The sequence below is a fragment of the uncultured Brachyspira sp. genome, assembly GCF_944393015.1.
GTDB lineage: Bacteria > Spirochaetota > Brachyspiria > Brachyspirales > Brachyspiraceae > Brachyspira.
This window is the reverse complement of record NZ_CALXYQ010000005.1, coordinates 57,672-114,225: the sequence shown is the minus strand read 5'-3', so window position 1 is coordinate 114,225 and position 56,554 is coordinate 57,672. Positions and strand designations below refer to the sequence as shown.

The 56,554-nt window shown below is 26.6% G+C and carries 45 protein-coding genes and 1 pseudogene (1 of these 46 running past the window's edge); 21 read left to right on the top strand and 25 right to left on the bottom strand.

Annotated features, from left to right (window positions below; translation table 11 throughout):
• The 6 genes from Q0K19_RS03530 to Q0K19_RS03505 form a co-directional block, all read left to right on the top strand.
• Positions 1–462: zinc finger domain-containing protein (locus tag Q0K19_RS03530; RefSeq protein WP_297245359.1), on the top strand; the 462-nt coding region annotated here is incomplete at its 5' end.
• A gap of 116 nt (positions 463–578) precedes the next feature.
• A complete protein-coding gene (locus tag Q0K19_RS03525) occupies positions 579–4,238 on the top strand; it encodes a DNA methyltransferase (RefSeq protein WP_297245357.1) in 3,660 nt (1,219 codons plus the stop codon).
• Positions 4,239–4,300: 62 nt separating this feature from the next.
• Positions 4,301–5,842, top strand: coding sequence for an RNA-directed DNA polymerase (locus Q0K19_RS03520; protein WP_157148896.1), 1,542 nt, complete (start codon positions 4,301–4,303; stop codon positions 5,840–5,842).
• 397 nt (positions 5,843–6,239) lie between these two features.
• Complete coding sequence (locus Q0K19_RS03515; protein ID WP_297245363.1) at positions 6,240–9,023, top strand: TaqI-like C-terminal specificity domain-containing protein; 2,784 nt, start codon at positions 6,240–6,242, stop codon at positions 9,021–9,023.
• A 331-nt stretch (positions 9,024–9,354) separates the two neighbouring features.
• Positions 9,355–9,936 (top strand): hypothetical protein, encoded by a 582-nt coding sequence (locus Q0K19_RS03510; protein ID WP_297245352.1) that lies wholly within the window; start codon positions 9,355–9,357, stop codon positions 9,934–9,936.
• A complete protein-coding gene (locus Q0K19_RS03505) occupies positions 9,933–10,721 on the top strand; it encodes a hypothetical protein (RefSeq protein ID WP_297245350.1) in 789 nt (262 codons plus the stop codon). Before Q0K19_RS03510 ends, Q0K19_RS03505 begins: the two co-directional genes overlap by 4 nt.
• Before the next feature lie 1,633 nt (positions 10,722–12,354).
• On the opposite strand, the gene Q0K19_RS03500 is transcribed toward Q0K19_RS03505, so the two are convergent.
• The 3 genes from Q0K19_RS03500 to Q0K19_RS03490 all read right to left on the bottom strand — a co-directional run bounded on the left by Q0K19_RS03500 (position 12,355) and on the right by Q0K19_RS03490 (position 13,649).
• Positions 12,355–12,597 carry a DUF2442 domain-containing protein gene (locus Q0K19_RS03500; RefSeq protein WP_297245348.1) on the bottom strand — a complete coding sequence of 81 codons (243 nt, stop codon included), beginning with the start codon at positions 12,595–12,597 and terminating at the stop codon, positions 12,355–12,357.
• Positions 12,598–12,599: 2 nt separating this feature from the next.
• Entirely contained in the window at positions 12,600–12,854 is a 255-nt protein-coding gene (locus tag Q0K19_RS03495; protein ID WP_297245346.1) for a DUF4160 domain-containing protein, read from the bottom strand.
• Between the two features lie 177 nt (positions 12,855–13,031).
• On the bottom strand, positions 13,032–13,649 hold the full coding sequence (locus Q0K19_RS03490) for an HD domain-containing protein (protein ID WP_297245344.1): 618 nt from the start codon (positions 13,647–13,649) through the stop codon (positions 13,032–13,034).
• Positions 13,650–13,773: 124 nt separating this feature from the next.
• Here Q0K19_RS03490 and Q0K19_RS03485 point away from each other — a divergent pair, with 124 nt between their 5' ends.
• Both Q0K19_RS03485 and Q0K19_RS03480 read left to right on the top strand, forming a co-directional pair.
• Positions 13,774–14,037, top strand: a complete 264-nt coding sequence (locus tag Q0K19_RS03485) for a hypothetical protein (protein WP_297245342.1) — start codon at positions 13,774–13,776, stop codon at positions 14,035–14,037.
• A gap of 525 nt (positions 14,038–14,562) precedes the next feature.
• Positions 14,563–17,589: pseudogene (locus Q0K19_RS03480) on the top strand (efflux RND transporter permease subunit).
• A gap of 911 nt (positions 17,590–18,500) precedes the next feature.
• Here Q0K19_RS03480 and Q0K19_RS03475 read toward each other — a convergent pair.
• The 6 genes from Q0K19_RS03475 to Q0K19_RS03450 form a co-directional block, all read right to left on the bottom strand.
• Positions 18,501–19,205, bottom strand: a complete 705-nt coding sequence (locus tag Q0K19_RS03475; RefSeq protein ID WP_297245337.1) for a phenylalanine--tRNA ligase beta subunit-related protein — start codon at positions 19,203–19,205, stop codon at positions 18,501–18,503.
• A gap of 146 nt (positions 19,206–19,351) precedes the next feature.
• On the bottom strand, positions 19,352–19,555 hold the full coding sequence (gene rpmE / locus Q0K19_RS03470) for a 50S ribosomal protein L31 (RefSeq protein ID WP_020004042.1): 204 nt from the start codon (positions 19,553–19,555) through the stop codon (positions 19,352–19,354).
• Positions 19,556–19,862: 307 nt separating this feature from the next.
• Positions 19,863–21,398, bottom strand: a complete 1,536-nt coding sequence (locus Q0K19_RS03465; RefSeq protein WP_297245332.1) for a methyl-accepting chemotaxis protein — start codon at positions 21,396–21,398, stop codon at positions 19,863–19,865.
• A 397-nt stretch (positions 21,399–21,795) separates the two neighbouring features.
• Positions 21,796–23,196, bottom strand: a complete 1,401-nt coding sequence (locus Q0K19_RS03460; protein ID WP_297245330.1) for a hypothetical protein — start codon at positions 23,194–23,196, stop codon at positions 21,796–21,798.
• A 366-nt stretch (positions 23,197–23,562) separates the two neighbouring features.
• Positions 23,563–25,413 (bottom strand): 6-hydroxymethylpterin diphosphokinase MptE-like protein, encoded by a 1,851-nt coding sequence (locus Q0K19_RS03455; RefSeq protein ID WP_297245329.1) that lies wholly within the window; start codon positions 25,411–25,413, stop codon positions 23,563–23,565.
• 105 nt (positions 25,414–25,518) lie between these two features.
• On the bottom strand, positions 25,519–26,403 hold the full coding sequence (locus tag Q0K19_RS03450; RefSeq protein ID WP_297245327.1) for a polyprenyl synthetase family protein: 885 nt from the start codon (positions 26,401–26,403) through the stop codon (positions 25,519–25,521).
• 166 nt (positions 26,404–26,569) lie between these two features.
• On the opposite strand from Q0K19_RS03450, the gene Q0K19_RS03445 reads away from it, so the two are divergent.
• Complete coding sequence (locus Q0K19_RS03445) at positions 26,570–27,454, top strand: Rpn family recombination-promoting nuclease/putative transposase (RefSeq protein ID WP_297245325.1); 885 nt, start codon at positions 26,570–26,572, stop codon at positions 27,452–27,454.
• Between the two features lie 49 nt (positions 27,455–27,503).
• On the top strand, positions 27,504–28,757 hold the full coding sequence (purD, locus tag Q0K19_RS03440) for a phosphoribosylamine--glycine ligase (RefSeq protein WP_297245324.1): 1,254 nt from the start codon (positions 27,504–27,506) through the stop codon (positions 28,755–28,757).
• A 68-nt stretch (positions 28,758–28,825) separates the two neighbouring features.
• Here purD and Q0K19_RS03435 read toward each other — a convergent pair whose 3' ends face one another.
• The 3 genes from Q0K19_RS03435 to Q0K19_RS03425 all read right to left on the bottom strand — a co-directional run bounded on the left by Q0K19_RS03435 (position 28,826) and on the right by Q0K19_RS03425 (position 33,358).
• Complete coding sequence (locus Q0K19_RS03435) at positions 28,826–29,767, bottom strand: leucine-rich repeat domain-containing protein (RefSeq protein ID WP_297245322.1); 942 nt, start codon at positions 29,765–29,767, stop codon at positions 28,826–28,828.
• A gap of 582 nt (positions 29,768–30,349) precedes the next feature.
• A complete protein-coding gene (locus tag Q0K19_RS03430) occupies positions 30,350–31,681 on the bottom strand; it encodes a substrate-binding domain-containing protein (protein WP_297245320.1) in 1,332 nt (443 codons plus the stop codon).
• Between the two features lie 495 nt (positions 31,682–32,176).
• Complete coding sequence (locus tag Q0K19_RS03425) at positions 32,177–33,358, bottom strand: cation:dicarboxylase symporter family transporter (protein ID WP_297245318.1); 1,182 nt, start codon at positions 33,356–33,358, stop codon at positions 32,177–32,179.
• A 262-nt stretch (positions 33,359–33,620) separates the two neighbouring features.
• Here Q0K19_RS03425 and ispF point away from each other — a divergent pair, with 262 nt between their 5' ends.
• From ispF to rsmG, 5 genes are all read left to right on the top strand, one after another.
• Positions 33,621–34,097 (top strand): 2-C-methyl-D-erythritol 2,4-cyclodiphosphate synthase, encoded by a 477-nt coding sequence (gene ispF, locus Q0K19_RS03420; protein ID WP_297245316.1) that lies wholly within the window; start codon positions 33,621–33,623, stop codon positions 34,095–34,097.
• A gap of 16 nt (positions 34,098–34,113) precedes the next feature.
• Positions 34,114–35,115, top strand: a complete 1,002-nt coding sequence (locus Q0K19_RS03415; protein WP_297245314.1) for a squalene/phytoene synthase family protein — start codon at positions 34,114–34,116, stop codon at positions 35,113–35,115.
• A 92-nt stretch (positions 35,116–35,207) separates the two neighbouring features.
• Entirely contained in the window at positions 35,208–37,145 is a 1,938-nt protein-coding gene (locus Q0K19_RS03410) for a tetratricopeptide repeat protein (protein WP_297245312.1), read from the top strand.
• 44 nt (positions 37,146–37,189) lie between these two features.
• A complete protein-coding gene (locus Q0K19_RS03405) occupies positions 37,190–37,909 on the top strand; it encodes a hypothetical protein (protein ID WP_297245310.1) in 720 nt (239 codons plus the stop codon).
• 2 nt (positions 37,910–37,911) lie between these two features.
• Entirely contained in the window at positions 37,912–38,532 is a 621-nt protein-coding gene (rsmG, locus tag Q0K19_RS03400; RefSeq protein WP_297245308.1) for a 16S rRNA (guanine(527)-N(7))-methyltransferase RsmG, read from the top strand.
• Positions 38,533–38,535: 3 nt separating this feature from the next.
• Here the strand turns inward: rsmG and Q0K19_RS03395 are convergent, their stop codons facing one another.
• From Q0K19_RS03395 to Q0K19_RS03360, 8 genes are all read right to left on the bottom strand, one after another.
• Positions 38,536–39,558: a lysylphosphatidylglycerol synthase transmembrane domain-containing protein gene (locus Q0K19_RS03395; protein WP_297245306.1), complete on the bottom strand. Its 1,023-nt coding sequence runs from the start codon at positions 39,556–39,558 to the stop codon at positions 38,536–38,538.
• Between the two features lie 28 nt (positions 39,559–39,586).
• On the bottom strand, positions 39,587–41,104 hold the full coding sequence (locus Q0K19_RS03390; protein WP_297245304.1) for a DUF5312 family protein: 1,518 nt from the start codon (positions 41,102–41,104) through the stop codon (positions 39,587–39,589).
• A gap of 100 nt (positions 41,105–41,204) precedes the next feature.
• Positions 41,205–42,026: a tetratricopeptide repeat protein gene (locus tag Q0K19_RS03385; RefSeq protein WP_297245302.1), complete on the bottom strand. Its 822-nt coding sequence runs from the start codon at positions 42,024–42,026 to the stop codon at positions 41,205–41,207.
• Positions 42,027–42,097: 71 nt separating this feature from the next.
• Complete coding sequence (tgt, locus tag Q0K19_RS03380) at positions 42,098–43,216, bottom strand: tRNA guanosine(34) transglycosylase Tgt (RefSeq protein WP_297245300.1); 1,119 nt, start codon at positions 43,214–43,216, stop codon at positions 42,098–42,100.
• 90 nt (positions 43,217–43,306) lie between these two features.
• Complete coding sequence (locus Q0K19_RS03375) at positions 43,307–44,521, bottom strand: methyl-accepting chemotaxis protein (protein WP_297245298.1); 1,215 nt, start codon at positions 44,519–44,521, stop codon at positions 43,307–43,309.
• 350 nt (positions 44,522–44,871) lie between these two features.
• Complete coding sequence (locus tag Q0K19_RS03370) at positions 44,872–45,141, bottom strand: hypothetical protein (RefSeq protein ID WP_297245296.1); 270 nt, start codon at positions 45,139–45,141, stop codon at positions 44,872–44,874.
• Between the two features lie 284 nt (positions 45,142–45,425).
• Entirely contained in the window at positions 45,426–47,273 is a 1,848-nt protein-coding gene (locus Q0K19_RS03365) for a methyl-accepting chemotaxis protein (protein WP_297245293.1), read from the bottom strand.
• 106 nt (positions 47,274–47,379) lie between these two features.
• Positions 47,380–47,784 carry a hypothetical protein gene (locus tag Q0K19_RS03360; protein ID WP_297245291.1) on the bottom strand — a complete coding sequence of 135 codons (405 nt, stop codon included), beginning with the start codon at positions 47,782–47,784 and terminating at the stop codon, positions 47,380–47,382.
• Positions 47,785–48,019: 235 nt separating this feature from the next.
• On the opposite strand from Q0K19_RS03360, the gene Q0K19_RS03355 reads away from it, so the two are divergent.
• The 6 genes from Q0K19_RS03355 (at position 48,020) to Q0K19_RS03330 (ending at position 52,890) form a co-directional block, all read left to right on the top strand.
• Positions 48,020–49,861: a methyl-accepting chemotaxis protein gene (locus Q0K19_RS03355; protein WP_297245289.1), complete on the top strand. Its 1,842-nt coding sequence runs from the start codon at positions 48,020–48,022 to the stop codon at positions 49,859–49,861.
• Between the two features lie 13 nt (positions 49,862–49,874).
• The gene (locus tag Q0K19_RS03350; protein ID WP_297245286.1) at positions 49,875–50,456 is read left to right on the top strand and encodes a tetratricopeptide repeat protein; all 582 of its coding nucleotides are present in this window, start codon (positions 49,875–49,877) and stop codon (positions 50,454–50,456) included.
• Positions 50,457–50,541: 85 nt separating this feature from the next.
• Positions 50,542–51,399, top strand: a complete 858-nt coding sequence (locus tag Q0K19_RS03345; RefSeq protein WP_297245284.1) for a DUF4349 domain-containing protein — start codon at positions 50,542–50,544, stop codon at positions 51,397–51,399.
• A 143-nt stretch (positions 51,400–51,542) separates the two neighbouring features.
• Positions 51,543–51,740, top strand: coding sequence for a hypothetical protein (locus Q0K19_RS03340; RefSeq protein WP_297245282.1), 198 nt, complete (start codon positions 51,543–51,545; stop codon positions 51,738–51,740).
• A gap of 49 nt (positions 51,741–51,789) precedes the next feature.
• On the top strand, positions 51,790–52,302 hold the full coding sequence (locus Q0K19_RS03335) for a periplasmic heavy metal sensor (RefSeq protein WP_297245280.1): 513 nt from the start codon (positions 51,790–51,792) through the stop codon (positions 52,300–52,302).
• 120 nt (positions 52,303–52,422) lie between these two features.
• Complete coding sequence (locus tag Q0K19_RS03330) at positions 52,423–52,890, top strand: hypothetical protein (protein WP_297245278.1); 468 nt, start codon at positions 52,423–52,425, stop codon at positions 52,888–52,890.
• Positions 52,891–52,954: 64 nt separating this feature from the next.
• Here the strand turns inward: Q0K19_RS03330 and Q0K19_RS03325 are convergent, their stop codons facing one another.
• From Q0K19_RS03325 to Q0K19_RS03305, 5 genes are all read right to left on the bottom strand, one after another.
• Positions 52,955–53,530, bottom strand: coding sequence for a hypothetical protein (locus Q0K19_RS03325; RefSeq protein ID WP_297245276.1), 576 nt, complete (start codon positions 53,528–53,530; stop codon positions 52,955–52,957).
• 32 nt (positions 53,531–53,562) lie between these two features.
• Complete coding sequence (locus tag Q0K19_RS03320; RefSeq protein ID WP_297245274.1) at positions 53,563–54,084, bottom strand: STM3941 family protein; 522 nt, start codon at positions 54,082–54,084, stop codon at positions 53,563–53,565.
• Positions 54,085–54,595: 511 nt separating this feature from the next.
• A complete protein-coding gene (locus tag Q0K19_RS03315) occupies positions 54,596–54,775 on the bottom strand; it encodes a hypothetical protein (RefSeq protein ID WP_297245272.1) in 180 nt (59 codons plus the stop codon).
• A 63-nt stretch (positions 54,776–54,838) separates the two neighbouring features.
• Positions 54,839–55,912, bottom strand: a complete 1,074-nt coding sequence (locus tag Q0K19_RS03310) for a DUF3810 domain-containing protein (RefSeq protein WP_297245270.1) — start codon at positions 55,910–55,912, stop codon at positions 54,839–54,841.
• A 380-nt stretch (positions 55,913–56,292) separates the two neighbouring features.
• Positions 56,293–56,554, bottom strand: the 3' portion of a protein-coding gene (locus Q0K19_RS03305; RefSeq protein ID WP_048595222.1) for a hypothetical protein. The gene runs 542 nt beyond the window's last position; the window shows 262 of its 804 coding nt (coding positions 543–804); its start codon lies off the right edge, out of view; it ends in the stop codon at positions 56,293–56,295.

The following is a 56,554-nucleotide window of genomic DNA, read 5'->3' as shown; positions in this document are numbered from 1 at the left end:
ACTGATGAGGTTTGGGGATACTACAAAGGAGAAAATGCTTCTTCTGTACATTTAGAGTTATATCCTAAAGCTGATGACAATTTAATTGATTTAGATTTAGAAAAAGAATGGGCTTCAATTCTTAAAGTACGCGATGATGTATTATTATCACTTGAAAGAGCTAGAGATAATAGCACAATAGGTAAATCTTTAGAGGCTTATGTAACAATATGCACTAAAGAACCAGCAACTAAAGAATTACTTACTAAATATGAAAAATATTTAAACGAAATATTCATCGTAAGTAAAGTAACACTTTCTGACAGTAAGGACGATACATTTATAGAGGGCGGTGTTTCTTTCGTTAAGACAGAGAAAGCTAGTCATGAAAAATGCGTACGCTGTTGGGGACATTATGACAGTGTAGGGACAGACAGCGAGCATAAAGAGTTATGTACTAGATGTGCTGAGGCAGTGAGATAAAAAATAATTAATATTTATATATTATAAAAGGGCGGCTATGAATAATGGCTGCCTTTTTTGTTTGTTTTTATTTTGTTTTACTGTATAATAATATCATTACAATTGGAGTATTATTTATGAAGTCTATTACAAAAAATGCAAAAGAATTATTAAAATTAAGAAATCTATTAAATTATGAAATTGATAATGATAAATTAGATTATTTTAAAATAGATATTAAATGGTATAGAAATGAAATAAATAATGCTAAAGTTAAAGGGGAATCAGAAGAACATTGTAAGGGTATATTAAATAAATTTTTAGTTAATGCTTTCGGATACAATTGCAATACAAGTGGTAAAATAGATTTGGTTATAAAATTTGATGATAATATTAAAACTATTATAGAAACTAAAAATTATAATAATACATTAGAAATGATTGATGATAATAATTATAATAATAAGGCTTTTTATCAGACTATACTTTATTATTATAAAAGCAGAAAAAATAAAGATAATAAAGATTTTAATATTGATAATATTATTATTACGAATTTTGAAAAAGTGTATTTATTTTCTAAATATGATTTTGAAAAACTTATTAATGATAATCAGATAGTAAATTATTTTAATGAAAACAGTAAAGTAAAAAATGAAACTTTTTATAAGATTTGCGGCGGATTTTTAGAAAATATTAATCTTGAGGTTGTAGGGTATAAGATAGATTTATTTAATGATGACGATGTTCTTATATACAGATTTTTTAATTCTTATAATATTTGTTCTGTTAAACTTGGAAATGATATTAATTCCATATCTAATACATTTTATAAAGAAATAATTTATATGATGGGGCTTGAAGAAGATAAAGAAAAAAAATTACGTTTATCTAATGTTGATAATAGTTTAATAAGGATCACTATGGACGTAATTAGAAATAGTCCTGATAAAACAAATGAAAATGAAATATTTGATGAGGCTTTGAAGCTTAATATTATTTGGGTGAATAGAATATTATTTTTAAAAATACTTGAGGCACAGCTTAGAACTTTTAGGAATGATAAGCATTTGGATATATTAAATCCTTTTAAGATTAAAGATTATAATTATTTATATACATTATTTTTTAATGTGCTTGCTAAGCCTAAAAATATGAGGTCGTCTAATAATGATTATAATTATATACCGTATTTGAATAGTTCATTATTTGAAGAGGGTAAAGATGAGCTGATTTTTTCTATAACAAAATTGAATAATGATTCAAGAATGAAAGTAATGTCTGGAAGCATACTTTATAATGATAGGGATTTTAACAGCAGTCAATTAACATTTTTGGAGTATATACTTAGATTTTTGAATTGTTATGTATTTAATGCTGATGCTAAGAATGTAGATAAAAATACAATAATAAAATCTTCAGTTTTGGGTCTTGTATTTGAAAGGCTTAACGGTTATAAAGACGGTTCGCATTTTACTCCGCCTGCTATTACTATGTATATGTCAAGGTACAGCATAGAGAAGATTATAATTGAGAAGTTTAATAAATATTTTACAGATACACATTTTGAAAATATTAATGAAGTAAAAAATTATGTGAGGGCTAATATACATATTTATAGGGATAATATAAAAAATATTTTGGATTCTATAAAGATAATAGACCCTGCATGCGGAAGCGGGCACTTTTTGGTGGCTTGTTTAAATGAGCTTATAAGGATAAAGAGCGAGTTTAGAGTTTTGCATGATAATATAGATGTTAATATATCGGAAGATGAGCTAGTTATAAATTATATAGACGGTACACATTTTAAGTATAATATAGAAAATGATAATATTACGGATAGAAAGCAGGAGATAGAAAAGACATTATTTGAGGCTAAGGAGCATATTATAAGTAATCAGCTTTACGGGGTTGATATAAATCCGAATTCTGTAAATATATGCCGTTTAAGGTTATGGATAGAATTATTAAAGAGCAGTTATTATACAGATATAAAAAGCGATGAGAAGTTTATAGATTTGGAGATACTTCCTAATTTGGAGTTTAAAATAGTATCGGCTAATAGTTTGATAGAGCTTGATGATAAAGAAGTGAATTTGATTTCTCTTACTTGGGACAAGAATGAACTTATAAAAAATATGAGGGAGTATTTTAATGCTAGTTATGAGAATAAAAGCAAGATAAGGAAAGAGATTTTAAATCTTATAAAGGAGTATTCTAATCATAATGCGAAACTAGAAAATTATAATCCGTTTGACATGCTAAAAAGCTATGATTTTTTTGACAGCGGTTTGATGTTTGGAGTAGATAAATTTGATTTGGTAATAGGCAATCCGCCGTATGTTTCAAATAAAGAAATATCATCTAAAGATATGGAAAATTATAAAAAGTTATACGGCATACAAGATGATTTATATTATTATTTCTTTATTAAGGGTATAAAACTTTTAGATGATAATTCAGTATTATCTTATATAACATCTAATAGCTTTTTAACAATTCAGACAAAAATCGGACTTAGAAAATTGCTTCAAAGTAAAAGATTATTAGAGATAATTAATACAGGTAATGTTTTTGAACATGCAGAAGTTGAGCCTGCTATAGTAAGCCTTATAAATAGAGAAGAAAAAAATTATAAGATGCATTACAGCGATAATACAAAAGAAGAAAATCCTGTTTCTAAAAAAAATAAAATAGAAATAGATGTTAGTTATTTTGTGAATTCTCCTAATTGTATTTTCTTTACACCTACAGAATATAATTTAATGCTTTATAAAAAATTAGTAAGTAAAGCGTCTATTTTGTATAAAGATAAATGGCATTTGATAAAGACAAGTAAAGATATAGAGAAAAATGAAAAACAATTAGATGCTTATAGAAATTCTTTGAAAGCTGGAGATATTACTTTGTTGGGATTGATAACTGATGGAGGAGTTGGACTTCAAACAGGTGATAATGGTGTATATGTAGGGGTTCTTGAAAATACTAAAGATGCAGAAAGGGTTTATAGTCAAAGAATAGAAAAGTTAAACAAATTTAATAAAGAAAATAAAACTAATTATGATATATCTAAAATGAATGAAATTGATATAAGAAAACTTTTTGATAGTATTAAAGAAAAATATGGTAAAAATTCCTTTGGTCAGGGTTTTATTTATAGGATAGTTTCAAAAGAAGAAATGGCAGATTTAAATACTTTAACATTGGAAGAAAAAGAAGATGGTATAAATAATCAAAGAAGTTTTGTACCTTATGATAAAGGGGATAAAGATGGGAATAAATGGTATGCTCCTACAGTTTATGCGATAGATTGGAGTAAAAAAAATGTTGATATATTGAAGACGGACAGTAAAGCAAGATGGCAGGGTTATAATTTCTTTTTTAAGAGTGGTTTTAGTTGGAATAATGTTTTAAATCCTAATTCTCAATATATAAAGGGTAGATATAAAGAAGTTTCAATAAATGATGTTGCTAGTATGAGTTTATATACTTTATATGAAAAAACTTCAGCTAAATATTTTTTAATTTTACTTAATTCGTACTTTATTTTTTATTATTTGAGAACTTTTATAAATAATACTGTTAATTTGCAGATAAATGATATGAGACAATTACCTATTATTATACCTACAGAAAAGCAGTTAAAAGAGGCTGAGGCATTATTTGACAGGGGCAAGAGTATAAGGGAAGACAGGATTAATGGGGTTATTGATGAGGTTACAGAGGAAAAGCTATTAAAAGAATTGCAGAATGAAGTTGATGTGTTTGTTTTGAGGATTTATGGGTTAGAGTGAGGAAGAAATAATCATTATAGAATAGGATTAATTAATACTAATTTTATTATTTTAGGATAAAAATGAGTAATATAAGAAAAGAATTTTTTAATAAAAAAGTAGAATTATTGAGTTTATCTTCAGATAAGATAGCAAAATGGTTTTTATATTATGGTTACTATGGAGATAAATATAAGTACCCACCTATTTTTGATATATGTAAATTTAATGAAAATATGTCTGATTTTTTAGTTTATAAGCTAAATCCAAAAGATGCTAAAAAAGATAAAACGGTTTATGAGTTATTGAATTTAGATATAAGATATACTAATGATTCTAAAAGAATATTTTCATTAATTCACCCTAATATATATCATGATATAGTAAAAGTTATAGTTGATAATTGGAATACTATTATTGAACATATTTTTAATGAAGATTTGAAAATATATTCTTATAGTTTTCCTATACCAATTTATAAAACTAAAGTGCAAAACAAATCATCATCTAAAAATATGATATATAATTTTTTAACAGTAGAAGAAAAATTAACAAATGATGCTTATAATTATAAATATATTTTAAGAACTGATATATCAAAATTTTATCATTCTATATATACGCATAGTATAGCTTGGGCATTAGAAGGTAGAGAAAATGCATTTTTAAATAGGAATAAAAGAGATAATTTAGGCGTACAATTAGATAGTTTATTTCAAAGAGCAAATCATTTCCAAACTAATGGAATTCCAATAGGGTCTGCTGTATCAGATGTTGTTGCTGAAATTGTTTTATCAAAAATTGATAGAAATGTATCTTTAGAGTCTAGAATAAAAGATATGGATTTTGTTGCTACAAGATATAAAGATGACTATAGATTTTTATGTAATACAGAAGAAGAAGCAAAGTACATAAGAGATATTTTAGAAAATGAATTACAAAAATATAACTTATGGATGAATAAATCTAAAACAAATATATTTAAACTTCCACATGGTTTAGAAAGAAAATGGAAGAAAGCTTATTACAAAAATTGTATTTTACCAAAATTTAATTTAAAAATAGATGATTTTTTAACTGCATATTATTATTTGATAGAAATAGAAGAAGAATATCCCGGAAGTTCTATGATATCTAAATTTTTAGATAATCTTGTAGATAAAAAAGGTCATGTTATATTTTCTCATTTAAAAACAAAAGATAAAATAAAAATAATAAATCTATTATCATTATTAATAGATTATTCTCCTAGAATATTACCTCAAATATTTTCAATTATAGAATTATTAATAAATAATATTAGTAAGGAAACTGAATTTTATTTATTTGTCGAGGATTTTATTAATAAAATGTATTCAAATTTAGTTAATAGTAAAATGATAGATGAATATAGATTGATATGGATATATTTCTTTTCTAAAAAACATAATATCAATTTAATTAATGTAACTAATGATAAATTATTATATACATTAAATAATAATAAATTTATAAATTATATGGAAAATAGAACAGATATATTTGATAATATAGATATTGATACTAATATTTATAATGATAATAATATTAATGATTTTATATATAATCATGTTAGTATATTTAAAAAGATAAATATAAAACATTGAGATTGATCATTTTAATTTATGTTTAGTGTTGGGTAATAAACCGCACGTACATTGTACTATCCGTAATGGGTTGCAGTACCGTGCGGAAAGCCCATATTGCGAATACTGCGGGAAGGTGCCGACTGTAGGGAGTGTGTTAGCTATACGAGTAGTTTATTTGATGTTGGGGTTGTTTTTTCTACTTATATTTAGTTGTATTTAGTTGCAAAATGTGCGGTTTGGGTGTATTGTAGTATAAAGTTATAATGGGGGTGTTTTATACTATGAAAGTCAACAGTCAACAGTCAACAGTCAACAGTCAACAGTCAACAGTCAACAGTCAACTAATTTAAATAATTTTAAGAGTTATGTTAACTCTGATTTAAAAAATCAATCTTATGACTTATTAAAAAATTTAATTCAAAACTTCAAATCAAATTATTCACAGTATACAAATAAAAATTATAATGAAACGGAGACTAGAAGGGATTTTTTGGATCCGTTCTTTGAGGCGTTCGGTTGGGACGTTTCTAATAGGGCGGGTAAATCACAAATTTATCGTGATGTAATTCATGAGGATAAGGTGAAAGTGGGGAAGGAAACTAAAGCTCCTGATTATGCATTTCGTATTGGGGGGAATAGGGTTTTCTTTGTGGAGGCGAAAAAGCCCGGTGTTAATCTTAAAGAGGACAGTTTGCCTGCTTTTCAGCTTAGGAGGTATGGCTGGAGTGCCAAGCTTGGTATAAGTTTCCTCACCGATTTTGAGGAACTTGCTATTTATGACTGCACCAGAAAACCTAATGTTAATGATAAGGCCTCTACTGCTAGAATTGAATATATTCATTTTGAGGATTATTTAAAAAAATTTGATTTTCTTTATGAGATACTTAACAGAGAAAAAATTGAACAGGGCTCCCTTGAAAAATATATTGCGGGCACTTCTAACAAAAAAGGTACTGAAAGTGTTGATATTGATTTCTTAAGCACCCTTGACAATCTACGAACTAAACTCGCTTCTAATATTTCTAAATTAAACAAAGATTTATCTGTACGCGATTTGAATTATGCAGTGCAGCAGATTATTGACAGAATTATATTTTTGAGGGCCGCTGAGGACAGAGGTATCGAAGAGTATGGCGATTTGAAAAAAACTTGTGAGAATAAGAATGATAATTTTTACAGCAATCTATTAAAAATCTTTGAACATGCTGACGGCAGGTATAATTCGGGGCTGTTTGATTTTTCTAAAGACAGTATTAGCAGCAGTATTGAGATTGATAATAAAGTAATAAAAGAGATTATTAATGAGCTTTATTATCCTTTGAGTCCTTATGAGTTTTCTGTTATATCGGTTGAGATAATAGGGAATGCTTATGAGCAGTTTTTGGGCAAGACTATCACTATAGGGAAGAATCATAGTGCGAAGATAGAATTAAAACCAGAGGTGCGTAAGGCAGGAGGGGTTTATTATACACCTGAGTATATAGTTGATTATATAGTAGCGAATACGGTTGGGGAGGCTATAAAGGGGAAGAAGCCTGAGGAGATAGCGAATATAAAAATATTGGATCCGGCTTGCGGCAGCGGAAGTTTTTTACTTGGGGCGTATAAATATTTACTTAATTATCATATTGAATATTACAACAAGATAAAGGACAGGGCGAAGTTTAAGGGATCAAAAGAAGATGTAATAAAAGAGAATGGGGATTTAACAATTTGGATAAAGAAGCAGATATTACGCAACAATATATTTGGAGTGGACATAGACAGCAATGCGGTAGAGGTAACGAAATTATCATTACTTATGAAATGTTTGGATGGGGAGAGTCCAGCGTCAATACAGAACAATCAGGATTTATTTAATGAGCGAGCTTTACCGTCATTGGAGGACAATATCAAATGCGGTAATAGTTTAATAGGCAATGATTTTTACGAGAGCCAGTCTGTGCTTGATTTTGACGAGGAGACGCAATATAAAATAAATTGTTTTGATTGGGAGGACGAATTTAAAAATATTTTTAAAGGGGGCGGTTTCGATGTGGTGATAGGCAATCCGCCTTGGGTGCAGTCTAAATTTATAGATAAAGAATTAAAAAAATATTATTCTGAAAAATATTCATCTATTGGGAATCAATATGATTTATTTTGTTTATTTACAGAAAAAAGTTATTCACTTGTAAAAGATAATGGTATTAATTCTTTTATAATACCAAATAGATTTTTTACAAATGTTGACTATCAAAAATTTAGAGAATACATTATAAATAATTTTGGTATAAAAGAACTATTTTCTGTTGGTGAGCATATATTTTATAAAGTAGAAATGCCTAGCTGTATTTATATATTTACAAAGTCGCATAATGATAATATAAAATATAAATATTGTATAGGTCATTATTTAGATAACAATATAGTAGAAAATTCAATTTCTTTAGAAGAAATAAAAGAAGATAAAAACTTATCTTTTAAAATAACTACTGATAAATCTATTAATAAAATTTTAAATAAGATAAGAGATAATAAAGATGAATTTAGTGTTATTGCCAATAATGCCAGAGGTGTAGAAATAGGAAAAAATAGCGATTTAATTTTATTTGAGTCAGGTAGTAATAGAGAAAAATTTTTAGTTGGTGAAGATATATCAAGATATAGTATTAAATATAAAAATAGATATATAAAAACAGACGCTAAAGGAATTCAATATAAATCCCCAGATTTGTATAATGGTAAAAAGATTTTAATAAGAAAAACAGGTCATGGTATAAATGCAGTTTTAGATATAGATAACTATTGGGTAATACAGGTAATATATATTTTTAAATTGAAAGAAAATGTTGATGAAGATTATTTGTATATATTAGGGTTATTAAATTCTAAATTAATGTATTTTTATTATTATGAAACATTCGGAGAAAAAGATAAGCAAGCCTTTCCGCATGTTAGACAATCTCAAGTTTTAGAATTACCTATAAAAAGAATAAATTTTAATGATAAATCAGAAAAGGAAATTTATGACAAAATCGTTACTTTAGTTGACAACATCATCGCTTTAAACAAAAAGTTGTCCGTTGAGAAAAATCCTAATTCCATTACCATAATTAACAGGCAGATTAATGCAATAGATGGGCAAATAGATAGTTTAGTCTATAAAATTTATAATTTAGATGAAAGTGATATTAAGATTGTAGAGGGCGATAACTAAAAATGATAATTGTATAGTTTAGGTTTTGATAACTCGAATTATTTAAACAATAATAAGTTAAATTTTAAAATAGTTAACATTTAAAATAATATTATTCTAAATGTTTTTACATAAAAACTTTTAATAAATACGTTTTGACTGATAATAAATATTTTAGAGTCAAATAAAAAACTAGATAGCTTGTATATAACTGTAAATCTATAAAAAATCAATTTTTTGTAATTTTATGCGTTTTATGGTAAAAATAGCTTGACTTTTAAATTAGAATTTCGTATTATTAAAGTATAATTTTAACGTTTATAACTTTTATAAAAATAACGGAGGTTAAATTATGACGAAATTCAAGTTAATTTATAAAAACGACAATATTGAAATGATATTTCAAGGTCCAATAGAGGAACTAGATAGTGTGTTAAAAAAACTTAAAAGTGATTCTTTTATAGATATAAAAAATAATTATCATTTGTCTAGTTCTGTAGCAAATTCTCATAGAGTAGATACTAAAGATAATAAAAAAAATAATATAAAAAGTGATAAAAAAACTTTCAATGAAGAATGTTTAAAAGAAGAAATAACTATTAATGAAGAATATATAAAAAAATGGGTGGACTTCTACGGAGTAAATAATTCTAAAATTAAAAAGTCATATCAAAAAATTTTACTATTATTATATTGGATAAACGAAAATAAAGAACATTTAGGTGATTTTAATGTTAATAAAAACACAATATATAGTTTTTTATATCAAGCAGGAGATAAATTAAATTATTCATTACAAGATGCTATATATAATTCATCTAGAAAAGGAAGAGCATATTTAGAGAATAAAGATAATAATTATTATATATCACATAGAGGTATAGTTTTTATGAATAATATTATTAATGATGAAAACAAAGGAGAAACTATATGATTAATATAAATGAGTTAGAGTCGTTTTATCAAGTAATACCTGAAGAAGATAAAAATATTATTAAAAATATTATTATGTATATTGCATATTTTCTATATAGAAAAGGGCAAAAAGAATTTACAGCAAAAGAATTAAAAATATATATGGAGGAATGTAGTTTAATGCATTCAAATATAACGAAAGTTTTAAAAACAGAAGTAAAAAATAAAAATATTAATCAAAAGAAAAATAATAGAGGAATTTATAGTTTGAATAGAAATATAATAAATAAATTTGATAACTTATTTTCTAATATAAATTTTAATAATAAATATAATTATAATTTTGAAGAGTTTTATAATATAGTAAAACAACTAAATATAAAAGGTATAGAATATAAATCTTTAGAAAATAAAATTTTAGAATTAAAAAAAGCTCTTGATAATCAGTTAACATATTCAATTATATTTTTATCTGGTAGTATATTAGAAACTATATTTTTATATTATGCAAGAAATAATAAAGATTTTTTAAAAGCTAAATCTACTCCTAAATATAACCAAAATATAAAAAGTTTTGACCAGTGGAAATTAAATGATCTAATTATTGTTGCAAAAGAAATAGGCTTAATAAAAAAAGATGTAGAAAGTCAATGTCATATTATAAAAGATTATAGAAACTATATACATCCTAATAAAGAATTAAAAGATAATTTTGCTCCAGATCTTACGACAGCAGAATTATGTTTTATAGCATTATCTCCTACTTGTAAGCAAATATTACAAAATAAAAGTAAAATTAGCTAATTATATTACTTTGATTAAAATCTGTTACATAATTAAACTAATTTTATAAATAAAATATTGATTAGATTAAAAAAATTAAGTAAATACTGAGAATAGATGATCAATTAAATAAAACTTAATTACTTTTTTGCCTAATATGCGATAATGAACCGCACGATAGTTAGTATTAAATAATATTAAGTTATGTCGTGCGAAAAGCCCGTATGGCGAATACTGCGGAGTGCCCCCGACCAGAGGGAGTCCTTTAGGGCGACCGTAGGAAGTGCGTTAGCTAGGCGAGTAGTTAGCTAGGCGAGTAGCTTGAGACGATAAATTATTAATACTTTTCTTAAAAAAATTCCTCCTTATAGGCTTATTATTTAAAAAAATTTGTTTAACTATATAGGGTGTACCCTTCGGGTATTTCCTCGCTACGCTCGGTCAGGCGGCGGGAGTATAAATTTTAAAAATTTTGTTAGCTTTTTGGTTTCATACTTTCATTCTTTTTTAAAAAAAATTCCTCTTTATAGGCTTATTTCCCTAAAAAATTCTGTTTAACTTTAAAGGGCGGGTTAGGCTGGGAATACAAAATTTTAAAATTTTTTCTTATCCTTCCTTTTTTTAGTTCGGCGGCGGCGTTTGGGTGAGTGTTAGCGTTGGGGTTATGGTCTATGCGTGAGGCTGTGCTTAATTAGCGTCCTAACTTGCTATGAACCGCACACTGTTATATATTCTACACTATAAAACTATGCCGTGCGGAAAGCCCGTATGGCAAATACTGCGGAGTGCCCCCGACCGGAGTGAGTCCTTTAGGGCGACCGTAGGAAGTGCGTTAGCTAGGCGAGTAGTTGGGAAAGTCCGCTTTTTTTCGTGTTTTTTCTAAAAAAATTATATTTTTGGGCTTGTTTTGTTAAAAATGTTTGTTTAACTATAAGGGCGGGTTTGGGTGGGTTATAAGGTAAATTTCAAAAAAATTATTTTTCTTTTTTTCTGTATTTCCTCGCTACGCTTAGTCAGGGGGGTATAAGGTAAATTTTCAAAAAATTATTTCTGGGTTAGTTTCTGTTTGTGGGTTCGATTTTATATTTCTGGGTTGGCTTTTTAGTTAATTTTATTGTTTATGGTTGGGTAATTAGCTGCATACTTTACAGTACTTCCTTCGGTCGCGTACAGTTGACTGTCTGTAATGGGTTGCAGTACCTGCGGAATGCCCGTATGGCGAATACTGCGTTAGCTAGGGGAGTGGTTCAAATGGCTAGCTTGTTGGGTTGGGAAAGTCGATTTTTTTTTCGTAGTTCTTGAAAAAAATTTATATTTTCGGGCTTATTGTTTAAAAAAATTCTGTTTAACTATAAGGGCGTACCCTTCGGGTATTTCCTCGCTACGCTCAGTCAGGGGGTGGTTTATAATGAAAATTTAAAAAAATTTCTTTTTCTGCTTTTCTGTATTTCCTTGCTACGCTTAGTCAGGGAGGTATAAGGTAAATTTTCAAAAAATTATTTCTGGGTTAGTTTTGGTTTGTGGGTTTATTTTTATATTTCTTGGTTAGCTCTTTAGTTAGTTTGTTTTATGTTGGGTAATGAGCCGCACATATATTGTACTTGCTGTAAGGGTGAGCGTTACCGTGCGGAATGCCTGTATGGCGAATACTGCGTTAACTAGGCGAGTAGTATAAAGTATTACATGATATATCCAAATCATCGTTCCAAGAAATTCCGTATCCGCCAACATCAACTTTTACGAGATTAAATAAAGTTTTATCATTCAAAATTTCAAACTCTTTATGTTCAGGGATTAATTTTTTTATATCATAATATTTTATTTCTTCATTTTCAAATATTATTTCTAAAATGAGGTTATCTAAAGCTTTAACATTTTTAATTTTATGGAAAGTCATAATTACTCCAAAGGTGCTAATTGTTTAAAGTTTTGAGTATTCCAAATATTTAAAAGTTCGTCCTGATTATTTTTAGCCCATTCCAATACAAGCGAACATGCTTTATTAGGTAAATCGCCTTCTATCATTTTTAATTCATTGATATCAATAACACCAATATACTCACCATATATGGCATGAAAATGCGGAGGATTATGCTCTTTTTGCTGAAAATACATTTTGATAATGATACCATAAAATCTTGATATAACCGGCATTTTTAGTCCTTATTTTTTTGTTATTAATTTTAACATGCCGATTATCTTTTTACAAATTCTTATTTTTGTTTGATGTTTGGTAATAAACCGCATACTTTACAGTACTTCCTTCGGTCGCTTACATTGTACTTGCTGTAAGGGTTGGCTTACTGTGCAGAAATCCCCCACAGTGAGTGTTTAGAAAATATTGTCTTTTATGTTCGGAAGTAAATTGTAAATTGAAGTACCTATAACACTTTCAAAATACGATTTTATTTCAAATACTCTTTTCCACCTCAATGCACTTTGAGGAAATGTTCCGTATCTTAAAGCAGCATCAACGAATCTTTTTTCAAGCAAACAAAATCCAGAAGGCAAAGCAAGACAATCGCATAATTGAATAAGTAAATCATAATCATCATATACAGCATTGGCAACGAAATTTTTTAAAAAGTTGAAATCTTCTTCAGACATATCAAATTTTCCTATTGCAGTATTTACATCTTGTATCATAAAGGCATGAGTTATGCATATTTGAGCCATTTTCTCCCAGCCGTAATTAATGCAGTATTTGTATCCGTCTATTAAATGCCTTTCTGCACTTATACCAGTGTATCTTCCTATATCATGTAAAAGTCCGAATATATATGAATTATCCTCATCTAATTTTTTATCTGTTGATTTTTTATTATATTCAGAGGCTATTATCCTCGCAGCTTTAGCGACATATCTTGAATGTTCAGCCCAAGGAGTAGGGTTTGATTTGTATGCTTTGTTTAATTCGTATTCGGCTCTATCTAAATCTAATATTTCCATCATTATTTCCTATATTTAGATTAATTATAATAATACAACTTTTTGATGAAAAATAAATATTTATAGGGAACTTTTATTATAATTTTTTCGTCTAATAAAGCAAATAAAATAATGGGTAACTACTATGTTAAAAAAAATCACTTTTATAATTTCATCTATATTATCACTTTTTTTATTGAGTTCATGTTCTCCGGCATTTGATAGAATGTTTCATACTCCTCCATACCATCCTCATGTAAGGAATTATTTTGATTTTCCAATGTTGTTTGGACCGCATTTTGGTATTCATGGCATACTTAGTATTATAATAAAAATATTAATAATTGTTGCTTTAGTTTTCCTAGTAAAAATGCTTTATAATAAGGATAAAAACAATAAAAAAGAATAGTTAATTTTATATAAAAAACTAAAAATTTTTAAGTTTGTCAACCGCGAGCTGTGGCACCTTTCTGCACGGTATCACTTATTCTTAACAAATGTCCTCTATATGTGCGGCTGATTACTTATTATTGTGTAAAAATTAATAATTTATATTATATGTAAAACAAAGTTAGTGTTATTTAGTACTTATTTAATTATTTGCACTTTCGCGAAGCGTATACGAGTTTATCGAGGATATAGGTTCTTGACGAAGTCCGCCTCGCGAAGCGTGCCTACGGCAGGCGTGCGGCGGGAAAAAGTTGACTAAAAAATGACAAACTTAAAAATTTTTAGTATATATACTTTTTATAATAGTTTTCTATTAAAATAAAAATATATATTTTGTTATGCAATTATATGAATAATATAAATTTCAAATATTATTTATTAGTAGTTTAAAAGGAATAAAAATTTATAATAAAAACTATTGAATATTTTTTAGAATTTAATATCATATTTGCGTAATATTTTTATGATTTAAATTTACGAAAAAATGAAAAACTTTATTACTTTCATAGTAAGTAGACTACAACAGTATTTGTTACATTGGTATCCATGTTCATAATTGGATTTATCAGTAAGACTCAGCATAAATTATCTTCCAAATATGGAAGTTCCTATTATAAGCATAAAAACTACTTATGATAATGCCGGAGCTGAGGAAGTAGAGAAATCTGTTACAAGAATAATTGAAAGTGCTGTGTCATCCGTTAATAATGTAAAGACTATCAAATCAAAATCTAAAGAATCAGAGTCTAATGTTGAAATAGAATTTAATTGGGGAACGGATTTACAGACTGCTGCTGATGATATAAGAGAAGCCATTGATATGATTAGATCCTCTTTGCCTGATGATGCAGATAATCCAAATATATCTAAATTTTCAACCGATTCAGAGCCTATAATGAATATCGCCTTTTTTGGTACGGATAATTTAGCATCTCTCTATGATTTAGTTGATAGTCAAATACTTACAAGATTAGAGCAGGTTGAAGGAGTAGCACAAACAGAAATAAGAGGCGGATTAAAAAAGATAATTTGTGTAGATATAGATTTAAATAGACTTAATGCGTATTCTATAAATATTAATGATATAGTACATACATTATCTTTAGAGAATCAGAATGTTGCAGGCGGTGAAACTTATGAGGGTGTTTATAAATATAATATAAGAACAACAGGAGAGTTCAAAGAAGTTAATGATATTGAAGATGTAGTTATAATGCTAAAAAATCAAGTTTATCCTGTAAAGGTGAGAGATATAGCCTATGTACATAAGGATTATGAAGATGATTCAGAAATCGTTCGTATAAACGGACAAAAAGCTTTAACTATTGCCGTAACTAAAGAATCCAGCGGAAATATTATACAGATAGCAAGAGATGTAGAGAAAAGGCTCAGTACTATTAATTTACCTTCAGGTGTTTATTATCAAATACTTTTCAATAGTTCGGATACAATAAAGAATTCTATTCATAATGTTTTGAATACAGTTTGGCAGGGAGCTTTATTTGCTGTATTAGTTCTTATGATATATTTATGGGATATAAGAAGCGTATTTATAATAAGCATATCAATACCTGTATCAGTAATAACTACTTTTATATTGATGTATTTTTTTAATATCACTATTAATGTAATATCTCTTTCAGGGCTTGTGCTTGGTGTAGGAATGATGGTTGATAATTCTATAGTAGTGTTAGAAAATATTTTTTATTACAGCAATTATTATTCTAAATATAATATTAATAAAAATGATAAAAGAACTATTAAAATAAATAATATAAAATCTTCTATAATAGGAACAAGTGAAGTATCCATAGCAATAACAGCTTCAACTTTAACAAGCGTATGCGTATTTCTTCCTTTTTTGTTTGTTAAAGGACAAATGGGGCAGATGTTCAGCGATTTATGTGTTACAGTTTCTATATCATTATTAACTTCTCTCTTTGTAGTTTTGACTATAGTACCGCTTTTAGCTTCAAGATTAAATAAATTAAATCCTGATAGTAAATTGAATTTATTATTAAAAAAATCAGAAAATTTCTTTAATAAAAATCTTCATAATAATGTAGAAAAATTTTATGTAAGCACTTTAGCGATAGTGATAAAAAATAAAAAGAAATCATTCGCTTTAATATCTATTCTATTGACTATATCATTATTTTTATTGTTAATGAATATAGGTAAGGAAGGCTATCCTGTATCAGATGAAGGTACTATTATATCAAGGTTAAGACTTCCTGTAGGGGCTAGGGTAGAGTTTACTGACATGTTTATAAATAAAATGGAGCATGATATAGATAGAGAAAATAGAAGAAAACTTGATATTACTCATTATATAGAAAGTATAAGAAATAAAATTAATGGATATCCCGGAAGAATAGAACTTAATTCTGAAAATACAGCTATGGGAAAACCTAAAAATTACAGTGCAATCATTATAGAGCTTGTAGGAGATGATCTTGACAGGGGATATGATGTGGCAAGCAATGTTATAGCTGCAGTTAATAATGTTGATGGAGTTAGAAATGTATTGATAAAAGAAGATGATTCAAATCATGAACTTATTTTTGATGTAGACAGAGATTTAGTATCTAAAATGGGTATCAATATTAATACTATTGCAAATATTATAAGAACTTCTTTTAGCGGTACAACAGCAAGCAAGATGACTTTAAATAATTCTATATATGTTGATACTGATATAATAGTTCGTTTGGAGGATAGAAACAGAGATGATATTTCAAGCATTCAAAAGATGATGATACCTACTTCAAATGGTATAGTACCTATATCATCACTTGTAAGCATACATAAATCTACAGGTCCTATAGAAATTAATAGAAAGAATGATAAAAGAATAATAGAGATAAATGCTAGTGCTTATGGAAGACCTATAAATGAAATCATTACAGATATTAGAAAAGAGCTTAATAAAATATATATACCAAGCGGATTTTCTGTTAATTTTTCAGGAGATTATGAGGATATGCAAGAAGCATTCGTTCAATTAATAGTATCTTTAATAATGGCTTTAGTATTCGTATATGCAATAATAGCAGGACAATTTGAATCTTATATTACGCCTTTTGTTATATCTTTGGCTGTTCCTTTTGCATTATTCGGGGCTTTGATATTCTTGTACTTTTCAGGAAATACTTTAAATGTTTATAGCGGAATAGGTATTATAATGCTTGTAGGAATAGTTGTTAATAATGGAATAGTTTTAATAGATTATATGAATAGAGTTGTAATAGAAAGAAATATAAGTTGGGATAATGCTGCATTAGAGTCATGCAAAATAAGATTAAGACCTGTACTTATGACATCATTAACTACAATATTAGGATTATTACCTATGATTTTTGAAATAGGAAGCGGAAGCGAAATGTACAAACCTTTAGCAATAGCAGTTTGCGGAGGGCTTATATTTTCTACGATGTTCACTCTTATAATAATACCTTCTGTTTATTCTAGCTTCAGAAACAGATTCAATATAAAAATACGTGAAGATTAATTATTTATAAAAATAAACTACTGCATTTTGAATAAAATTAATAATATAATGAAAGTTTATATAAAAAATTATAGCATGATTTATTTTTATAATAAATGTTTTATATACCTAAACAACTATATTTTGTCAATTTTAGTTTTTTCAATTTTATTGTTTGTGGTGGCTTTGCCCCCACACCCCCAGTTCTTTTGTTGGCACAAAGAACCAAAAAGACTGCATTTTTAGGCTATATCCTATATTTAATAGGCATGTTTTTAATATAAAGTTCTAGCAAGTGCATTTTTATCTACTTTTTTGTGCGGCAAAAAAGTAGATAATTCTATATAAATTGCATCAGTAACTGTATTTGTTTCAGTATATACTGTATTATTTATATAGAATACAGTCTTTCACATGCGGCGGAAATACGTTATAAACTATATTTAAATTATTATAAATATAATAAAAAATATTTTTAATATAATTATATGATTATATCAACTTTTTTTGCCACACACGCTATGCTGGCTTCGCCAAAGTTGCAAAAAAGACATGGTATTTTATTCAATGAGTAGTATTACTATTTAATTATAATATAATTATATTTGCCCGCCCTTTAGCCTTATAATACTATTCTGTAATTTTTACACTATTTTTCTTAATTAAATTTAACTGATATTTTAGCTGCCCACCCAAAAGTTTTTTAAATTTGTAATATTCTTACCGCACGCAGAATAAGATAAAAAATATAGATTTGTTTTTAATTCAGATTTTTATTATATTATAAATTTAGTTTACCGTGCGTTAATTAAAATTATAAATCTAATTAACACTTGGGTGGGTGTGCTTTTTCAATGTACGCAATAAAGCCAATTTAAATTTATATTTTTAATTAAAACAATAAATTTAAAAGGGCGGGTATTAGAATAAAGTTAAAATTCTATATAATTATTTTTAGAATCTATAATGCCTGTTTTTATATCGCAGTTAAAAAATTTTGCTAATAATTCAGCAAGCTCATCTCTAGCCTTGATAGCTTTATCATCATTAATACCAATAAAAGCGTCTATAGGAAATATTATATTTGAAGAGTTTTCAGTGATTTTTCCATATTCGCTTTGTCTCCATATCCATCTTCTAGTTCTTATATCATGAGCAACAGCATAAACTAATTCATTATTATCAACTTTTTCTGTTTCAGTTTCACCAAATGGAAGGAATGTATCATCATTTACAGAATATCTAATATAAAAATTTTCATTATTCATAGAATCTAAATCATGAGCACCCATAGGAAGTTTATATTTAATAGAAACAGCATTAACTAAATCTACTATAGAATTTATTTCAGGCATTCCTTTCTTTTTTGATATTCTTGTGAGTAATGCTTCTATAGAACACATGAATTTATTAGGATTGATATTTAGTTTTTGAAAAGCATCTCTATAACATTTTATATATTCGCTTTCTTTTACTTTTATATTCTCAAATTCTTTTTCAGCATTTGAAATACTTTCTTTAAGCATTATTGATATATCATTTATTTTATTTTGATTGTTAATTCCTTTTGCAATTATTACAGCAACACACATATCATTTAGAGTTTCGAATACTCTATCTTCTATTATAAATTTCATGATGAATCCTAATATTTAATTATTATTTAGATTGAGATTATTTTTTATTTGATTAATAAAGATAATATGTTCTTAATAAAAAAATAATTAGTCTAAGTAAATAAATAACTTAAACTAATTATTTTTATACAATTTACTTTCATGCATTATTTTTTTAAGCCATAACGTTTTTTAAATTTATCAACTCTTCCAGCTGTATCAAGAATTTTTTGTTTTCCTGTAAAGAAAGGGTGGCAGTTATGACAAATATCTACGTGTAAACTTTTTTGTACAGAGTGAATTTTAAAGTTAGCACCGCAAGCACAGTTTACATCTGTTTCAAAATATTGAGGATGTATATCTTTTTTCATCTTTGCTTCTCCCATTAAAAGTAAAATATAAGTAAGTATATATTATATTATAAAATCTTTCTTTTTGCAATACTCTAAAATAATAATTTTTTATTATTGCTTTAAAACTTATATCATAACTAATATTTAATTTAGTATTGTAAAGCTAATTATAAAAATTGTGAGCCTCTAGCAAGTTTACTTGACAGAGCCTTTTGTCATAGGTACACAAGTGAGTCGCAGTCACCAAGTAGGTTATTATAGGCAACACCTACATATATACGAGCATAACAATAATAAAAATAATAAATTTAATTGAAAATATTTCCTACCTTTCACTAAATTTAAAGTAATTTATATCATTAACTATATCTTCAGTCATATTTTTTACCTCATTGCTCGAACTAGCACTTTCTTCAGCTATTGATGAATTTTCCTGAGTAATGCTATTTAAAGATATTATAGTTTGATTAATCTGCATTATACTATTTTGTTCATTAAGAGCAGTTGTGCTTATTTCAGTTAGTATATTAACTACTTCCTTAGCAGAAGATGAAATTTTCTGAAGAACATCTGTAGAATATGCTACTGACTCATTACCATGTTCTATTTTAGCAACGGTATCATTTACTATCTTTGTAATATTATTAGCAGCTTCATTAACTGTTTGTGCCAGAGAACGAACCTCGCTTGCTACCACAGCAAATCCTCTTCCTTGTTCTCCTGCCCTTGCAGCTTCTACTGATGCATTGAGAGCTAATATATTAGTTTGAAAAGCTATTGACTGAATGAGTTTTGTTATATCCGATATTTGTTTACTAGATTCTGATATTTCAGCCATATTATTAGATATAACATTAACAGCCTCTACTCCGGTTAATGTAGAATTAGCTACTTCTAAACTCATATTCTTAGCATGTTCCGTATTAACAGAAGTATTTCTTAGAGAGTTAGATAAACTTTCTGTTGAAGCTGATAATTCTTCCAATGATGCTGCTTGAGATGTTGTTCTATCTGATAAATTTTTGCTTCCATATTGTATAGTATCAATAGAAGAATTTATATTATTTATATTTTCTTTCAAATTATAAACAATTTTTCCTATATTGTCCTGCATGCTTTTTATGTTTTTATACAATTCTGCAGTCTGATCTTTTTTAGAAAACATTTTTTCATTGAAATTACTATTGAAATAACCATCATTCATTAGTTTTATATTTGCTATAGCCTGATCTAAAGAAGCTGTTATAGGATTAACTATTACAACAACTAAAATACTTTCCAACAAAATTATTATTATAAGAACAAATAATAATATAAACATAAGTGCTTTTATTTGATTTTGTACCTGAGATAAATTTCCGCTTAATACTATACACCAAGGAACAGTTTCCAATTTTTGTACCATATACCAATTATTTTTATATATGTTGGTATAGTTTTTACCATCAACTATATATTGCTGAATATTTGGGAAATTAATATCATTGAATATTTTATTATTTTCATTTAATATTTTATTTTCATCTGTATTATTAATAAACATACCATTTTTAGTAACTAAATTGACATTTTCTTCATAAATGGTATTCTGAACTATATCATCCATTTTAGCAAAGTCTATAGCGACTACACCTTTTAATTGATTATTATTTGTGTATACAGCTTTAGCAAAAGTTATACATATTTTTTTTGTAACAAAATCAACATAAGGATCCGTTATATAAATATTCTTGTTGTTGCCTACTGCCGATTTGTACCAGCCTCTTGAAGTTTGATCATAGTCTGGAGGGAAAGGTTCTAAAGAGTTTATAAAAATACCTCCTGTAGGATATGGTACAGTGTCTCCAAAATATATATTCATATAATCATCGCTAAGTTTTGATATATTTGTTATTGTTTCTCCAAAATATTCATAGGGTAAATCATCTATTTTAAGATAAGAATCTAAAATATCTATAACCTCATTTACATTATTTAATTTTGATTCTATTAAGTCATGTATGCTTACTGCTTTAAAAGTTTTAGTACTAAAAAAAGAATTAATATAAATATTCCTATAAACAAATAATATAAATACATAATAGTTAAAAATACAGCAAATGGTAAAATAAATTTTATCATTAAAGATATTTTTTTATTTTTTTACATATCAGTGCTCCAATTATATATTATATATATAATATAATATAAAAAAGTGAGAAAATATAAATAATTATAATTTTCTCACTTTTTAGTATTTTTTATAATATTTATATTTTTTAATTGTTCACAACAGTATCATAATAGTTAACTATATACCAATAGTCTCCCATTCTTCTTAAAACGAAAGTTCTTTTTACAACAGGATCATAAATATCGCCTGTATCTGCATTAAAGTATCTATGATAAAGAGTAGCTTCTACTTCAGCTTTTTGCAAACCATATTCCTGAGTAACTGTAGTTTTATCTATTGTATAATTTAAAAGTGTGTAAGTTACAGCAGGATCATACTCTTTTCTAATCATATCAAGTACAGAAGTATAATGTTCTCTAAGTTTAGCATCTTTAGTAGCAATTATATCTCTTTGAAGTTCTGCTATAAATGCATTTCTTACCTGTCTGTCATAAGCAGAAGTTAAATATTTTTTAAACTCTTCAAATAGAAGTTTTCTGTCCTCAGGCAAAGAAGTTCTATAGAGAATATCAAATCTTATAGCAAGCTCTCTTATATTGCTTGATTTATAAGCCATTTCCAAATTATTTAAGAAATTATTTCCAAAATTAGTTCTTAACATGTCGGCACTTATATTATCTGAGAATTGAGTTCTTAAATAGTTTTCAAAACTTAATTCTCTTGCTTTTTGACGAATTCCAGTATCTGTAAAATCCTCCAAATATGCATTACTGTAATTGTTTCTATAAGTTTCATAGTATCTTTGGCTTATGCTTATTATAGAAGGCATATGCATATAAGTGTAATAATTAGTCCAATCTCTATTTTTCATAGCAGTTAAAGTGTTGGATATAATGCTTGATGGAGCATAATCATATAAAACACCTTGATGCTGAGAAAGATTGTTATTGTTAGTTACATAAACAGGTGCAGTATTTGTTTGTGTCTGATATACTCTTGCAGCTTCCAATAAGAAATAAGCAGTATCAGCATGCATAGAGAAATTATCACTTATTTCAGGCATAGGGTTGAAACTGCATTCTATTCTATATCTGCCTATTTTGTCGAAATGGAACCAATTATTTAAATCTATATAATATGAGAAAGTTTCTCCCTCATTAAGAGTTACTATTCTATCTTGAGAATTATCTAAGTTTCTTTCACTTTTATATTTCCAAATAGTATAATTATCTGATGATACTACAGGATTATTGTAATTATCATAAACCGTAAAGCTATAATTATTAAATGGATTAACTGAATTTGTAAAGCTTATAGTTCCCTTCTTAGCATGTATTTTTATTTCCATAGTTATAGGTTCATTTAATCTATATCTATTCAAATCAAAATTCATACTTATTGTGTAGCTTGAAGGAGAAACTACATTATCATTAGGATAAATTCTTTTTATCTTATCCAAAGTAATTGTATCCAAAAAGTTGTCATTTTGAGCGAATATATTAGAAAAGCTCATTATAAATAAAAGTAATAATATTCTATATTTCATATCTAATTACCTTAAAAAAATACTATTATTATTCTTTATCGGCAAAAAAGAAAATAACATGAGAAAAATTATATATGATTATTATATCATAATATAAATTAAAAATATATATAGTGATGTCTGTTAATCAAAATAGTAAGATTTGAAAATTTATTTACATTCCCGCCCATTATTTTTTATTAATTTATTTTGAAATAGAAATTTAAATTTGTTTTTTGTTACTGTAGAAATTATAGCCCCGCCCTAGATTTTTTTTAATTTATAGCATTATATACCGCACGATGAGCAAATTTTAAAAATATTGTTTTATTTTGAATTATAATTTTTATTATAATTCAAATTTAGCTAACCGTGCGTATAAAAAAGTTATAATTCTTTGTTTATCTTTATCAAAGCACGTTCTATTATATAATGATTAAAATCAATGCTGTCCTTCATAGCTTCATATAATTTGAAAGAACTTATTATAGATTTATGCATAGTTTCATCTTTAAAATCAAAACCTTCTGTTATAGTCTTGATAGTCTTTTGCATAGTTATTCCTAAGAATTCATTTACTTTGCTTATAGTGAGTATTTTAGCATCGGATTCATCTAGTTTGGAAATAAGTTTATCTACTTTTCTATGCCTTGATAGATCATCATTTATCGTATAGCATAAATTAATTGCCTCTTCAACATAAGGCTTTAATGATACTATTTCTTTATCTATTTTTATTAATCCATTTTTTAAATTCTCTAGTATTTTTGTTTTGTCTGATGTATTTCTGTCATTTTTGTCTATTTGTATGTTTATGTCATCAAATTTATCTATGAGTTCCTGAAGTGTAATATTCTCCATTGCTTTTATTATTACACCGCCTTCAGTGGCATTGTAGAATTTTATTTTACTATTATTAGCACATTGAGCTTCATACCAATTTCTGTACATATCGAATCTTGAATCAGTAAATACACTATCTCCATAAATATTTTTCTCTTCTCTTAAATTTCCGGAAACAAGCACTTTATATATTCTACTGTCATAGGAGTCTAACTTTCCTATTTCAGTAAAGAAATTCTCTTCATGATAGCTTCCTTTTATATGAGTTTGATGATTAGGAAAAGACAGATCCAAACCAACCATTATTATAGGATTAGCACCTATTTTTACAGCAAAATCATAAGCAGCAGTGGAAACGCTTCCTCCCATAGTGATATCGCCTCTATCCCCTAAAGGCTTCATAAAATATTTTGCAAGCGGGAATATTGAGTCTATAAAAAATATTGAGCCATTGAATGATTCTACAGCCTCATGATCAACAGAAGATTCGGATATTAATACAGTATCTTCAAAATGAATATTCCTAAAATATTTAGAGTTTTTCTTTTGAGGGTCTATAGTTATAACGAAATGAGGAGATATGCCATGCGATGATAATGGCTTCATTGCAGTATCAACCGCTATTATTATTGCTTTGTTTTTCATCTCTTTTAATTTTGTAATATTTTTCTCAAGCGAAGGTCCTGCTGATACTATAACTGCGGGAATATCTTTGTATTTATTAAAAAATCTATTGACTCCGTAATGAGTGGCAATTTCAACTGCATTAGAAGCTATATTATAAGCCCAAAGTTTATCAAATCTTGAAATAGTGTTTATATTTATGATTTTTTTATCTACTACTGAAAGTACTTTACTTTGATAATGCAAGGCTTCTTCAGCAAATAATATGGCATAAGACCTTGTAATGAAAAATTTTACCTTTTTTGTTGTTGTCAATGATATAAACTTCTCTATATCCTCATCATCATTTCCGCCTATAAAAAAGGTGATTTTATCATCTTCAAGTATTTTATCTAATTTAAAATTATCTATTAAAGTATTAAAAAAATTTATATCAGGTTCAATCACAGCAACAGAAACATTTAATTTTCTAACAGCATTAATTAAATATCCTCCCCCCATTCCAAATACAAATACTAAATCTAAATCTTCATCATTTTCAATTTCTTTTATCAAAGTGTTAGCCTCTTTTACTGGATCATAAGCACTATGAAGAAGTATTTGTTTGCCGTTTTTTGCTGCTTTGGCAGAAGGTTTTTGTGATTTTGTTTCTATTACCTGTAAAGTTATATCTGATTCTTTAGCATTATTAAGCATATTAATAAAGTCATAAGGATATGCTCTGATATTTTTATTTATTGCTTCTAAATTGATTTTTCTAATTTCATTCATAATATATTATAAATTTCTTCTTATTTATTTATATTTATTTTTTATTTTGTTATCGGCGAGTTATAAAAAGAGTTTAACCATTTGTAATAATGTTTATTTATATAGTTATGATTTTCTTTCTATTATGTAATTTGCTAATTCTATTAATATATTTTTAGCTTCACTATCTTTATAAGGCTTTAAATATTCAATAGATTTTTCAATTACTTTTTTGGCTTCTTCTTTTGCACCTTCTAGTCCGAACTGTTTTACATAAGTGAGTTTTCCTTCTTTTTCATCTTTACCAACAGTTTTTCCTAAAGTTTCATTGTCTGAAATAACATCGAGTATATCGTCCTGAATTTGAAAAGCTAGTCCTATAGCTTCTCCGTATTTTGTTATATTTTCTATATCATTATCATTTTCTGAGGCAATAGCTCCTAGTCTTATAGCACCTCTTATCATAGCACCTGTTTTTTTAGCATGAAGTATTTTAAGCATATCAAAATTGATTTCTTTTTCTTCATAATATAAATCTATAAACTGCCCCATAACCATTCCATTTATTCCGGCAGCATAACTCAATTCAAATAAAAGTTTTCTTAAAGTGCTGTCTTTAACATCTGTTTTTGAAAGTAATTGAAATGCATGAGTTAAAAGTCCGTCGCCTACAAGTATTGCATTAGCTTCGCCGTATTTTATATGTGTAGTAGGTTTTCCTCTTCTTAAATCATCATTGTCCATAGCAGGCAAATCATCATGAACTAAAGAATATGTATGTATAAGCTCTAATGCTACTGCAGGTATTATTGCTTTTTTATAGTTGCCGTTAAAAAGTTCGCATGCTAAACATGTAAGTATAGGTCTTAATCTCTTTCCGCCCGCATCCAATGGATATTTAAGCATTTCTATGAAGCTATTTTCTAATTCTATGCTGCTTTTATCAAATACATTGTCAATAGTTTTATTTATTTCTTCTAGTCTTATATTCATATATTCTTTAAGATTCATAATTCAATCCTGTTTTTGATGATTTTATTTATTATTAGGTATTATATAGATAGTATATAATAAGAAGTGAAAATGTAAAGAATAAAAATAATATAGTTTTATATAACTTATAGTTTATTAAGTTTAGAAATATTTACTTTTATTAGCTTTTTGTTATAATTTTCGCATGAGAAATATTAACAGAATGAATGATTACTTTGTACGCTATCTTTTGGGTTCTCTTGGTAATGAAGATATACTTGAAAATATAGTTAATTGCGTACTTAGAGATTCAGGATTTCAAGAAGTACATAATTTAGAAATAATTAATCTGCATAATTTACCAGAAAACATTAATTTAAAAGAGTCAGTTCTTGATGTTAAAGCAATTACTAAAGACAATAAAAAAATCATTATAGAAATACAATTATCAGGCAATATAGATTTTGTTAAAAGAATATTCTATTATATATCAAAAAATATTGTTAGTGAATTAAATGAAAATGAATCTTATGATATTATTAGTCAGGTAATAAGTATTAATTTTGTGAATTTTAATATGGACTTTTATGATGAAGGTAAAGCTCATAGATGTTTTAAATTAATAGACACTGAAAATCATAAGGTATCATTAGATATGATGCAAATGCATATAATAGAAGTACCAAGATTTATAAAGATTCTTAATAATTCAAATATAAATGATATCAAGAAAAGTAAGATATTATCTTGGATAGAGTTTTTTACGGTAAAGGATTTAGATAAAGTTAAAGATAAATTAAAGGAGGCAAACAGCATAATGTCAAAAGTAATAGATAAATATGAGAGATTTATATCAAGTGAAGAAGAAATGGAAGTTTATAATGCTAGAGATGCATTTTTATATGGGCAAACTATAATGCTAAAAAAAGAGAGAGAGGAAGGTATAAAAGAAGGTATAAAAGAAGGTATAGAACAAGGGAAAAAAAATAAAGCTTTAAGTATAGCTAAAAGTCTTAAAAAATCTGGTTTAGATATTAAATTTATTAGTGATAATACAGGTTTAAGTATAGAGGAAATAGAAAAATTATAATAAAAATTATAGATATTAATTTTATATAAATTAAAAAAGGAAAAAAAACATGAAAATATTAGTTATAGGTTCTGGTGCCAGAGAGCATGCTATTTGTAATAATTTACTTAAGAATAAAAAAGTTTCAAAAGTTTATTGTGCTCCGGGAAATGCAGGCACAGCAAGAGAAAAAAATTGTGAAAATGTTAAAATTTCTACTATAGATGAGATTTTAAATTTTGCTAAAAAAGAAAGTATTGATTTAACTATTGTAGGAAGCGAAGAGATGCTTGTATATGGAATAGTAGATAAGTTTGAGGAGAATGGACTTAAAATATTCGGACCAAATAAACAGGCCGCTATACTTGAAGGTTCTAAGGCTTATGCTAAAGATTTTATGAAGAAGTATGGAGTTAAAACTGCTGAATATGAATTATTTAATGATTATAATAAAGCTAGTGAATATTTAAATAAATGCAGTTATCCTATAGTTATAAAGGCTAGCGGTCTTGCTTTAGGTAAAGGTGTTTTAATATGTCAAGATAAAGAAGAAGCTAAAAATGCATTAGAAGATATAATGGTTAAAAAGATTTTTAAAGATGCTGGAAATGAAGTTGTAATTGAGGAGTTTTTAGAAGGAGTTGAAGCTTCTATACTTTCTGTAACTGACAGCAATATTATAATACCTTTTATATCAGCTAAGGATCATAAAAAAGTTGGTGATAATGATACTGGAAATAATACAGGCGGAATGGGTGTTATTTCTCCAAATCCTTATTATACAAAAGAGGCAGAAGAATTATTCATTAAAGATATATTAGAGCCTACACTAAAAGGAATAAAAGCCGAAAAAATGTCTTTTGCTGGTATTATATTCTTTGGGCTTATGATAACTAAAAAAGGCGTATATTTACTTGAGTATAATGTTAGAATGGGGGACCCTGAAACTCAGGCAGTGCTTCAGCTTTTAGAAACTGATTATTTATCTATAATAGAATCAGCTATGAAAAGAGAGTTATCAACTTTAAATATCAAATGGAAAAATAAACATGCATGCTGTGTTGTAATGGCTTCAGGAGGATATCCTGCTTCTTATAATAAAGGATATAAAATAGAAGGCATAGATAAAATAAACGGACAATGTTTTATAGCTGGTGCTAAATTAGATGGAAATAATAATATAATTACTGATGGCGGAAGGGTTCTTAATGTTGTTAATATTGCCGACAGTTTAGAAGAAGCTAGAAAACTTACTTATGCCGACATTGAAAAAATAGATTTCAAAGATAAATACTATAGAAAAGATATAGGATTAATAAAATAAATATATTTTATAGCTATTAATTTGGGTTATATTAAGGAATGTAATTTAACTTAATATAACCCTTTATATTATTCTCTTATAATATTTACAGTAGCATCTATACCTAAAGTATTTCTCCATTCATCATCTGATGCACTACTGCTTGCGGGTATATATACTGTTTTTAAAGGGCATCCAGCAAATACACTTACGCCTACAGTTATTGATGCAGGATTATCATTTAAGAATCTAATGCTTTCAAAATTTTTGCTATAATAAAAAGCAAATTTTCCTATTTCTTTTATAGATGCTGGTATAGTTATAGTATTAAGAGATCCGCAGCTTTCGAACATACTATTAGGTATTGTCTCCAAATTATTTGGTAATTTTACACTTACTAAATTCTCACAGTCTCCAAAGGCACTTTTACCTATAGAAGTTACAGAATCAGGAATTTCAATACTTGCAAAGCCGCATTCCTTTAATGCTAATTCACCTATTGTTTTTAATGAGTTAGGGAGTTTCAGTACTTTTAAATTTTCGCATCCTATAAGTCCTCTGTTGCCTATTGTTATCAAATTACTTGGAAGTGTTATTTCTGTTAATTCAGGACAATAAATGCTATATTCTCCTATTTCTGTTATAGTGTTAGGAAATGTTATTTTTACTATTGACTTATTTATAGCATTTGCCCCAAACAAATTATCTGGTATTTTATTGTTTGGGAAAATTACATTATCAAGAGATATTTCTATTTTTATATTTTTTAAAGAAATTTTTTCAAGCATTTGAGTTATTGAAGTCCAAATATCATATTTTTTTGTTGATGTGCCTGTAAAAATTAATTTGTATTGCCCATTATGATCTGCAGCATATCTTTTTAATGCTTCTTCCATATTTTGAGGATTAGCTTCATCTATTTCAAGAGTATATTCCAATTTTGGTGTATCTGAAATTTTTTCTACTAATGTTATAGAATTTCTGCAAGATGATAATATTATTAAAAGTGTTGTGAGAATTATCTTTTTCATACTAAATATTATAACAATTATTTATTATAAATGTTAATAAATAATTATTTAATTTATAATTAAATTTTATTTTTTCTAAATCAATTAATCTATATGTATTGAAAATTTAATAAACTTTCATTTATGTAAATAAAATTAAAATACTTATATTCTTAAAGTTAGATTTTTAGTTTTATTTTAAATCCCACCCTTTATACTTTTTAATTTTTTCTGATATTTTTATATTATATTTATTTTTTATTTTAATCTGTAATTATAGCACCCACCCAAAATTTTAATAAGATTTATAATATCTTAACCGCACGCAGAGCAGTACTATAAATATAAATGAATTAATAATAACATTTAAACTATATAATAAATTTTGTTCACCGTGCGTTAAAGAAATAAAAAATTTAATTTAAACTTGGGCGGGTTCTATATTTTCTGATTTCGTTTATAGAAAATGATTAGTTAAAATGCATATAAATTTATTAAGGAAAGAGGGCGGGGTATATAATAAAAATTGTGAGCCTCTTGCAAGTTTACTTTACAGAGATTTATAGCTAACAATTTTTATTAGCTATAATAAATAATAAAAATTTATTTAATAGGAGTATATCCAGACTTTTCAACTAAATACTGACCTTGTTCTGAAAGTATAAAATCTATTAATTTCTGCACATTAGGATTTTCTTTAATAGCTCTTTTAGTTGTTGCCGCATAAAATGTGCTTGATAAACTATAAGAACCATTTTGTATATTTTCTTTATTTGGTTTTATATTATCTATAGAAAGAGTTTTTATTTCATTGTTGTTTATCATTTCATGAACATTAAATAAAAATGAATATCCTATAGCATTTTTTCTATTACGGTATTCTTTTACATTTTCTGTAAATCCAGAATTAATATCAAATCCTATTTTTGTATCGGGCTTTATTATATTATTTTCAGCATTCATTGAAGCCATAAAGTTTGTAAATGTAATTTGCCATTTTCCAATATTATCCATTTGATGAGCTTTTATTTTCATGTTGTCTCCTCCAACTTCTTTCCAATTATTGATTTTTCCTATGTATATATCTTTTATATTCTCTTTTGAAAGATTATCTACTTTGTTTTTGGAATTTACAAAAAATACAAATGCCTCTTTTCCTATAGGTATTAATATGAAATCTATATTATTAGTTTTAGCCATTTCTATATCTTTATTAGAAGGGGCATTTCCAAATACTATATCAACTTTACCATTTATAAGATTTTTATAAGCATTGTCATATAAAAAGCTTTCATAAGTGTTGTAATAAATTGTTGAGCATAAAACATAAGCTGTATCATGGCTGCTGTTTGTTGCTCTGTCATAATTAGTTTCTATTCTTCCATTATCATTAATTATTATATACTCCTCAAATGGAACTTGCTTTAAAAACATATTAGTATATTTATTATTTGTAACTGTGATTTTATAAACTGCATCTGCAAATGCTGAATAAATCGGAAAAAATTCAATTTCACCATCAAGTCTTGGAAAATTATTTGTTATTATTAAACTTGATTCATTTGTGAGTTTTACTACTTTTGAATTAGTGTTTCTTATATCAGCAAAAGGATAATATGAATCAGCTATTACATAATTATTAACTTCTTTAAAATTTGCATCTCTATTATTATAAATAAACATAATATTACTAAATATAATTATTAATGAAAATACAAATGTTAATGAGAATATTATAATAAATATTTTATAATTATTTTTTATGAATAACATTATAGAATTAATTATCAAAACTATAGAAGCTAAAATCATAAGATAAAATGTAATGATAGAAGAGTCTGAAATTATCATCATTATTAAAGAAATCAAAATAAATAAAATAGAAATAGGTATTAAAATAATTGCAAATGAGTTTATTAATGTTTTCGTATTCATAAGTTTTCTCTAATAATATTTTTAAAAATAATATAATAAAATAAATTATACGTCAATAGGGTATTAATAAAAAATAATTTTCTTTTTTGTTTTATTTTAAATCCCGCCCTCTAGGCTTTTTAAATTTATATGGTATTTTTGTATTATATTTCTTTTTTATTTTCATTTGTAATTATAGCACCCGCCCAAAATTTTATTAAGTTTATAATCTCCCAACCGCACGCAGAGCAGTACTATAAATATAAATGAATTAATAATAACATGTAAACTATATAATAAATTTTGTTCACCGTGCGTTAAAGAAATAAAAAAATTTAATTTAAATTTGGGTGGGTTCCATATTTTCTGATTTAATTTATAAGAAAGTATTAATTAAAAATGCATATGAATTTCTTAATGAAAGAGGGTGGGCATGTGTAATTAAAGCTACAATAAAAAAGGATAGACCTTTTAAAGACTATCCTTTTTTTATATTCTCATTTTAATTTAATAAAATCAAGCGGCATCTTTTTTTATTCTAGTTTGATAGAACCAATCAACAAATACAGCTATAGCATTATCACCGGATACATTAGCAGCAGTACCAAATGAGTCTTGAGTCAAATATAATGCTATCATCAAACCTTGTAATTCCTCTCCAGTTATTCCAATCATATAGAAGAAAGGTAAAGCACTCATAACAGCACCTCCAGGAGCACCAGGAGCAGCAACCATAGCTATTCCCAACATAAGTATGAAAGGAAGTATTGAGCTGTAAGTAGGATTTTGTCCTAAAATTAATATAACAGCAGTAGAACAGCAAGTTAATGTAATCATAGAACCTGCTAAGTGTATAGTAGCACAAAGAGGTATTACAAATTTTCTAATCTGTTCAGATACTCCATTTTTTTCAGCAGCTATTAAACTAACAGGTATAGTTGCAGCACTACTTTGAGTACCTACAGCAGTGAAGTATGGAGGAATCTGATTTTTTATAAGCATTAAAGGAGATTTCTTTGCTATAACTCCAGATATTATAAATAAAGCAGTAATATAAAGTATATGAAGAGTAATAACAACAGCAAATACTTTACCAAATATTATAAGTATATGCTGTATACTTCCAGCATAAGCTAAATTCGCAAATGTACCTAAAATATGTAGAGGAAGTATTGGAATTATTATATTTTTTAAAATTGCTTGTATAACTTCTTCAGAGTCTCTTACTATAGAAAATAATTCTTCACCTTGTTTTTTAGGTCTTAGCATTGTTATACCAATACCTAATATAAAAGCAAATACTACAGCAGATGTAACATCAAATAATGGTTTAAGAGGTATAGTAAAATAGCTGTCTAAACCAGATTCAATTTTTACACTGCTTAAAGCGGCAGCACCTAAAAGAGTAGGGAAAAGATTAGAAGCTACTAAAAATGCTATACTTCCAGCTAATAAAGTAGATCCGTAAGATATAGCAACTGTAATTCCTATTAATTTAGTTGCACCTTCTGTCAGATTTGCAATACCATAACCAATAAAAGCCACTATCATAAGCGGTATAATAAAATTTAAGAATAAACTGAATATGCTGCTTATAGTTACAAAAATTCTTACCACAGGAGCAGGAAGAAACATACCAACTAATATACCCAAAATTATACCAATAATAATTCTAGGTAATAGACCTATTTTTTTCATTTTCTTTCTCCATATATTTTATATTTTTCTATGTATAGAATTATATAAATTTTTTATGTTCATTCAACTAATATATGTAAATTTTAGTTCTTTTTATTTTAGATACAAATAGGGTTTATAGTTTATTATACAAATCATACTTAATTATTTGTTTGAAATTTATATAATTAATGAATATGCATTGAATTACACTATATAAAATAATTTGACAAATTAATCTATTTTAGTATAATTTAAAGAGTATAATTGAGGATATTAGTAAATGAGAATAGGATACGGATACGATTCACATATATTTGCAGAGAATCGTAAATTGATATTGGCAGGAATAGAAATTCCTTATGAATTGGGGTTAAAAGGTCATTCAGATGCAGATGCTGTTATTCATGCCTTGATAGATTCTGTATTAGGAGCATTGGCACTTGGAGATATAGGAAGTCATTTTCCTGATAATGATGAGCAATATAAAGATATTTCTTCTATAGTATTGTTGGAAAAAACAGTTTCAATTATGAAAGAAAAAAATTATGAAATATCTAATACTGATATTACAATTATATTAGAAAGACCGAAATTAAGAAAATATATAGACACTATGAGAGAAAATCTATCCAAAATTCTTAAAACTGATATAGAAAATGTTTCGATAAAAGCTAAGACTAATGAAAAAATGGATTCTATAGGCAGAGGAGAAGGCATAGCAGTTCATTGTGTATCTTTACTTAAAAAAACAAAATAAAACTTAGGGACAATATATGGCAACAAAAATTAATACGAAATATTTACTAGACTTAGTTTCAAGAAGCTTTGCTTTAACTATACCATTACTCGATAAAAATAAAAAAAATAAAGTTGAAGTTCAGTATTTGCTTGCTAGAATAATAGACACAATAGAAGATTCTACTCATACTGCTGAAGATAAAGAAACATTAATAACTGCTTTTATAAATATATTAAAAACAGAAAATATTGATAATTTAGAAAATTTTAAGAATGTAGTTATATCGCATTCTGTAAATGAAAATGATAAAGTGTTAATAGAAAATATAGATATTGTGTTAAAATCTTTTTTCACTTTTAAGCAGGAAATAAAAAATATCTCTATTTCATATTTAAGGGAAATGGGTTATGGTATGGTTTATTATCAGGATCATACTATATCAACATTTGAAGATTTAGATGATTATTGCTATTATGTTGCTGGTACTGTAGGGCTTTATCTTACTGAGCTTGCAAAGATATTGGATAATATAGAATTAGATAGAGAAAAAGCTAAGAGTTTTGGAAGATTTTTGCAGAAAGTTAATATTATTAAAGATGCCAAATTAGATTATGAAGAGAAAAGAGTTTTTTGGCCTATAAGTTTATTTGAAAATGAGAATCCTGCACCGTATTTTGAAGATGGTGCTTATATGGATAAATCTATGGAAATATTAGTAAAGATGGTAGAATCAGCTATGTCTGAGTTTAGAAATTCTATAGAATATATTATGTCAATAGATAAAAAAGCATCTGGTTATAGACATTTTTGTTTGGTTGCTGTTCTTATGGGATATGAAAGTATAAAACTTATGAAGAGTAATTATAATATATTTATGGGTGAGACTGTTAAAATTCCTAGGAAAAATACTTTAGAGATAGTGGCAAAAGTAAAAGCTGATTACTATACTAATAAAAGATTAGAAGATTTATTAGAAAAAGTATTTACAATAGAATCAGTACAAAGCGAATCCGAAAGTTCTGCAAATAATGAATAAATAAAGTATTATATTTAAAATATAAAGTCTTGTGTTTTGTATCGATATATATTAAAATTATGTAAACTTTAAATTACGGAGCAGTATTTAGTATGTTTATCAGAAAAATTTGTATTGTATTGGCAATTTTTATATTTAGTGCATTTAATTTATTTTCGCAGTCAAATAAAGAAGATGAAAATGTCTTTAAAGATTCTCAATATATAAAAAGCGAAGAAGAGGCAAAAGCTGCATATAGTTTAGCTTTATATTATAAAGAGCGTGCTTTGGCAAGTAAAACTTTAACAGAACAAACTGTAAAAGATTTGGAAAGTGCCAAAGTGATACTTCAGGAAATTGTTAAATATGTACAAAATAAAGAGATATATATAACATTAGCTGAAACTCATGAAGCTTTGGGAGAATATTATGAAAGTTCTAAAATCTATGATAGTTTAGTTTTTGACTCCCCTGAAGATATCGATATATTGTTTAAAGCTGCTGAAAGAAATATATTCATAATGAATAATGTAGATAAGGCTAGATATTATTTAGAATATGCTTATGAAATAGATAATTCTAATAATGATGTTTTAATATTATTAGGTTATACTTATTATCAAAAAAGAGAACTTGAGAAAGCTGTATATTATTTTTCTAAAGTAGATGAAACTAAAAAGCCAAGTAATAATAACAATTATTTAAGTTATTATAATTTTTATTATGGTATGAGCGAATTCTATTTAAGCAGATTCTCCAGTGCTATAAGCAGATTCAATAAACTTCAAAATGTTCAATTATCTCCGGCTGATAAATATACTGCTTCTTATGGAATAGTAAAGAGTTATCAGGCTTTAGAAAAATATAATGAAGCCTATTCTAATAGTATGGATATAGAAGACGGATTGTTTTTAAGTGCATATTTAAGTTTTATGTCTGATAAATATGATGATGCTTTATTTGAAGAAATAGACCCAGCAAATCCTAATACTCCTAAGATATTATCTATCATTTCGGAAGCAGAAAGTTCAGGATATAGTAATGCTCTTAATATCATTGAAACTGATTTAGATAGAAGGGAAATAGATTTAGATATTATACAGGCATATTATAAAATGATTTATTCAATAGGAAATAAAGAAAATAAAATGAATTCTGAAATGGATATAATATCATTTTATTTAATGATAAAAAATATAGATGCTTTGCCTAAGCATATAGATAATTTAGTTAGCTATGATAATAGCGGAAAATTTAATAATTTATATTTACAGGCTGCTTTAGAGTTTAAAAATCAAAATAATTTTCAGTCATCAAAAGAGATGTTAAATAAATATTTATCTTTGGATAATAAAAATATAAAAGAAAATGAATTAGTATCTTTAGTATTAACAGCAAGCGATATAGGAGAAAGCGAACTTGCAATAAAGGCTATTGAAAAATATGAAAAAGAAAAATATTCTTACAGCTATTTAAAAGCTTATGCAGCGTTAATGAATAATGATGAAGTTAATGCTAATAAATATTTAAATGAAGATTTTGAATATTTTAGCAATAATAAATCAAATACTAATGATTATAGAATAAATATTCCTTATGTAACATCATTAGCATTAGATAATACAAATTCAGCATTGCTATATGCTAATTATAAATATTCTCAGGATACAAGTTCAGCAGAAAATATGAATAGTCTATCTTGGGCATTGGTTTCATTAGGCAGTGATTTGGATAAAGCTATCAAACTTTCTCAAAGTGCCGTTCAGTTAGAGCCTAATTCTCCTCATTATATAGACACTTTAGGTTTTGCTTATTATAAGAAAGGTGATTATGATAATGCTTTGAAAAACTTATTAAAAGCTGCTTTATATGTAGATGATGATTCTAAAGCTGAAATATATGCTCATATAGCTGATACTTATTATGCTAAGAATGATTATAAAAATGCTCTTAAATACTATAGAAAATCAATATCTTCATATAAAAAAGAATTCGATTATGATGAAAATAGAATAAAAGACAGAATAGAAAGTTTAACAGAGAAACAATAAATAGGTTTTATATTTTATATCTATTTTTAAGAGGTTTATAAATAATGACGAAAAAGAATACTATAATATTTATTATATTTTTATTAATTTCTAGTTTAGTATTTGGTCAAAATGAAAAGGAAGTGATGAAAGAGGCTTTTACTAGGTTCTCAAAATCTCCTTTTACAAGTATATATTCATCAGGCGGAGCTTTTTACAGCGGTGATGATTTAGATCAAATGCCTATGCTTGTTAATTATTATAAAAACAGCAATAATAAATATATGAATGTTGTTGACGGACTTTTAGGCAGTCTTATATTTGATGCTAAGGTTAATAATAATAGTCTTACATTAGATTTGCCTGAAGCAGAGGCTCCTTTAAAAAGAAATTTCGATGAATTTGCATTGGAAGCTCCTATTATGCGTTTCCCTAAAGTTTATGCTGATATACTTGATTATAAATTTATAGACTTATCTAAAAAAATAATAAGCAGTAATATCACATTAGGAAAGAATTGGCATACATTAGAAATAGGTTATAATGATAGGGTAGATACTATAGTTTTCTCAGCATCTACTTATAGAGTAAGAAGTTTTTCTACTGCTTTTATGGATAATGTTGTCAATGTAGAATTAGGTTCTTATACAACTGTTAATAATATACCTTATCCTAAAGAGTTTATAATGAAAAGTAAAGTTGATAAAAGAGAACTTCGTTATAATGTTACAAATGTATCAGCTGGAGATAAAGCTAAACAAGATGCTAAAAAATTAGGCTGGTAATTATGGATTTTGATTCAGTATTAGACAATATCAAAAGTAGTATAAAAATTAATGAAAATCAAAAACAAAAGCTTATAGCCTATGCTTCTTTGGTAATAGATTATAATAAAAATGTTAATATTACAGGGGCAAAAACTATAGAAGATTTCTTTAATGATCATATTGCTGATTGTCTTCTTGCTTTGGATATATTTGCTGATTATGATAATATAATAGATATAGGTTCAGGTTCAGGACTTCCTTCTATACCGCTTGCCATTGTGTTTAATGATAAGAAATTTACATTATGCGAATCTAAAAATAAAAAGGCTGAGTTTTTAAGATTAGCTAAAGATAAATTAGAATTAAATAACATAGAAGTGAAATGTATAAATGCCTATGAGATAAAAGAAAAGTATGACACTATCACATCAAGAGCTTTTTCAGACATAGCAACACTTTTAAAAATATTTAATAAACTAAAAACAAAAAAATCAAAATTAGTTTTGTATAAAGGCAAGAAAGAAAAAATAGAAGAGGAATTAAAAGAAGCCAATATACAAAAAAATAAATATAATATAGAAATAAAGAAACTAGAATCAAAAGACAAAGAACGTCATATAGTTATAATATCTAGTTTATGATATTTATGCATTACTTTGTTCTTTGTTTTCTGTTTGATTATAGCCTTTAGTAGCTGTCTTTAAATCTACTCCTAATATAAATAAGAATATGAATCCTATTATTACTATAGGTAGAATTCCCATCATATGGTATACAAGAGCATAAGGAAATGCTATAGTTTTTTCTATACCTATAAGAGAAAGTCCGAATACAATAGCCCATTCAAAAGGTCCTATTCCTGATGGGGCAGAAGGTACAGCAAAGCCAAATCCTCCTACAGCAAACATGAATAATGCTATTATAGGACTAGCTTTAATATTAAATGCTGCCATCAAAAAACTTATTGTAAGTATTTGTCCTACAAGATATAAAGCAGTATAGAAGAATATTAAAAATATATGCTTAGGATCATTTTTAAATCCTATTCCATCTATAAAATTGCATGAAAACTCAATTAATTTATCTCCTATATTTTTAGGAAGTATTCCAAAAATTTTATGAAAAACTTTATGGGCAAATTCTCTTTGCCATACCAAAAATATCAATACCAAAAAACCAACTATTGATAAAACAAATAAAGCAATAGCAGCATAAGTAACTTTTTCAGGTAAATTAGGTATAAATACTACAGATATAGTTAATATAATTCCTCCTGTTATAACATCGAAAAGTCTTTCTGTAACAACTGAGGCAATCAATGCAGATTTGCTTACATTTTCTTTCATTCCTAATATATAAGCTCTTGCTACCTCTCCAAGTTTAGCAGGAAGTATATTGTTTCCCATATATCCTATGTATGTAGCCATTACTACTGTTCTTTTTTTTATAGGCTTTTTTAAAGGAATAAAACATTCCCATCTCAATCCTCTAAACACAATAATAACTATACTCAATATAAGTGAAATTATAAAATATGGAATATTTATATTTTTTACTATCTCTATAGATTCTTTTATATCTATTCCTCTGAAAGCAAAATATAAACAAATTATGCTTATAGCTATCCCTATTATTACCTGTATAATAGTTTTATAATTTTTATTCATTATTTAAATTTTCCAATTTTTAATATATTTATCTTACGAAGTTTTTCATAAGAGCAATAAAGTTATCAAAATCATCAAGCATATCTTTTGCTATATCAAGATTAAATTTAGGCAAATACTGCACTTTATTAGCATTCGTAATTTCTACTTTTGTATTATTTCTGCAGTCTTCGACAATATTTTTTACTATAGTAGTTAAATCTATTACAGAATTATAAACACTTAAAACTATTTTATTTCCTTCAGTATCAATTTTATTTACCATAGTTTCTATTAAATCTTTATTTGCATTTGCTTTATTTTTTGATACTAACCAAGTTTTAAGACGCTTAAAGTTTTCAGATTCAGGACTTAACATAGTATCAAACTTTTGTATCATCTCTCTTGAATCATTTAAAATATAGAAAGCATCTAATCCTAGAGAATTTCTATCTTTGCTTACAAATTCAGCCCCCAAAAACATATCATTAAGCGGGTCTTTGTAATTCATATCAAACATTTCTATAATAAATGTTTTTATATACTGAAGAGGTTCTACGCATGAAAATATAGGACAATCAAATTTTTCAAGCTGTTCATTTTTCTCTTCATTAACATTAGACATTTTCAATATTTCTATACCGTTAAATATCTTATTTCTCATTCCGGCAATTTTACTGCTTTTAATTTCAGCAACGATACTGTCCATATCCTTTTTCAAATTATTTGTGAAATCAGTTATGTAATTTACAAATATATTGACATTAGAAGGGTTTATACTGCATTTGTAAGTAAAATCTTTAAATAAATAAACTATAATATCATGCATTACATCAGGAGTTTGAAGATATTTAACTCTTGCTAAGAATGATTTAATATTTTTTTCAGGTATAGCAGGCATTCCTAAATATTGCTGAAAAACCTTTAAAGCGGATAATAATTCTTTTCTTATTACTATAGAGTTTACAGCATAATCCAATTTCACTAAGTCATCAACCACCTGCATATTTGAACTAGGTTTAAACTGAGGATTAGAATTGTAAGCGCCATCTACAAATGAAGGACAAAAAGCTCTTAAGAATAGAAAGAAATAAAAATTAGATAATTGAGCAAAATCTTTAAGTAAATTGAAAGTTAAATTTATCTCTTTTCCGCTTTCTCCGCTTATAAATTTTTTGAATTTTACAAAATTATTTTTTACTTCGTTAAATACAGCATTAGGGTTTTTACCGCTTTGTATTTGAGACATCATATAATCTCTATTCAAAGTAGCATATAATTCTTTCATTTCATCGCTGAAAGATACTTCTATTAAATAATATGAAAATTGTTTTCCGTCTTTTACTATAAATTCTTCTTTTAATGGATTAAGTAAAGGTCCTACTACTTTATACATTTCAAATATAAATTTTGCACATGTAACTGTTAATGATTTAGTTTTTAAATCCACAAAATTATATTTTTGTTTGGATATTCTATCAGAATACTCCTCCATACGCATTTTTTCTACTAGTTCAGGAGTTCTTATGTTAAATAAATTGTATTTTATATAATCGAAAAAATTCACAGTTGCAATACCCCATTCATTTTACTATATTTTAGTTACTTATAATATACTAATTTGACTAATATTGAAAGTTTTTTATTTATTTTTTTATATAAAAATATTATTCTTTAATAGCCTCCAAAGCCTTTCTAGCTTCTTCATAATTCTCATTAATTTTTAAAGCTTGTTCAAAATTTTCAATTGCTAATTTTTTATTTCCTGTTGAAGCATATATAGAACCTATAGTATAGTATATTACCTTATCATTATTATTTACTTCCAATGCTTTTTCTAAATATCTTATAGCCATTTTATTACTATTTTTTTTATTGTAGCATGAAGATATATTGCATAATACATAAGGATTTTTGCTTTCATAATTAGCATTTACTTCATGAAAAAGAGAAAGAGCCTTGTCATAATCTTCATTATGATGATATATACAGCCCAATAGATTGATTATATCATTTGTAGGCTTTGCATTATAAGCTAAATTTGCATATTCAAAAGATATATCATATTCCTTCCAAGCATAAGACTGAAAAGCTATATATGAACATCTTTTATAATCTTTAGAGTTTATTTTCATGTTTTTTGATAACTCCAATGCTTTTTCTAAATATTCTCTTCTATTATCTTTATCCATTGAAGATAAATATTCATATATAAATACATTTTCTTTACCATTTTCTAAGAGCTTTTTAAAATAATTAATAGCTGTACTACGTTTATTTCTTTTCATATTTATAAATCCCATCATATATAATGATTCGGGATGATTATGCATTTTAAGTAAAATAGCAGTATAATAGTTTTCTGCATCTGGAATTCTATTTTCTTTAATTGCTATTCTAGCCAATATAGCTAAAGCATGAGGATCATTGGGTTTTTTAGATAAAATATCATTATATTTAGCTAATTGCTTATCGTATTTACCTGCCATAAATAAACTCGCTTAATTATTTTATGTTATATAATACAACTTTTTGTAAAATATGTAAACTAATAAATTTTTTAATAAAATTTATTCATCATATCCTTTCTATAATCGGAAAATACATCATTTTCAATAGAATTTCTTAAATCTTTCATAAATCTTTGCATAAATCTTACATTATGTATAGTCATAAGTATAGAAAATAGTATTTCATGCGTTTTATCCAAATGATTAAGATATGCTTTAGAAAAATTCTTACAAGTATAACAATCACATCCTTCTTCAAGCACTTCATCATCCATTCTATATTTGGAATTTCTTATCCTCACAACACCATTCATAGTAAACGCCTCTCCATTTCTAGCATTTCTAGTAGGCATAACACAGTCAAACATATCTATACCTTCCATAACACCATTAAGTATATCTCTAGGCTCGCTGACACCCATTAAATAACGTGGTTTTTGCTTATTAGTGTATAGCATAACTTTAGAAAGTACTTCATGCATTTGTTCAGGAGTTTCGCCTACAGAAAGTCCTCCTATAGAATAGAAAGGAAAATCCATATTCACTAGAGTTTCAGCACTTTCTTTTCTTAAATCATCGAACATTCCGCCCTGTATGATTCCTCCTAAATACTGATATTCGCTATTTGGAGTGCTGTCATGATATTCTTTACATTCTTTAGCCCATTTATGTGTTCTAAACATTGCTTCTTTAACATATTCATAAGATGCATCATGTTTAGAACATTCATCAAGACACATTATAAAGTCAGCACCTATAATATGTTCAGCTTCCATTACGCTTCTAGGGGTAAAAAAGTATTTAGAACCATCTATATGAGAACTGAATTCCACTCCATCATCATTGATTTTTCTTAATTTTGCCAAAGAAAATACCTGAAATCCGCCGGAATCTGTAAGCATAGCTCCTTTCCAGCCCATAAACTTTTTAACTCCTCCAAATTTTTTTAATACTTCAAGTCCAGGTTTTAATACCAAATGATATGTATTTGCTAGTATTATTTTACTTTCAGTTTCTTCTATCATAAGTGGGGTTAAAGCCTTTACTGTTGCTTTTGTACCCACAGGCATAAAAACAGGCGTATCTATTTCTATTCCATTAATATTTATTTTTCCAAGTCTTGCTGAAGTTTGACTACTGTTTTTTAATACATTAAATGTAAATGACATATTATACCTTATATAAAAATATTTAATGCTATTTTATACGAAAATCAATAAATATCAAATGTATAAATATATAGTTTTCAATATTAAGCATTATTTTACAGGAAGCTTGAATAAATGTACAGTTTCCATAAGCTTTTCTGATTGATTAAACAATGTTTTAGCTGAAGATGCTGCATCTTCTACTAAAGAAGCATTCTTCTGTGTGTCAGAATCCATTTGAGAAATGGCTATTTTTACTTGATCTACACCATTCTGCTGTTCCACGGCATTTTGACTTATATCTTTCATAATTTTTGAAGCTTTATTGATTTTATTTTGCACATCTACAAATATTTTTTGAGATTCTCTTGCTGTTCCTGTTGCTTTATCTATTTTATCAGATACATTTTCAATTAACTCCGATATGCTTTTTACTGAAGTTTGTGTAGTTTGAGCAAGATTTCTTACCTCGCTTGCAACTACAGAGAAACCTTTTCCTTGTTCTCCGGCACGTGCAGCCTCCACAGAAGCATTAAGAGCGAGTATATTAGTTTGAAATGCTATATCTTCAATGATTTTTGTAATATCTTTTATTTTACCGCTTGCTTCATTTACTTCTTCTATGCTGGAAGTAGTTTCTAAGATTATATTTCCGGCATTTTCTATAGAATATTTTGCATCCAATATCATTTTATTTCCATTTATAGAATTATCCGCAGAATCTTTTATAGTAGCTGTTATTTCATTCATAGATGCTGAAGTTTCTTCTATACTTGCTGCTTGACTTTCTGTTCTATTTGATAAATTATTATTTTGTTCGGATAAACCTTTAGCAACTGTACTGATATTGTTTGCTGAAACTTCTACTTCTTTTATAGTATCAACTAGTTTATTTCTCATATATGTAAATGCATTGGATAATTCTCCTAATTCATCTTCACGATGTATGCTTTCTTTTGTGTTTCTCAAATCTCCGCTTGCTATTTCTTTTGCTGAATTTACTAATATGTCTAATGGTTTTGTTATAGATTTTATGAATAGGAATATAAATGCTGATAATATTAATATAGCTGCTGATGATATTGATATTATTATAATTAAAAGTATTTGATTTTGTTCATAAATTTCTTTTTCAGTTACTGATATTCCAAGTACCCAAGGTAAAGTTTTTAATGTAATTACAGATGATACTCTTTTTTCATTTTCCCAAACATAATGAAAAACTCCTTTTCCTAAATCGAATCCTCCTTTTAATTCATAAGGTGCTGAAATATTTATATATTGAGTTTTGCTATGTATCTTACAAATTAAATTATTATCTATCATAAACATATTGCCAGTTTTTCCAACAACTAAAGGCTCTACATGCTGTATATTAAATTTAGCCCAGTCGAAAATAATATAAAGATGTCCTATTAATTGATTATTATCATCAAATACTTTTTCAATTAAAGTTAAAGACCAATTATCTGTTATAGAAGATTTTGTTATTTCTTCGGAGAAGATAGTATTTTTCTCAGAATTTAATTTATCTTTTAAATCAGCATTGAAATCAAAAATGCTTTTACCTATATAATTTTCATCAGTAGAATCTAATATTATATTGCCATTGATATCAGTTAATCCTATATTAATAGCATATTTATTTATTTATTGACTGTATTTTTTTTAGTCTATTATAAGCTGCTTCTTTTTCTGCTTTTTAGATAATCCATTAATTCTTTATTTGATCCATAAGTTTCTGCTATAATTATTTGTTCATCAAACCATGTATCTATTAGAGAAGCATATCCGAAAACAATATTATTATATCCGTCTAATGCTGTTTTTTTAAGACTTTCTGAAGCTTTTATATCAGTTATTACAATTAATGCCGCTATAAATACTACTACTACAGAAATGATTGTTAGGGGTATTTTCACTTTCAAGCTTTTGAGTTTGTTCATAAAATATTAACCTCATAATTTTTATTTGTATAGTTATATAACTATATAAATAATATTGAATAATAAAGCATATTATGTTTTTATGTAAAAATAGGTAAAAACAAGTAAAGATATTGTAATATTTAAGATTTTACTATGTAATATTATATATATAATACATATATTGTGATTTTTTATTTCAAATATATTTTATTTATATAATATTTGATTATAATATGTTTAAAATGAAAATACCCCATACCCTAAATAAGAGTATGAGGTATTTTTTATATTTTATAATTTACTTATTTAGTTCCATCAGGAAGTTTGAATAAGTGTATAGCATCCATTAATTCTTTAGACTGAGCGAATAATAATTCAGCAGATGCAGTAGCCTCTTCTACTAATGCAGCATTTTTCTGAGTTGTAGAATCCATTTCTGCTATTGCTATTTTTACCTGATCTATACCATTTTGCTGTTCAACTGCACTGTTGCTTATTCCTTGCATAATTTTAGAAGCATCATCTATTTTATTCTGTATTTCTATAAATATTTCCTGAGATTCTCTTGCTGTTCCTGTAGCTTTATCTATTTTATCATAAACATTTTCAATCAAATCTGTAATGCTTTTTACTGAAGTTTGAGTAGTTTGAGCCAAGTTTCTTACCTCAGCAGCTACAACAGCAAATCCTTTACCTTGTTCTCCGGCACGTGCAGCCTCTACTGAAGCGTTAAGAGCAAGTATATTAGTTTGGAATGCTATATCTTCAATGATTTTTGTTATGTCTTTAATTTTACTGCTTGCATCATGAACTTCTTCTATATTAGAAGTTGTTTCAGATATTATATTTCCTGCATTTTCTACGGATGATTTAGAATCTAATATCATTTTACTTCCATTAATAGAATGTTCAGCAGAATCTCTTATTGTTGATGAAATTTCAGTCATAGAAGCAGATGTTTCTTCTATGCTTGCTGCCTGACTTTCTGTTCTATGAGCTAAATCTGTATTTTGTTCAGATAATTCTTTTGCTGCCATTGTGATATTATTTGCAGATTCTTCAACAGTCATTATGGTATCTACTAATTTCTTTCTCATAGCAACAAATGCATCTGATAATTCTCCAAGTTCATCTTTTCTTTTAATTTTTTGTTTTGTAGTTCTTAAATCTCCGTCTGCTATTTCTTTAGCAACTCCTACTAATAAATGTAATGGTTTTGTTATAGACATTATAAACATTGATATAAATACTGCTATTATGATTATAGCTATAAGAGATATTACTATCATCATAATCATAAGCATTCTATTAGCTTCATATATTTCGGCTTCTGTTACAGATATACCCAATACCCAAGGCTGTGATTTTAATGTCATAACTGATGAAACTCTGCTTTCACCATTGAAATCATAACTTAATATTCCTTTTCCCAAGTTGAAAGCATCTTTAAATTGAGTAGGAGCAGGCTGATTTATATTTTCTGTTTTACTATGTATTTTGATTATTAAATTTTTATCAACTGCATACATACTTCCTGTTTTGCCTATTACAAGAGGCTCTATATGATTTTTATTTAAAGTAGACCAATCAAGCATAACATATAAATATCCAAGAAGCTGATTATTATTGTCAGTTACTTTTTCTAATAATATTAAAGACCAACCTCCTGTTGTAAGAGAGTGAGTGATATTTTCTCCGAATACGCCTTTAGAATTACTATTTATTTTATTCTTTAAATCTGGGTGTATATTAAAAACATTTTGATTTACTAGATCAGGATTATCTGAATCTATTAATATATTTCCTGCTGAATCTGATAAACCTATATTTATAGCATATTCATTTAATGATCTGAACTTTTTTAGATTATTTAAAGCTGAAATTTTCAAATCTTCTGTTCTTAATTGCAAATATCTTATTAATTCTTCAGAAGTTCCATATATGCTTGCTATAGCTAATTGATCATCAAACCAAGTATCTATAAGTGAGGCAAACCCCATAACTGTGTTGTTATATCCAGTATATGTAGCATTTTTTATGGCATCTGATGCTTTTATTTCCGTTATTACGATTAATGCTACAATAAAGAAAGTAACCATAGAAATAATGATAAGAGGCATCTTCACTCTTAAGCTTTGAAGTTTTTTCATGACTTATGTTCTCCAGATTCAAAAAATTATTTTATTTAAACTATACTTATTAATTATACCCATTTTTAAAAAAAAGTGTTATATTTTTTTTACATATACTTGCAATCTAATTTACATTAGTGTACAAATTTTTTATATATTCATAAGGCAGCATTACATTTTTATCGGTATAATAAAAATTTCCTATAGAAGCGGCTTCAGATGAATATATAGTTAAATTATCAATCATATTTTTATTAGTTGAATGTATATCTATTATATATCCTATTTTTGATTTATTCATTTTTAATATTGATCTATTTAAAGATATACTATTCAAACTTTTTATTATGAAATTTATATCATTAGTATTTGTTATGATTATTGCATTTCCATTATAAGTTATATCTATTTTTGATACACTTTCAGGATAACATTTTATTCCGTTAATAGGAGATTTATACCATAATATAAGAATTATGATTATAAATAGAGGAATAAAACTTATCAATTTCTTTAACTTTTTCTTCATATCTTTCATTGGAGTATAATAATATAATAATATTTATTAATTGTAAATGCCTGATTAAATAAATTTATTAATTAAATGATTATATATTATGAAAAATATAAGTACTAATTAAAAATCAAATAAATTTTTTTATTATATTGAATTTTTATATAAAAAAACGATAAATTTATTAGTAAATTTTATAATAACTGTTAAATTATTCTTACAAAAAATTAAATTTTAGAGGGGCTAAAGTATGAAGAAAACTAGTTCTATAAGATTTAAGATGCCATTAACAATAAGCATTATAACAACAATACTCTTAATAATAACAATAATAATATTATCATATAAATCCCATGTTGGTATAACAAAGTCAACATACGCCGGATATAATAATACTATAGAAGGTTATAAATCTATGCTGGATACTTGGTTTGAAGAAAATAATACTTTAATAAGAACATATTCTATTACTCCTTCTATTATTAATTATTTGTCCGGTACTCAGACACCTGAAGAAACTGCGGCATTAATAGATACATTTAAGCAGTTTGAATCTATAAATAAATATTCTTTAGATATAGGCGTAACTGATGGAAATGGTATTACTTTACAAAATACAAAGAGTCTAAATTTAGGAAGAAGTATAAAGGATTTAAGACCCGGTATTTGGGATAATTTTGTAAAAAATAATTATGATGTTGCTTATGATACAAAAGTAATAAAATCAACTGTAAGCGATAATATGACTTTAGCAATCATTGCAGGAGTTAAAACTAATAATGTATTAATTGGTGCTGTGTATATGATTCTTAATTGGGATGCTTTGGGAGAAAAATTAGGAGAATTGCAGCTTCCGGAAACAGGAAGATTATTTGCAATTGATTATCAAAGAAATATTTCGCTTGATACTAGAAATCAAATAAATACTTCAGCAAATAAAAGCTATGATGAAGTTATAAAATCTAACAAAGATAATGGCACATTAAAATATATTTCTGATACTAATGGTGAAAAGAGAACAGCAATTTATACAAGAATGAATACTATGCCTTGGATATTATCTATGGCAACAGATGATAATGTTATATATGCTGAAAATATAAGTATGGTTAGAATAGCTATAATAGTTTGTATATTGTCTATAATATTTGTTAATTTATTTTCGGTTTCATATATCACAAAAACTATGAGTCCTTTAAGTGTTTTGATGAAAAAGGCAAATAGAATATCTGAAGGAAATATAGAACTTAAATCTGAAACTAATTATAGAAAAGATGAATTCGGAGAGTTAGAGAAAGCATTTAATATTATGAGTAAGAAATTAGCTGAGGTTGTAAGCAATGTTAATGATGCATCAAATGAAATAGTTTTAGCTTCTCAGAGAATGATGGAAAGCAGTGTTGAGCTTTCAAGCAGAACTGATTCTCAAGCATCTAGTTTGGAAGAAACAGCTTCAAGTTTGGAGGAAATAGTTTCTACTATTAAAGCATCTGCTGATAATTCTGTATCCGGTAAAAATATGATGTCTGAATCTATGACACATATTGAAGGAGCTGCCAATATAATAGCACAAACAGTTTCTAATATAGAAGAAGTACATCAGGCTAGCGATAAGATTAAAGATATTACAAAGATTATTGAAGATATAGCATTTCAAACTAATATACTTGCTCTTAATGCTTCGGTAGAGGCTGCCCGTGCTGGTACTCAAGGAAAAGGTTTTGCTGTTGTTGCAAGCGAGGTTAGGAATTTGGCGCAAACTACTCAAACATCTGTTAAAGATATTACAGCACTTGTAGATAATACAGCTGAAAAAATAGATACTGCTACAAATACTGCAAGGGAATCTCAGGAAATATTTATTCAATTGCAGGATAAAGTATCAGGAACTTCTGATTTAATGCAGAGTATAACTTCTACATCATTAGAACAAGAGGCAGGAGTTTCTCAAATAAGTATTGCTATAAATAGTATAGAAAGTGCTACTACTCAAAATGCTGCTTTGGCTGAGGAATCAAGCGAATTATCTAAGAGATTATTTGATAAAGCTAAGTTTTTGGAAGAAAGTATAAAATTCTTCAATATTTCATAATGGTTTATATTTTATGAATGATAATTTAATTGATATAAAGAATTTAGCAAAACAGAAATTTAATCTTTCACTTTATAAGGATATTATAGATATAATCAATAATTTTCTTAATGATTTTAGAAACTGTTTGGATAGTGAAATATATTATATAAGAGGAATTGCCAATCAGGAATTAAAACTCTATGAAAATGCTATAGATGATTATGATAAATCCATTGAGTTAAATCCAAATGATGAGAAAATGTATTATTTAAGGGCATTATCTAAATTTCAATTGGGTTTATTTGAAGACTCTATAAGAGATTATAATAAGTTTATAGAATTTAATCCAAATTATGTATGGGCATATAATGACAGAGGAAATGCAAAATATAATTTGGGTTTGTATTATGATGCTATAGAAGATTATAATAAGGCTATTGAATTAAAGCCTGATAATGAACTAGCTTATCATAACAGAGCTAATGCCAAGTATAATATAGGGCTTTATGAAGAGGCTATAAAAGATTATAATAAAGTTTTGGAATTGAATCCTAATGCTAATATAGTATACTGTGATAAAAATAATTTAAAAGATATAAGTAACAATAAATAAAATACTTTTTATATAAAATACAGCTTGAAAAAATAATTCGTTATAATATCATTATTATATTAAATGATTTTTTGGGGGTAATTATATGAAAAAATTTATATTTATAATCTTTACATTTTTATTATTTTTATCTTGCGGTGGTAAAAGCGGATCTTCCGAGCAAAATGTTAATTTCTTAGCTGCAACTTCAGGGGTATCTGCTCCGCCTCCTGCTCCTCAGGCTAGAATGGAAGAAGAAAGTACTGTGTCGGACTATGCTGATTCAAATGGGGCAGCTGTAGAAAGAAAATTAATAGTTTCAGTTGATATAAGAGTTAATTCAAAAGATGTAGAAAAAAGCTATAAATCCATAGAAGAAAAATTAAAAGAGTATAATGGATATTTTGATAATGTTGAATCTTCTAAAAATAGATATTATCTTAATATAAGAATACCTAAAGAAAATCTTTATGCTTTTATAGATTTCATAGAACAAAATGAAAAAGTTGAAAATAAAAATATAAATACTCAGGACGTTACAGAAACTTATTATGATACAGAAAATAGGATAAAAAATAGGGAAGTACTTTTAGAAAAATTAAGAAATTATTTAAGAGAAGCTAAAAATATTGATGAGATACTAAAAGTAGAAGATAGAATCAATAATTTAACTTATGAAATAGAAAGTATGAAAGGAAATTTAAAGAATCTTCAGTCATCTGTTGATTATTCAAGAGTAACTTTAAATATATCAAATCCGGAAGCAATAAAAAGTAATACAAATATATATAATAAATATTTGAATTTAATTTCATTTTTGAAAGAATTTTTCTCAGGCATATTATTCTTTTTGTTAGGTTTCACAGCTGTTGCCGTTCCTGTGGTGTTAATATTGGCATTATTCTACTATATATGCTTTGGAAAAATAGGATTAATAAAGAAATTATATAAAAAAATCAAGTAAATTACATATACGTGCCCTTAGTATATAAAAAAATTCAATTTTTTTAATAAATTTATATTTTTTCGGGAACTTTTTATTTTTATCATCGTCTAATAAGGCATAAGAAAACAAAATGATAAAAAATAAAAAACAGGAGAAAATATATGAGAAAAGGTATTATAATTTTTATTTCAGCATTAATAATGATTTTTGCTTCAGTGTCTTTATTCGCCCAGTATGGCAGAGGATACGGTGACGGCAGAGGTTATGGAAATGGAAGAAATAGAGGAAACTCTTGCGGTTATAATAACAATTATTATAACAGAGGCAATAATAACGGATGTTATTACTACTACAATTAATTAGCATAATAATTTAAGAAAATATATAAATTAAAAGGAGAAAACAATTATGAAAAACAAAATAAGTAAAAAAGCAGTAATATTAATTTCAATAGCAATTATGGTTTTAGGTTCAGTGTCATTATTCGCTCAATATGGCAGAGGTTATGGTGCAGGTTACGGATATGGTGATGGTTATGGAAGAGGACACAGAAGAGGTTATGGATATGCCGATGGTTATGGATGCGGCTATGGCAGAGGTTACGGAAGAGGCGGATGCGGATACGGCAGAGGATATGGTGCTGGATATGGAAGAGGTTACGGATATTATGGTGCAGCACTTACTCAAGAGCAAATTGATCAAGTAAGAAGCATACAAGATAAATATTTCCCTCAAATGGATAGCTTAAGAATGGAAATATATAATCAAACACAAAAATTAGATGCTGAAATGAGAAAAGAAACTCCAGATCAAAATGCAGTTAATGCTGCAATAGATGCTAGAAGTAAAGCTTCAGCAGATTTACAAAAATTAAGAACTCAATGCTTTTTAGAAATAGACAAAGTATACCAAAATAAATAATTTTTTTAATCGCTCAACTTTATACCCCGCATGATATTATTATGCGGGGCTTATTTTTTGATATTGCTTTATTATATAATAGTTATATAATAATTATATAAAATAATTAGGAGGGTATATATGAAAATATTTTTAATATTTTTAACTGTTGCAAGCTTGGCTTTTTCACAATATCGTTATTCTCCGACTCCTAGGGTTGGGAATGTAAGACCTTTTATTCCGCAAACAACAAAGAATGCTATACCTGTTTATCCTTATAAAAATGATTTATCAACACCAAGATTTTCAAATCCGGGATATACTAAAACATATTATAGGAATGGAAGATTTTACAGGTTCGGAAGCGGTTATATGAGCTATTGGGACAGACAGAAATTAAGAGATATAGATGGCAGATATTCTCCTAGATACAGAATGCTTGAAAATCAGATGAGAGTAAATAATTCTACTATTAAATCTCAAATGTATCAAAGAAATCCTAATAATAATGTTATAAATAGTGCTGTTAATGATAATTTTAGAATAGAAATGGAAATGCAGATGATTAGAACTTTAAGAGAACTTGATATAGACAGAAGTTTTAAATAATTTAATCAGAAGTTTTTTAAAAGGTGCATTGATTTTTAATTTTTCAATGCACCTTTTTTATATATTAATAATAATCTCTATAATATTTTTTATAATCGTCTTCTTCATCATTATCGTCTTCTAGATCTCTGTAGTTATCATCAAAGAATTTAAACATGCTGTTTATAAATTTATTGCTTATATCTAAATCACCCAAATATATGTATAATGGATCTTCTGATACTATTCTTCCTTTAAATTTCCTAAAATAATAAGTTTGAGGATCTTTCAAATATATAAACAAGTAGCTTCCTATTATATCCAAGTCTTTTATTTCTTTCCATAAAACGTAAATATAACTTTTCACAAGTAAATTATTATAATATATTCCTTTATCATCTAATATGAAACTTGCTTTTTTAAAAATTACGCTTCTTATTAAAATTATAGAAAGTATAATAACCCCGAACATAAAAAAAGATACTACAAATATAATAGCAGCCTTCATATCCTCATCAGGATTTTGTCTAAATAGCACATCTATCAAAAGTATGGCGATAATTAATCCTATCATCATTACCGCAAAGAATCTTATATTATTTATATAAATTTTAATAGAAAATTTACTGTCTGAATATAATTTATTATCTTCATTATTCATAATTAAATATCTCCTTTATAATTTTTTATTTTTTATTTTTTATTTTTAAAGTAATGTGTTATGAGATATATTAAAGTATTTCTTTTCATATTTATTTCTGATATATATATGACAATGGGTTCATCATTATTTTTTTTATTTTCTAATAAACTATTTTCTTCTTTCAAATAAATATATATAAATGTTTTTGAAAAAAGTATTTCTCTAATATCTGCCCATTTAATAAATATATTTTGATTTTTTAATAAAACATAATAAGCTATGCCGTTTTCATCTAATGTGATTATAGGTTTTCTAGATTTTAACCATTGTATTATAAAAGTTAAAAGACATATACTAAAAAGTATTAATATAAAAATACTTATAACTTCTTCTTTAAACTCTTTTCTATTTACAAATATAAATATACCCATAACAATGAAAATCAGAGATACGAATATGAGTATGGATAATTTTCTTTTATTGACATATATTTCAATTTCAGGGAAAGATTTATCATTATTGATTAGTGTATTATTGTTATTTAATTCTTTATCATTTAATTCTTCATTCATAAAATAATACCGCCTATAATTGATTTATATATCAAATATTATAATAATTCAATAGGCAATTATTATATAATATGAATACAGACAGGAAATATATAAAAAAATTTATATTATAATGAAACAAATAAGTTTTGTCAAAAAATAAAGTTATATTTTGTTTTTATATATGTGGCTTTGCCCACCGCGAAGCGTACCCGTAGTGTAACACCCCAGTTCTTTTGTTGGCACAAAGAACCTATATACTCGACAGGCTCGGATACGCTTCGCGAAAGACTGCATTTTGGCTTTAATTTTATGAATTACCTTACATTTAAGATAATTTTAGTATGATTTAGTACTAATTTTATACTTGCACTTTTTGCAACTTTGGCGAAGCCCGCAGAGCGTAAGCGGCGGGAAAAAGTTGAATAAAAAAATTGACAAACTTAAAAATTTTTAGTATATACTATAAAATTTGTATTATATATTTTAAGACAATTAAAATAAATATAGAATTGCATAAATCTATAGGAGATTATTGTATTGCTTTTATAATATCATCTATGTTTCTTGTTCTTGAGCTTTTGCAATACGGACATTTCTGTTTATTAAGTTTTATTATAAGTAAATTTATAGTATGCTTTTTTCTTCTTACAGTGAATCTTCTTTTGCATTTTTTGCATTGATAAAAATAAGGCGGTTCATCTAAACGCATGTAAATATCCTATTTGTTAGTTATAATTATATATGTAGTTTTATTATCGTAAAACTTTAAATTTTATTGAGGGTTAATATTGTGGTATAATACTAAGAGCTTAACAACCCTCGAATAACTTTTTATTCCGTCATCTTGGCTATTTGCTTTAAGATACGTATCATTAACTTTTTGGCTTACCTTTGAAAGATTTCCAGTATACTGATTCCAAAACTCATAATATTTTTTTATATCTTCTTTTGTATCGCTATTTAAATTTGACATCAAATGAGCATAGTTTTCATCTCTTTTTAATTCACCCAAAACATATAGAAGTGCCTCAAAATTACCTGAATATCTTACAAATGGATCTGTATGTTTAGAGCAGGCTACATACGATATAAAGTTAGCCTCATCTTCATAAGCTATGCCTATTTGATGAGCCATTTCATGTCCTATTGTAAAAGGTATTGATACGCTTGGAATGAGTATGTTTACATTTGCCTCAGAAGTAAAAGGTGAATATATACCTGTTATTTGAAGATGTAAAAACAATTTTGATATCATTATTGGTTTTGTTTTTGAGTAATGCATATTTAAAAACTCAAAATCCTCAAATACTTTATTATATTCAGATTCTATCATTCTATTTAAAGCCTGATAATTGGTATTAACTTCTTTATACTTCATTTCATCTTTTAGATTGTTTATATTTTTTATAAGAGTATCAGCTAATAAATATATATCATCATTATTTATTTCTATTGGGGGATAATTTTCTATTAAAGGTACTCTATGGTAATTTAATCCCCATACTAAAAGAAATATTATATATATAACAATCATAGAGCAGGCTAGTATATATAAAAAATTTAATGCTGTTTTTGATTTATCTGCTAATGATTTTATATTGGCATTGAAAAAAGATTTTTTAAAAGCTATTACAATAAAAATTATAACTGCTATTATAAATAAGAAAAGCAATATTTCGCCTAATGAGAAATTAAAATTTGAAGATAGTCGGTTTATAGTACCAGCAATATTTTTGTATATTAATCTAGAATAATAATTTTCTACAAAATTTTTAGAAAAAGTTACTATTTTTAATATAATAACAACAAATATAAGAGATAGTATCAAAGTAATTTTTATTTTCATAAGTGTTATTATTATACCTAAACAATTATATTTTGTCAAAATAATTTTTTTAATTTAAAATATTTGCAGGGCTTTGCCCCCAGTTCTTTTGTTGCACATACGAAGTACCCTACGGCGAGAACCTATATCCTCAACAGGTTCGGATACACTTCGCGAAAGACTGCATTTTTATGGTATATCCTATATTTAATAGGCATGTTTTTAATATAAAGTTCTAGCAATTGCGTTTTCGCGAAGCGTGCCTGTGGCAGCTACTTTGACGAAGTCCGCAGAGCGTGTGCGTCAAAAAAGTAGATAAAATTTATATAAAGTCTATTAGTTGACAAAGTTAAAAATTTTCAGTATATACTAAAAAGTAAAAAATTGTAAAGGTATGTATATTATTTCATTTTTTTGATGTCGGCATCCATTTTCTTTTTCCAAAGATCATACATTTTCTTTTTCTCTTCGGATTCTTCGTTTTCATTTAAATATACATGTATTCTTCTTAGAGAAGCTATGATATTTAAAGCCATTTTCATATCATCTAATCTTTTATCTTGAAGTTCATATTTAGTTCTGTATTGTTCAGCGGCAGAAGCTAATAGTTTTTTTACTAGCTCCATCAATTTTACTCTAAATTTATATCCTTCCAATTCAGGA

Excerpts from the sequence above, each read along its gene's own strand:
- rsmG (WP_297245308.1), top strand. The coding sequence starts at position 37,912 with ATGGATTTTGATTCAGTATTAGACAATATCAAAAGTAGTATAAAAATT.
- Q0K19_RS03325 (WP_297245276.1), bottom strand. The coding sequence starts at position 53,530 with ATGAATAATGAAGATAATAAATTATATTCAGACAGTAAATTTTCTATT.
- Q0K19_RS03375 (WP_297245298.1), bottom strand. The coding sequence starts at position 44,521 with ATGATAGATAATAATTTAATTTGTAAGATACATAGCAAAACTCAATAT.
- tgt (WP_297245300.1), bottom strand. The coding sequence starts at position 43,216 with ATGTCATTTACATTTAATGTATTAAAAAACAGTAGTCAAACTTCAGCA.
- Q0K19_RS03430 (WP_297245320.1), bottom strand. The coding sequence starts at position 31,681 with ATGAATACGAAAACATTAATAAACTCATTTGCAATTATTTTAATACCT.
- Q0K19_RS03315 (WP_297245272.1), bottom strand. The coding sequence starts at position 54,775 with ATGCGTTTAGATGAACCGCCTTATTTTTATCAATGCAAAAAATGCAAA.
- rpmE (WP_020004042.1), bottom strand. The coding sequence starts at position 19,555 with ATGAAAAAAGATATACATCCTCAATATTTTGAAACAGATGTAAACTGT.
- Q0K19_RS03490 (WP_297245344.1), bottom strand. The coding sequence starts at position 13,649 with ATGGAAATATTAGATTTAGATAGAGCCGAATACGAATTAAACAAAGCA.
- Q0K19_RS03510 (WP_297245352.1), top strand. The coding sequence starts at position 9,355 with ATGACGAAATTCAAGTTAATTTATAAAAACGACAATATTGAAATGATA.
- Q0K19_RS03360 (WP_297245291.1), bottom strand. The coding sequence starts at position 47,784 with ATGAAGAAAAAGTTAAAGAAATTGATAAGTTTTATTCCTCTATTTATA.
- Q0K19_RS03355 (WP_297245289.1), top strand. The coding sequence starts at position 48,020 with ATGAAGAAAACTAGTTCTATAAGATTTAAGATGCCATTAACAATAAGC.
- Q0K19_RS03425 (WP_297245318.1), bottom strand. The coding sequence starts at position 33,358 with ATGAAAAAAATAGGTCTATTACCTAGAATTATTATTGGTATAATTTTG.
- purD (WP_297245324.1), top strand. The coding sequence starts at position 27,504 with ATGAAAATATTAGTTATAGGTTCTGGTGCCAGAGAGCATGCTATTTGT.
- Q0K19_RS03415 (WP_297245314.1), top strand. The coding sequence starts at position 34,114 with ATGGCAACAAAAATTAATACGAAATATTTACTAGACTTAGTTTCAAGA.
- Q0K19_RS03350 (WP_297245286.1), top strand. The coding sequence starts at position 49,875 with ATGAATGATAATTTAATTGATATAAAGAATTTAGCAAAACAGAAATTT.
- Q0K19_RS03460 (WP_297245330.1), bottom strand. The coding sequence starts at position 23,196 with ATGAAATATAGAATATTATTACTTTTATTTATAATGAGCTTTTCTAAT.
- Q0K19_RS03465 (WP_297245332.1), bottom strand. The coding sequence starts at position 21,398 with ATGAATATATATTTTGGAGACACTGTACCATATCCTACAGGAGGTATT.
- Q0K19_RS03445 (WP_297245325.1), top strand. The coding sequence starts at position 26,570 with ATGAGAAATATTAACAGAATGAATGATTACTTTGTACGCTATCTTTTG.
- Q0K19_RS03340 (WP_297245282.1), top strand. The coding sequence starts at position 51,543 with ATGAGAAAAGGTATTATAATTTTTATTTCAGCATTAATAATGATTTTT.
- Q0K19_RS03520 (WP_157148896.1), top strand. The coding sequence starts at position 4,301 with ATGAGTAATATAAGAAAAGAATTTTTTAATAAAAAAGTAGAATTATTG.
- Q0K19_RS03385 (WP_297245302.1), bottom strand. The coding sequence starts at position 42,026 with ATGGCAGGTAAATACGATAAGCAATTAGCTAAATATAATGATATTTTA.
- Q0K19_RS03320 (WP_297245274.1), bottom strand. The coding sequence starts at position 54,084 with ATGAATGAAGAATTAAATGATAAAGAATTAAATAACAATAATACACTA.
- Q0K19_RS03395 (WP_297245306.1), bottom strand. The coding sequence starts at position 39,558 with ATGAATAAAAATTATAAAACTATTATACAGGTAATAATAGGGATAGCT.
- Q0K19_RS03525 (WP_297245357.1), top strand. The coding sequence starts at position 579 with ATGAAGTCTATTACAAAAAATGCAAAAGAATTATTAAAATTAAGAAAT.
- Q0K19_RS03500 (WP_297245348.1), bottom strand. The coding sequence starts at position 12,597 with ATGACTTTCCATAAAATTAAAAATGTTAAAGCTTTAGATAACCTCATT.
- Q0K19_RS03435 (WP_297245322.1), bottom strand. The coding sequence starts at position 29,767 with ATGAAAAAGATAATTCTCACAACACTTTTAATAATATTATCATCTTGC.
- Q0K19_RS03365 (WP_297245293.1), bottom strand. The coding sequence starts at position 47,273 with ATGAAAAAACTTCAAAGCTTAAGAGTGAAGATGCCTCTTATCATTATT.
- Q0K19_RS03310 (WP_297245270.1), bottom strand. The coding sequence starts at position 55,912 with ATGAAAATAAAAATTACTTTGATACTATCTCTTATATTTGTTGTTATT.
- Q0K19_RS03405 (WP_297245310.1), top strand. The coding sequence starts at position 37,190 with ATGACGAAAAAGAATACTATAATATTTATTATATTTTTATTAATTTCT.
- Q0K19_RS03410 (WP_297245312.1), top strand. The coding sequence starts at position 35,208 with ATGTTTATCAGAAAAATTTGTATTGTATTGGCAATTTTTATATTTAGT.
- Q0K19_RS03495 (WP_297245346.1), bottom strand. The coding sequence starts at position 12,854 with ATGCCGGTTATATCAAGATTTTATGGTATCATTATCAAAATGTATTTT.
- Q0K19_RS03505 (WP_297245350.1), top strand. The coding sequence starts at position 9,933 with ATGATTAATATAAATGAGTTAGAGTCGTTTTATCAAGTAATACCTGAA.
- Q0K19_RS03455 (WP_297245329.1), bottom strand. The coding sequence starts at position 25,413 with ATGAATGAAATTAGAAAAATCAATTTAGAAGCAATAAATAAAAATATC.
- Q0K19_RS03370 (WP_297245296.1), bottom strand. The coding sequence starts at position 45,141 with ATGAACAAACTCAAAAGCTTGAAAGTGAAAATACCCCTAACAATCATT.
- Q0K19_RS03330 (WP_297245278.1), top strand. The coding sequence starts at position 52,423 with ATGAAAATATTTTTAATATTTTTAACTGTTGCAAGCTTGGCTTTTTCA.
- Q0K19_RS03345 (WP_297245284.1), top strand. The coding sequence starts at position 50,542 with ATGAAAAAATTTATATTTATAATCTTTACATTTTTATTATTTTTATCT.
- Q0K19_RS03485 (WP_297245342.1), top strand. The coding sequence starts at position 13,774 with ATGTTAAAAAAAATCACTTTTATAATTTCATCTATATTATCACTTTTT.
- ispF (WP_297245316.1), top strand. The coding sequence starts at position 33,621 with ATGAGAATAGGATACGGATACGATTCACATATATTTGCAGAGAATCGT.
- Q0K19_RS03450 (WP_297245327.1), bottom strand. The coding sequence starts at position 26,403 with ATGAATCTTAAAGAATATATGAATATAAGACTAGAAGAAATAAATAAA.
- Q0K19_RS03475 (WP_297245337.1), bottom strand. The coding sequence starts at position 19,205 with ATGAAATTTATAATAGAAGATAGAGTATTCGAAACTCTAAATGATATG.
- Q0K19_RS03335 (WP_297245280.1), top strand. The coding sequence starts at position 51,790 with ATGAAAAACAAAATAAGTAAAAAAGCAGTAATATTAATTTCAATAGCA.